General features: G+C 38.5%; 48 protein-coding genes, 2 pseudogenes and 1 riboswitch (1 of these 51 only partly in view). Of the genes and pseudogenes, 18 read left to right on the top strand and 32 right to left on the bottom strand.

Annotated features, from left to right (window positions below):
- The 8 genes from bamA to rimO form a co-directional block, all read right to left on the bottom strand.
- Positions 1-1,961: the 5' portion of an outer membrane protein assembly factor BamA gene (gene bamA, locus M5121_RS06925; protein WP_249570726.1), read on the bottom strand. Its footprint begins 553 nt before the window's first position; only the first 1,961 of its 2,514 coding nucleotides appear in the window; the start codon lies at positions 1,959-1,961; its stop codon lies off the left edge, out of view.
- A 35-nt stretch (positions 1,962-1,996) separates the two neighbouring features.
- Positions 1,997-3,352 carry an RIP metalloprotease RseP gene (rseP, locus tag M5121_RS06930; RefSeq protein ID WP_249570727.1) on the bottom strand — a complete coding sequence of 452 codons (1,356 nt, stop codon included), beginning with the start codon at positions 3,350-3,352 and terminating at the stop codon, positions 1,997-1,999.
- Positions 3,353-3,357: 5 nt separating this feature from the next.
- Positions 3,358-4,554 (bottom strand): 1-deoxy-D-xylulose-5-phosphate reductoisomerase, encoded by a 1,197-nt coding sequence (gene ispC, locus M5121_RS06935; protein WP_249570728.1) that lies wholly within the window; start codon positions 4,552-4,554, stop codon positions 3,358-3,360.
- The gene (locus M5121_RS06940) at positions 4,555-5,379 is read right to left on the bottom strand and encodes a phosphatidate cytidylyltransferase (RefSeq protein WP_249570729.1); all 825 of its coding nucleotides are present in this window, start codon (positions 5,377-5,379) and stop codon (positions 4,555-4,557) included. It lies immediately after the preceding gene.
- 2 nt (positions 5,380-5,381) lie between these two features.
- On the bottom strand, positions 5,382-6,131 hold the full coding sequence (gene uppS / locus M5121_RS06945; protein WP_249570730.1) for a polyprenyl diphosphate synthase: 750 nt from the start codon (positions 6,129-6,131) through the stop codon (positions 5,382-5,384).
- Between the two features lie 5 nt (positions 6,132-6,136).
- Positions 6,137-6,691 carry a ribosome recycling factor gene (frr, locus tag M5121_RS06950; RefSeq protein WP_249570731.1) on the bottom strand — a complete coding sequence of 185 codons (555 nt, stop codon included), beginning with the start codon at positions 6,689-6,691 and terminating at the stop codon, positions 6,137-6,139.
- A gap of 77 nt (positions 6,692-6,768) precedes the next feature.
- Positions 6,769-7,497 carry a UMP kinase gene (pyrH, locus tag M5121_RS06955; RefSeq protein WP_004662027.1) on the bottom strand — a complete coding sequence of 243 codons (729 nt, stop codon included), beginning with the start codon at positions 7,495-7,497 and terminating at the stop codon, positions 6,769-6,771.
- A gap of 51 nt (positions 7,498-7,548) precedes the next feature.
- Positions 7,549-8,892 (bottom strand): 30S ribosomal protein S12 methylthiotransferase RimO, encoded by a 1,344-nt coding sequence (gene rimO, locus M5121_RS06960; protein WP_004915625.1) that lies wholly within the window; start codon positions 8,890-8,892, stop codon positions 7,549-7,551.
- A 328-nt stretch (positions 8,893-9,220) separates the two neighbouring features.
- On the opposite strand from rimO, the gene glnL reads away from it, so the two are divergent.
- The 5 genes from glnL (at position 9,221) to M5121_RS06985 (ending at position 14,569) form a co-directional block, all read left to right on the top strand.
- Positions 9,221-10,330: a nitrogen regulation protein NR(II) gene (gene glnL / locus M5121_RS06965; protein WP_249570732.1), complete on the top strand. Its 1,110-nt coding sequence runs from the start codon at positions 9,221-9,223 to the stop codon at positions 10,328-10,330.
- Positions 10,317-11,804: a nitrogen regulation protein NR(I) gene (gene glnG, locus M5121_RS06970; protein ID WP_249570733.1), complete on the top strand. Its 1,488-nt coding sequence runs from the start codon at positions 10,317-10,319 to the stop codon at positions 11,802-11,804. The genes glnL and glnG overlap by 14 nt, the downstream gene beginning before the upstream one ends.
- Positions 11,805-11,951: 147 nt before the next feature.
- Positions 11,952-12,611 (top strand): TetR/AcrR family transcriptional regulator, encoded by a 660-nt coding sequence (locus M5121_RS06975; protein WP_249570734.1) that lies wholly within the window; start codon positions 11,952-11,954, stop codon positions 12,609-12,611.
- A 361-nt stretch (positions 12,612-12,972) separates the two neighbouring features.
- Positions 12,973-13,893: an ornithine carbamoyltransferase gene (gene argF / locus M5121_RS06980; RefSeq protein WP_004662017.1), complete on the top strand. Its 921-nt coding sequence runs from the start codon at positions 12,973-12,975 to the stop codon at positions 13,891-13,893.
- Between the two features lie 151 nt (positions 13,894-14,044).
- Complete coding sequence (locus M5121_RS06985) at positions 14,045-14,569, top strand: protein tyrosine phosphatase family protein (RefSeq protein ID WP_249570735.1); 525 nt, start codon at positions 14,045-14,047, stop codon at positions 14,567-14,569.
- On the opposite strand, the gene ispF is transcribed toward M5121_RS06985, so the two are convergent.
- Positions 14,557-15,048 carry a 2-C-methyl-D-erythritol 2,4-cyclodiphosphate synthase gene (ispF, locus tag M5121_RS06990; RefSeq protein WP_087536143.1) on the bottom strand — a complete coding sequence of 164 codons (492 nt, stop codon included), beginning with the start codon at positions 15,046-15,048 and terminating at the stop codon, positions 14,557-14,559. The genes M5121_RS06985 and ispF overlap by 13 nt on opposite strands.
- A gap of 98 nt (positions 15,049-15,146) precedes the next feature.
- Here ispF and M5121_RS06995 point away from each other — a divergent pair, with 98 nt between their 5' ends.
- Positions 15,147-15,794, top strand: a complete 648-nt coding sequence (locus M5121_RS06995; RefSeq protein ID WP_249570736.1) for an A1S_1983 family putative colistin resistance protein — start codon at positions 15,147-15,149, stop codon at positions 15,792-15,794.
- A gap of 47 nt (positions 15,795-15,841) precedes the next feature.
- On the opposite strand, the gene M5121_RS07000 is transcribed toward M5121_RS06995, so the two are convergent.
- The 4 genes from M5121_RS07000 to galE form a co-directional block, all read right to left on the bottom strand.
- The gene (locus tag M5121_RS07000; RefSeq protein ID WP_249570737.1) at positions 15,842-17,086 is read right to left on the bottom strand and encodes a D-amino acid dehydrogenase; all 1,245 of its coding nucleotides are present in this window, start codon (positions 17,084-17,086) and stop codon (positions 15,842-15,844) included.
- Between the two features lie 180 nt (positions 17,087-17,266).
- A riboswitch (glycine riboswitch) is annotated at positions 17,267-17,356 on the bottom strand.
- 136 nt (positions 17,357-17,492) lie between these two features.
- On the bottom strand, positions 17,493-17,984 hold the full coding sequence (locus M5121_RS07005) for a hypothetical protein (protein ID WP_034602831.1): 492 nt from the start codon (positions 17,982-17,984) through the stop codon (positions 17,493-17,495).
- A 116-nt stretch (positions 17,985-18,100) separates the two neighbouring features.
- Positions 18,101-19,495 (bottom strand): class II fumarate hydratase, encoded by a 1,395-nt coding sequence (fumC, locus tag M5121_RS07010; RefSeq protein ID WP_249570738.1) that lies wholly within the window; start codon positions 19,493-19,495, stop codon positions 18,101-18,103.
- 152 nt (positions 19,496-19,647) lie between these two features.
- The gene (gene galE, locus M5121_RS07015) at positions 19,648-20,655 is read right to left on the bottom strand and encodes a UDP-glucose 4-epimerase GalE (RefSeq protein WP_249570739.1); all 1,008 of its coding nucleotides are present in this window, start codon (positions 20,653-20,655) and stop codon (positions 19,648-19,650) included.
- Positions 20,656-20,718: 63 nt separating this feature from the next.
- On the opposite strand from galE, the gene tusD reads away from it, so the two are divergent.
- The 4 genes from tusD to M5121_RS07035 are packed head-to-tail and all read left to right on the top strand — an operon-like array spanning position 20,719 to position 22,116.
- Positions 20,719-21,087: a sulfurtransferase complex subunit TusD gene (gene tusD / locus M5121_RS07020; RefSeq protein WP_005160335.1), complete on the top strand. Its 369-nt coding sequence runs from the start codon at positions 20,719-20,721 to the stop codon at positions 21,085-21,087.
- Positions 21,088-21,130: 43 nt separating this feature from the next.
- Positions 21,131-21,481 (top strand): hypothetical protein, encoded by a 351-nt coding sequence (locus M5121_RS07025; protein WP_249570740.1) that lies wholly within the window; start codon positions 21,131-21,133, stop codon positions 21,479-21,481.
- 11 nt (positions 21,482-21,492) lie between these two features.
- Positions 21,493-21,777, top strand: a complete 285-nt coding sequence (locus M5121_RS07030) for a hypothetical protein (protein ID WP_005160343.1) — start codon at positions 21,493-21,495, stop codon at positions 21,775-21,777.
- A gap of 27 nt (positions 21,778-21,804) precedes the next feature.
- Positions 21,805-22,116 carry a TusE/DsrC/DsvC family sulfur relay protein gene (locus M5121_RS07035; protein WP_005216019.1) on the top strand — a complete coding sequence of 104 codons (312 nt, stop codon included), beginning with the start codon at positions 21,805-21,807 and terminating at the stop codon, positions 22,114-22,116.
- A gap of 18 nt (positions 22,117-22,134) precedes the next feature.
- Here the strand turns inward: M5121_RS07035 and M5121_RS07040 are convergent, their stop codons facing one another.
- The 11 genes from M5121_RS07040 to M5121_RS07090 all read right to left on the bottom strand — a co-directional run bounded on the left by M5121_RS07040 (position 22,135) and on the right by M5121_RS07090 (position 36,226).
- Complete coding sequence (locus tag M5121_RS07040) at positions 22,135-22,617, bottom strand: winged helix-turn-helix transcriptional regulator (RefSeq protein ID WP_249570741.1); 483 nt, start codon at positions 22,615-22,617, stop codon at positions 22,135-22,137.
- A gap of 179 nt (positions 22,618-22,796) precedes the next feature.
- Positions 22,797-24,023, bottom strand: coding sequence for a molybdopterin molybdotransferase MoeA (locus tag M5121_RS07045; RefSeq protein ID WP_249570742.1), 1,227 nt, complete (start codon positions 24,021-24,023; stop codon positions 22,797-22,799).
- Positions 24,023-24,946, bottom strand: a complete 924-nt coding sequence (gene moaCB, locus M5121_RS07050) for a bifunctional molybdenum cofactor biosynthesis protein MoaC/MoaB (RefSeq protein ID WP_004661994.1) — start codon at positions 24,944-24,946, stop codon at positions 24,023-24,025. The genes M5121_RS07045 and moaCB overlap by 1 nt, the downstream gene beginning before the upstream one ends.
- Positions 24,947-24,963: 17 nt before the next feature.
- Entirely contained in the window at positions 24,964-25,485 is a 522-nt protein-coding gene (locus tag M5121_RS07055) for a molybdenum cofactor biosynthesis protein MoaE (RefSeq protein WP_249570743.1), read from the bottom strand.
- Position 25,486: 1 nt separating this feature from the next.
- A complete protein-coding gene (locus tag M5121_RS07060; protein WP_087536153.1) occupies positions 25,487-25,738 on the bottom strand; it encodes a MoaD/ThiS family protein in 252 nt (83 codons plus the stop codon).
- A 27-nt stretch (positions 25,739-25,765) separates the two neighbouring features.
- The gene (gene moaA / locus M5121_RS07065; RefSeq protein ID WP_249570744.1) at positions 25,766-26,794 is read right to left on the bottom strand and encodes a GTP 3',8-cyclase MoaA; all 1,029 of its coding nucleotides are present in this window, start codon (positions 26,792-26,794) and stop codon (positions 25,766-25,768) included.
- A gap of 280 nt (positions 26,795-27,074) precedes the next feature.
- The gene (gene mobA, locus M5121_RS07070; RefSeq protein ID WP_249570745.1) at positions 27,075-27,698 is read right to left on the bottom strand and encodes a molybdenum cofactor guanylyltransferase; all 624 of its coding nucleotides are present in this window, start codon (positions 27,696-27,698) and stop codon (positions 27,075-27,077) included.
- Positions 27,695-30,475: a nitrate reductase gene (locus tag M5121_RS07075; protein WP_249570746.1), complete on the bottom strand. Its 2,781-nt coding sequence runs from the start codon at positions 30,473-30,475 to the stop codon at positions 27,695-27,697. Before M5121_RS07075 ends, mobA begins: the two co-directional genes overlap by 4 nt.
- Before the next feature lie 192 nt (positions 30,476-30,667).
- Positions 30,668-32,287: a nitrite reductase small subunit NirD gene (gene nirD, locus M5121_RS07080; protein ID WP_249570747.1), complete on the bottom strand. Its 1,620-nt coding sequence runs from the start codon at positions 32,285-32,287 to the stop codon at positions 30,668-30,670.
- A gap of 11 nt (positions 32,288-32,298) precedes the next feature.
- Positions 32,299-34,845, bottom strand: coding sequence for a nitrite reductase large subunit NirB (nirB, locus tag M5121_RS07085; RefSeq protein WP_004954617.1), 2,547 nt, complete (start codon positions 34,843-34,845; stop codon positions 32,299-32,301).
- A gap of 28 nt (positions 34,846-34,873) precedes the next feature.
- On the bottom strand, positions 34,874-36,226 hold the full coding sequence (locus tag M5121_RS07090; RefSeq protein WP_502798271.1) for an MFS transporter: 1,353 nt from the start codon (positions 36,224-36,226) through the stop codon (positions 34,874-34,876).
- Positions 36,227-36,752: 526 nt separating this feature from the next.
- On the opposite strand from M5121_RS07090, the gene M5121_RS07095 reads away from it, so the two are divergent.
- The 5 genes from M5121_RS07095 to accC all read left to right on the top strand — a co-directional run bounded on the left by M5121_RS07095 (position 36,753) and on the right by accC (position 41,380).
- Entirely contained in the window at positions 36,753-37,343 is a 591-nt protein-coding gene (locus tag M5121_RS07095; protein WP_249570749.1) for an ANTAR domain-containing response regulator, read from the top strand.
- Positions 37,344-38,354 (top strand): ABC transporter substrate-binding protein, encoded by a 1,011-nt coding sequence (locus tag M5121_RS07100; protein ID WP_249570750.1) that lies wholly within the window; start codon positions 37,344-37,346, stop codon positions 38,352-38,354. It begins immediately after the preceding gene.
- Positions 38,355-39,099: 745 nt separating this feature from the next.
- Positions 39,100-39,549 (top strand): type II 3-dehydroquinate dehydratase, encoded by a 450-nt coding sequence (gene aroQ / locus M5121_RS07105; RefSeq protein ID WP_005160410.1) that lies wholly within the window; start codon positions 39,100-39,102, stop codon positions 39,547-39,549.
- Between the two features lie 26 nt (positions 39,550-39,575).
- A complete protein-coding gene (accB, locus tag M5121_RS07110) occupies positions 39,576-39,998 on the top strand; it encodes an acetyl-CoA carboxylase biotin carboxyl carrier protein (RefSeq protein ID WP_005160413.1) in 423 nt (140 codons plus the stop codon).
- Positions 39,999-40,015: 17 nt separating this feature from the next.
- Positions 40,016-41,380 carry an acetyl-CoA carboxylase biotin carboxylase subunit gene (gene accC / locus M5121_RS07115; RefSeq protein WP_004661970.1) on the top strand — a complete coding sequence of 455 codons (1,365 nt, stop codon included), beginning with the start codon at positions 40,016-40,018 and terminating at the stop codon, positions 41,378-41,380.
- Between the two features lie 46 nt (positions 41,381-41,426).
- Here the strand turns inward: accC and M5121_RS07120 are convergent, their stop codons facing one another.
- A complete protein-coding gene (locus M5121_RS07120; protein WP_005160433.1) occupies positions 41,427-41,903 on the bottom strand; it encodes a hypothetical protein in 477 nt (158 codons plus the stop codon).
- Positions 41,904-42,107: 204 nt separating this feature from the next.
- Between M5121_RS07120 and M5121_RS07125 the strand changes: the two genes are divergently transcribed.
- Entirely contained in the window at positions 42,108-43,598 is a 1,491-nt protein-coding gene (locus M5121_RS07125; RefSeq protein ID WP_249570751.1) for an amidase, read from the top strand.
- A 1-nt stretch (position 43,599) separates the two neighbouring features.
- On the opposite strand, the gene M5121_RS07130 is transcribed toward M5121_RS07125, so the two are convergent.
- The 6 genes and pseudogenes from M5121_RS07130 to M5121_RS07155 all read right to left on the bottom strand — a co-directional run bounded on the left by M5121_RS07130 (position 43,600) and on the right by M5121_RS07155 (position 49,083).
- The gene (locus M5121_RS07130) at positions 43,600-44,772 is read right to left on the bottom strand and encodes an MFS transporter (RefSeq protein ID WP_249570752.1); all 1,173 of its coding nucleotides are present in this window, start codon (positions 44,770-44,772) and stop codon (positions 43,600-43,602) included.
- A 346-nt stretch (positions 44,773-45,118) separates the two neighbouring features.
- Positions 45,119-45,281: pseudogene (locus tag M5121_RS07135) on the bottom strand (aromatic amino acid transporter AroP); the annotation flags it as partial.
- Between the two features lie 66 nt (positions 45,282-45,347).
- On the bottom strand, positions 45,348-46,376 hold the full coding sequence (locus tag M5121_RS07140; protein WP_249570753.1) for an alpha/beta hydrolase: 1,029 nt from the start codon (positions 46,374-46,376) through the stop codon (positions 45,348-45,350).
- A 1-nt stretch (position 46,377) separates the two neighbouring features.
- Positions 46,378-47,511, bottom strand: a complete 1,134-nt coding sequence (locus M5121_RS07145) for a YdcF family protein (protein WP_249570754.1) — start codon at positions 47,509-47,511, stop codon at positions 46,378-46,380.
- Positions 47,512-47,519: 8 nt separating this feature from the next.
- On the bottom strand, positions 47,520-48,554 hold the full coding sequence (gene murB, locus M5121_RS07150) for a UDP-N-acetylmuramate dehydrogenase (RefSeq protein WP_249570755.1): 1,035 nt from the start codon (positions 48,552-48,554) through the stop codon (positions 47,520-47,522).
- Positions 48,555-48,570: 16 nt separating this feature from the next.
- Complete coding sequence (locus tag M5121_RS07155) at positions 48,571-49,083, bottom strand: low molecular weight protein-tyrosine-phosphatase (RefSeq protein ID WP_087545801.1); 513 nt, start codon at positions 49,081-49,083, stop codon at positions 48,571-48,573.
- Between the two features lie 181 nt (positions 49,084-49,264).
- Here M5121_RS07155 and M5121_RS07160 point away from each other — a divergent pair, with 181 nt between their 5' ends.
- Positions 49,265-50,425 (top strand): iron-containing alcohol dehydrogenase, encoded by a 1,161-nt coding sequence (locus tag M5121_RS07160; protein WP_249570756.1) that lies wholly within the window; start codon positions 49,265-49,267, stop codon positions 50,423-50,425.
- Positions 50,422-50,865, top strand: coding sequence for an acyl-CoA thioesterase (locus M5121_RS07165; RefSeq protein WP_249570757.1), 444 nt, complete (start codon positions 50,422-50,424; stop codon positions 50,863-50,865). The genes M5121_RS07160 and M5121_RS07165 overlap by 4 nt, the downstream gene beginning before the upstream one ends.
- A 46-nt stretch (positions 50,866-50,911) precedes the next feature.
- Here M5121_RS07165 and M5121_RS07170 read toward each other — a convergent pair.
- Positions 50,912-51,710, bottom strand: a pseudogene (locus M5121_RS07170) (DNA polymerase III subunit gamma/tau); the annotation flags it as partial.

Genomic DNA, 51,710 nt, shown 5'->3' on the forward strand with positions numbered 1-51,710 from the left:
GCCTGAGCATCATAAGTCATTTTTTGATAGTCAACATCACTACCTGGAAGGCCTACTTCTAGACCAACACGGTGCGACATACCTGACGTCGGAAAAAGTGGTCTGTTCAAGGTGTTATAAGACCAACCTAAATTCAAAGTATAAGTTAGGAAACTACCCTCGAAAGCACTATTATAAGTAATCTCACCACCTGGTTTACATTTACCTGTATAGTTACCATCTAAATCTTTATCTAATTGGTCTTCAGGACAATAAGTGTTCTGTGCAGTTGCTTTACCACCATTTGCCAACAAATAATCACGAATGTATGTAGATACACTTGGACCTGTTCTTACTTTAGTTTCATCGATACCTAAAGACGCACTAATACTCTGATTTTCATCAATTGGGTATCCAAAACTTAAACTACCACCGACACTATCAGTAACATAGTTATTAACGTTATAGTTCTCACTTAACTTCGTTTTTCGATAATAAACGTTATAACCACGACTCACGCCATCAATAGTAAAATATGGGTCCGTCACACTTAAGTTATAATAGTCTTGTGTTTCAGAACGAGATAAATCAATCGCAACACGGTTTCCAGTACCCATAAAGTTGGTTTGGCTTAAACCTGCTTGGAAAGTAATACCACCATTTTGAGAATAACCAACCGCAAGTGTCGTTGTACCAGAGTGTTGCTCTTCGACATTAATATTTAAATCAACTTGGTCTGGTGAATTAGGTACACGAACAGGTTTTACATCAACAGTTTTAAAGAAACCTGTACGTTCCAGACGCACTTTGGACAAGTCAATTTTTTCATTGCTTGCTAAAGCACCTTCCATTTGGCGCATTTCACGACGTAATACTTCATCAGCTGTTTTACTATTTCCAGTAAAGTTAATACGACGAACAGTGACTTGCTGACCAGGGTTAATATAATAATTTAGATTCACAATCCCTGTTTGATTATTAATTTCAGGTACAACATTCACTTCTGCATAGTAATAACCTGCATTACCATATTTGCGAAGTAGCAATTGCTTAACGGCATTTACTTTTTCTTGTGAATAAGTTTCACCATCTTTATATAATTTTAGTGCTTTTAATTCTTCAGGTTTATAGAGTGCATCGCCTAAGAATTTGGTTTCACCAAACTTAAATTGACTACCTTCATCAACTGAAACCTCAATAAAGATATGCTTTTTATCTTCGCTAATATTGAGTTGTGAATTGATAATATTAAAGTTGATATAACCTTTATTCAGATATAGAGCTCGTAACGCTTCTAAGCTTGCTGCCATTTTCTCACGTGCATAGCGATCATTACGTGTAACAATAGAAGCCCAACCGCTTTCTTTAACTGCAAAAGCTTGTTTAATATCACTATCACTAAATACAGTATTACCAATGATATTAATATCAAATACTTTTGCAGCAGTACCTTCATTAAAATTAAGCTTGAGCTCAACACGGTTATTTGGTCTAGCAACAGTATCAATTGTTACATCTGCATCATAACGACCTTGCTGAGTATATTGTTGTTCAAGCTCAGTCTCAATAATCTGTAATGCAGATTTCTTGAACACTTCGCCTTCAGCAATACCCATCTTTTTTAAGCCCTGTTCTAAGGCTTCTTTAGGGATAAGTTTATTGCCTTTGAATTCCAATTTTGAAATGATTGGACGCTCTACAACTTTAAACACTAATACGTCTTTTTCTTTATAAGCTTTAATATCATCAAATAAACCTGAAGCATATAAACTACGTATCGCCTCAGCAATCATTGGATCACTTACTCTATCGCCACTATTTATTGGTAACATAGAATAGATACTTGCAGGTGTTAAACGCACGAGGCCATCAATTCGTATATCTTGTGCAAGAAACTCATCTGCTGCGTATGCTTGTTGTACCACTGCCATCGCACTAACCAGTGCCAAAGGCATTAATAAATGTGTGTGACGCATGCCCATATATTTTCCAGTAAGTTAAATTCCGTTTGCGTTTTTTATAAACGCATGAAGTCGTTAAATAAAGCCAAAAGCATCATGCTACCGAGCAGTACCATACCAACTTTTAGACCAAACATCTGTATTTGTTCAGAAACAGGTTTACCACGTATTGCTTCAATAAAGTAATAAACTAAATGACCGCCATCAAGCATCGGTATTGGTAATAAATTTAAAATTCCTAAACTAACACTCATCAATGCCATAAAAGAAATAAAGGTTTGCCACCCCATTTCAGCACTCTGTCCTGCAACTTTAGCAATCGTAATAGGACCTGATAAGTTATCCAATCCAATTAGTCCACGTACCATTTTAGTAATCGAACTAAAAATCATACCTGACAATTGTGTTGTTTTTTCAACAGCAACCCCGAAAGCTTCTACAGGTGAATACTGAATGGTTTGTTTATAGTCATTCGGAATTGTGATTTTACCTGCATCACTTTTCACTCCGAGAACACCACTCATATTACCCATATTGTCACGTTGGCCTTGAGGCATCACTTGTAAATGAACCAGTTTGCCTTGACGTAGCACATCAATATTTAAGAGTTTTTCAGGTGAATTTTTTACAACATCAACGACATCAAACCAATCTTTCATTGCAACGTTATTAATCGCAACAATTTTGTCTCCGACTTTCATACCTTGACGTATTGCAGCACCATCAGTACTCAGTTCTTTTACGATCGCTGGAATCACAGGACGATAAGGTAAAAACCCTAACTCATCCAAAGGCGATTGGCTCTGATCTTTTAGAAAATCTTTAATCGGCAAACTAAACTGTTTTTCAGTTCCAGTACGCTCAACGACAATTGAAACCTGACCTGTCTCTCCAACACGATTAACTAAAGCGTAGTTTAGTTTTTCCCATGTCGGTGTCGTTTGACCATCAACCATGACTACTTTATCGCCAACATGTAAATTGACTTGAGCAGCAGGTGTATTTGGTACAATCTTACCAATACGTGTATTTAATTGTTCCTGAGCTGGTAAAAACAAAATCCAAAACAATAAAACAGCAAAAATAAGATTAATCAGCGGTCCAGCAGCAACAATTGCAATACGTTTCCAAGGTGACTGACGATTAAACGCATAATGTAGATCTTGCTCAGCAACATTACCTTCACGCTCATCCAACATTTTGACATAACCACCAAGTGGCAATGCAGAAAGCTGGTATTGTATACCTGATTTTTTCGATTGCCATTTAAGCAAAGTGGGTCCAAAGCCAATAGAATAGACTAAAACTTTAACACCTAATTTACGTGCGACCCAATAATGACCAAACTCATGAATCGCGATCAGTGGGCCTAATAATAAAATCGCCGCAACAATCATAAATAGTGCGCTCATACGATTTAACCCCCTATACCCACGATGTACTTCTCTGCATTACCTCTTGCGATCATATCAGTCTGCAAAATGATGTCTATGCTTTCTGCTTTAGCATTTTGTACAGCTTGTAAAGTATGCTCGACCACTTGCGTAATTTCAGTGAATCGAATCTGCCGATTTAAAAATGCAGCGACCGCGATTTCATTGGCAGCATTCAAAATTGTAGGAGCCAACCCACCCTCACGCATGGCTTGACGAGCTAAATTTAAAGCTGGAAACTTAATATTATCAGGTGCCTGAAAATTTAATTGAGCTGTTTCAAACAGATTTAAAGCAGGAACATCCGTCTTTAATCGTTGCGGCCATGCCAATGCGTGCGCAATTGGCGTACACATGTCTGGGTTACCCATTTGTGCCAAAGTTGATCCATCCACATATTGCACCATGGAATGAATAATACTCTGTGGATGAACAACAACTGTAACAAAATGTTCTGATATTGAAAACAAATGACACGCTTCGATCAATTCCAAACCTTTATTCATTAAAGTCGCTGAATCTACCGAAATTTTTTGCCCCATCGACCAATTTGGATGCTTACAAGCCTGTTGAGGCGTTACATCATGTAATTGTTCTAAAGAATGATTAAGAAATGGACCACCAGAAGCTGTTAATAAAACCTGAGACACTCCAAGTTGTGGCTCACCTGTTCTCTCAATCTGTAAATAATTGTGTGGTAATGACTGAAAGATCGCATTATGCTCTGAATCGACAGGAAGTAATAAAGCATTATGATCACGTGCTGCCTGCATCATGATGTCACCTGACATCACTAAGGCTTCCTTGTTTGCAAGTAACACTCGTTTTCCCGCTTTGACTGCGGCAAGTGTTGGTAATAAACCAGCAGCACCCACAATTGCTGCCATGACAATATCAACATCGTTATGTTCAGCGATTGTAATCAAGCCAGATTGATCAGTGAGTATCTCTATATTTATTAAATTTTCTTGATTAAAAAGTTGTTTTAACTCAAGTGCTTTTTCATTAGGAACAACAACAACTTTTGGACGATGTTGCTTACATATTTTTAAAAGTTCATCTAAACGACTATATGCAGAGACTGCAAACACATTGTATTGGTCTGGATGCTGCTCCAATACTTTTAATGTACTTTGACCAATTGAACCAGTGACACCCAATATACATACAGCTTGCGTCATTTAAAGATCTACACCAATGAGTTTCAAAATATACATACCTGCAGCAAAAATTGGTGCTGCCGCAAGCAAAGAATCAATTCGGTCAAGTACACCACCATGTCCAGGCAAAACGCGACCAGAATCTTTGATTCCAGCACGGCGTTTAATCATTGACTCAAACAAGTCACCTAGAACAGATGCAAAGACTGTGATGATTGATAGAACTAAAAATAGAATAAGTTGAATAGCAGTTAAATTTAAATATGAATATTGTACAACCAACATAATAATTACTGTCGTCGCAACACCACCATATAACCCTTCAACTGATTTATTTGGGCTAACTGTTGGAGCAAGTTTTTTCTTACCAAACTTACGACCGACAAAATATGCACCACTATCCGCGCCCCAAACAAGAAGGAACAAATACATTAACCACCATGGCGAACTATGCCAAACTGAATATAATGCAGTGACCGCAGCAGAAATTAGGATAAAACCTATGGCATACAAAGATACATTGTACCAGTTATCAGATTCAGGGAAGTTTTTGACCCAGTAAATACTACCTAGCCAAGTTAAAATAGATGCAGCCCACAGTAATAAAGCAACATCATCAAAAAACAACGCAAGAGTTGAAACTGCTGCTACGCATCCACCATAAATCCAAGCTTTAGGCTTTGAAACCACTGCTTCACCATGAGGCATAAGTTTAAACCACTCATATCCAGCTACCCCCGCAGCTAAGATCATAAGAATAAACATTGGATAATGTGATTGCGTTGCAAACATGCAACTTAAAACAACAGCAACTAATACCAATGCGGTTATAATCCGCTCTAACATTATTAATTCTCTATTTTCGCTTGTTGAATCTGTTCAGATGTTTTACCAAAACGTCTTTCTCGCCCTGAAAATACATCAAAAGCGTGGTCTAATTCTTTTACTGTAAACTCAGGCCATAATGTATCTGTAAAATACAATTCTGCATATGCCGCTTGCCAAAGTAAGAAGTTAGATAAACGATAATCTCCACCTGTACGTATTAATAAATCTACGGCAGGTAAGTCATTTAGACTGACATATTTATCGAATAAATCAACATTTATCTGATCTACTTGAACTTTTCCATCTACAACATCTTGAGCGATACACTTGGCTGCATGCGCCATATCCCACATTCCGCCATAACTGATTGCAATCGTTAGAGTCATAGAATTGAAAGATGCCGTTTTTTGTTCTGCATATAACATTAAATCTTTTAATTCATTTGATAATTTAGAACGATCACCAATGAAACGTAATGCTATATTGAATTTTTCCATTCGAGGTAGTTGTTCATGAATTGTGTCTTCTAACAATTTCATTAGCAAATCAACTTCGAACTGAGGTCTATTCCAATTTTCACTTGAAAATGCAAAAACAGTTAAAGCTTGAACACCCACTCTTTTACAATGTTCAACGATCGGATCAAGGACATTCTTACCTTCACGATGCCCATCACCTTTTTGCAATTTATTTTTTTTTGCAAAACGATTGTTGCCATCCATAATGATGGCAACATGTTTTGGAAGAAACGGTTCTTCTTGTAAGGTCATAAAAATTAGACCTTTATTAATTCTGCTTCTTTTGCAGCTAGACGTTTATCTACTTCTGCAACATATTTATCTGTGATCTTTTGAATATCTTCACCAGCACGGCGTTCATCATCTTCAGAAATTTCTTTTTCCTTCAATAATGCTTTGATATCACCTAAAACATCACGACGAATGTTTCGAATAGCAACTTTTGCATTTTCAGCTTCATTACGAGCAACTTTTTGCATGTCACGACGAGTTTCTTCAGTCAACGCAGGTAAAGGCACACGAATTGAATCAGCTGTAATTGGGTTTAAACCCAAATCACTTTCACGAATTGCTTTATCAATTGCAGAAACCATTGTACGTTCAAATGGCTGAACAATAAGCGTACGAGAATCTTCAACACCTACGTTAGCAACTTGATTCAAAGGAACGTCAGAACCATAGTAAGGAACCATCACACCATTTAAAATTGATGGGTGAGCACGTCCAGTACGAACTTTAGCAAAACCTTGTTCTAAAGAATCAAGTGTTTTCTGCATGCGCTGTTCGCTATCTTTTTTGAGATCGTTAATCATATGATCTTCCTTACTTATTCATTAGGTATTACAAAATATTTAAACATTAGTATAAAGAGCTTTCGGTCTCACGTACATTAGTTCGTAACGTGAGTACCCTCTTTTTCGCCCATTACTACAGAAAGCAATGCACCAGATTTGTTCATATCAAAAACTTGCAATGGAACATTATGGTCACGACACAAGCAAATCGCAGTTAAGTCCATTACACCAAGTTTTTCATCAAGTACTTGATCAAAAGTTAAGTTATCGTACTTCACAGCATCGTCATATTTGCTTGGATCTTTGTTATAGACACCGTCAACTTTCGTCGCTTTCAAAATAAGGTTTGCCTCAATCTCGATACCACGCAAACAAGCCGCTGTATCAGTTGTAAAGAACGGATTTCCCGTTCCTGCTACAAACACACAAACTTCACCTTGGCTTAAATGACGAATCGCATCACGACTTGAATAAGATTCAACAACTGTTCCGATCGGAAGAGCAGACATTAAACGTGTTTTAATGTTGCGACGCACTAATGCATCACGCATTGCCAAACCATTCATAACTGTAGCCAGCATCCCCATTTGGTCACCAGTTACACGCCCAACCAAACCGTCTTTTTGTAACTGACTCCCGCGATATAAGTTACCGCCACCAACTACAATTCCGACTTGTACTCCCAAACCAACCAAGTGAGCAATCGAAAGCGACATTTGATCAAGGACTTGGGCATCAATACCCATATCTTTATTACCCGCTAAAGCTTCACCAGAAAGCTTTAGCAAAATACGTGCATAACGTGGATTTTTAGAAGCTGACATACTTTTACTCCAAACCGACCAATCTCATAAATTCTTTTATCGCATTTAATATTAAGCAGACTTAATCTGAATTAACTTTGCAAATAAATCATATTCATCCGCATCAGTAATTTCGACTTCAAGCAGATCACCTGCTTTAATCACACTTTTATCAATATCTTCTACAAAAACATTACCGTCAATTTCAGGTGCATCCGCGTAAGAACGCGCCACCGCTACTGGAAATTCATCTTCCAAGCTGTCTACAAGCACAGTCATCTTTTGACCGATACGCTTTTGTAGTTTTGCAGCAGAAATTTCCTGTTGGACTTCCATAAAACGTTCATAACGTTCTTGCTTAATTTCTTCAGGTACGTGATCAGGAAGATCATTTGCCGTTGCACCCTCTACAGGTGAATAAGTAAAGCAACCTACGCGATCCAACTGGGCTTCTTTTAACCAATCAAGTAATATTTGGAAGTCTTCTTCTGTTTCGCCAGGGAAACCAACCACGAAGGTAGAACGAATCACCAATTCAGGGCATTTTTCACGCCACAACTTCAAACGCTCTAACGTATTTTCACTATGAGCTGGTCGCTTCATCAATTTTAAGATGCGCGGACTGGCATGCTGAAAAGGAATATCTAAATATGGCAGGATTTTCCCTTGAGCCATTAGATCGATTACTGCATCAACATGTGGATATGGGTAGACATAATGTAGGCGTACCCAAATACCAAGTTGCCCTAACGCTTCGCACATGTCGTAAAACTTGGTTTTAACAGGCTGACCATTCCAAAAATCTAATTTGTATTTTGTGTCCACACCATAAGCTGAAGTATCTTGAGAAATCACGAGAACTTCTTTGACACCAGCGCGCTTTAATGCTGCTGCTTCATCTAATACACTGCCTACTGGACGAGATACTAGATCACCTCGCATACTTGGAATAATGCAGAATGTACAACGGTGATTACACCCTTCTGATATTTTTAAATAAGCGTAGTGTTTAGGTGTCAAACGCACACCTTGTTCAGGGACTAAATCAATAAAAGGATTGTGTTTTGGCGGTGCAGGTACATACTCATGTACTGCTTCCATTACATCCTGATATGCTGCTGCACCTGTTACTTTAAGTACATTTGGGTGCATTTGGCGAATTTTGTCTTCGTCTTTACCTAAACAACCTGTTACGATAACTCGACCGTTTTCGCTCATGGCTTCGCCAATCGCGTCTAAAGACTCTTGTACTGCAGATTCAATAAAACCACAGGTGTTAACAACAACCAAATCTGCACCGTCGTAATCTGATGCAACTTGATAACCTTCAGTCTTTAACTGAGTTAAAATTCGTTCAGAATCTACCAATGCCTTAGGACAACCTAAAGATACAAAACCGACTTTGGGGGTCTTCATGAATCTGCGCTCCACTTGAATCGGCGTATTGTATGACTTTTCTTTGCTGCCGCATAGCTACAAAGCCATCTCTTTGTGTAATGCACCAAAATACAACCAAAATTTTAAACAAACCCTAACAACGCACCATTTTAAAGCATGATAAAATATTGAAATAACTCAATCTATGTGAAAAATACAGCATAAACTCATTATTTATGAATTAAGTTATTGAAAATTAGCTAATACAAAGTTGGCTTGCATTTTGCATTAAATACATTTCAGAAGTTAATGGCTATTCATCTATATTGATATTTATTGCGCCATTTTAAAACAGGACGATTCACAAATGGATCAACACACCACTATCGACTATCGACTTTTAGTAGATAATCTGACGACTGCCATCTTATTGGTCGATAGTAAACTTAATATTTTTTATTTAAATTCGGCTTGTGAAGCATTATTCGATGTTAGTTTACTTCGCGCATCAGGTCAGCCTGTGCTCAATCTACTTCATGCACATGACGATTCATTTAATACTTACGAAGCCTTGCTTAATACTTTAAACAGTGGTCAGCATTACACCCGACGTGAAGCGGTAATTAATGTCAACTTCAAACCGATTCATGTTGACTATACCGTTTCCCAATTAAATTCAGGTAAAAGCTATCACCCATTATTATTAATCGAACTCAACCCTATCGATCGAATGCTTAAAATTTCGAAAGAGGAAAATTTAGTGCAGCAACATCAAGTTGCTCGTCAACTTGTTCGTGGTGTTGCTCATGAAATTAAGAATCCATTGGCAGGCATTCGTGGAGCAACACAATTACTTGCACGAAGCTTAAGTGATGATAGTTATCGAGAATTTACAGATATCATTATTAATGAAGTTGATCGATTAACCAATCTTGCTGATACCATGTTAGGTTCGCGCCAATTACCAAGTTATGAACATGTTAATGTCCATGAGCCATTAGAAAGAGTTAGATCATTAATCGCGAACCAGACCAAGAAAAAAATTAAGATCACTCGTGATTATGACTTATCTCTGCCAGATGTTATGGCCGACCGAGATCAACTTATTCAAGTCATGCTGAATATCAGTGTAAATGCTGTGCAAGCGATGACTGAAAATAAAGATTTTTTTGTCGATTCTGAACCAGAGCTTACCCTTCGCACTCGTATCCAACGCCTCGTCACCATCAATGGTGTTTTAAACCGTTCAACGGTAAGAGTAGATATTGAGGACAATGGACCAGGTGTACCAGAAAGTATTTTAGAATCAGTATTTTACCCTTTAGTCACTGGGCGAGCAAAAGGTACAGGTTTAGGCCTAAGTATCGCGCAAAATATTATGCATCAACATAACGGAATGATTGAATGTCAATCCATTCCTGGAAAAACCATATTTAGCTTATATCTACCTTGGGAGTCAGACCGTGTCACGAAATAAAATTTGGGTAATTGATGACGATCGTGCCATGCGTTGGGTACTAGAAAAAACATTCAAAGAAGAAGGTTTTGACGTTACCAATTTTGAAGAAGCACAAACAGCGCTTGAACGTTTACACGATGAAGCTCCTGATGTCATTCTAACTGATATCAGGATGCCAGGAATTGATGGTTTAACTTTCTTATCTAAAGTTAAAAACACACATCCAGATCTACCTGTCATTATCATGACTGCACATTCTGATTTAGAATCTGCCGTCTCAAGTTACCAAACTGGTGCATTTGAGTATTTACCAAAACCATTTGATATCGATGAAGCTTTAGCATTAGTGAATCGTGCTATTTTACATATCAATAAATTGCAACAACAAGAAGCAACCAAAGCAACGACACCTTTACAATCAACCGAAATTATTGGTGAATCACCTGCAATGCAGGAGGTATTTCGTGCCATTGGACGTCTATCTCAATCCCATATCACGGTTCTTATAAATGGTGAATCAGGTACAGGTAAAGAACTTGTCGCACATGCATTACACAAGCATTCGCCGCGTCGTGCGAAACCATTTATTGCACTCAATATGGCTGCCATTCCAAAAGACTTAATCGAAACTGAGTTATTTGGGCATGAAAAAGGTGCATTTACAGGTGCAAATACTCAGCATCAAGGTCGCTTTGAGCAAGCCAACGGCGGTACATTATTTCTTGATGAAATTGGTGATATGCCTTTTGAAACACAAACACGCTTACTCCGTGTGCTTGCAGATGGTGAGTTCTACCGTGTTGGTGGACATATTCCAGTAAAAGTTGATGTCCGAATTGTAGCCGCAACCCACCAAGACTTAGAGAAGTTAGTGAATGAAGGTCGTTTCCGTGAGGACTTGTACCATCGCCTTAATGTGATTCGCATTCATATTCCGAAACTTGCTCATCGTAGTGAAGATATTCCTATGCTTGCGCAACATTTCTTGGCGCGTGCAGGTAAAGAATTAGGTGTTAGTCCTAAAATCTTACGTACAGAAACAACTGACTATATGCAGCAACTCCCTTGGCCAGGTAACGTTCGTCAATTAGAAAATACTTGTCGTTGGTTAACAGTCATGATTACTGGACGTGAAGTCTATCCAGAAGATCTACCTGCTGAGCTAAAACAAGTTGCTATACAGAAGTCGACGAATGATGCATCAGTTACAAGCCCAGCTTTAGTTGAAAGAATTGCTGTACATCATTGGGATGAGCTACTAGCTCAATGGGCGATTCAAAAGTTAAAAAATGGTGAAATGAAAATTTTAGATATCGCAACACCAATGTTTGAGCGCACTTTGATTAATGCAGCCCTACAACAAACACGTGGTCGCAAACGCCATGCAGCAGAGCTTTTAGGTTGGGGCCGTAACACGCTGACTCGTAAACTTAAAGAGCTTGGCATGGATTCACCAGACGATGATGAAGACGATGAAGTGCGTTCAGCATAAATCATAAACAGTCCATCAAAGCGAGTAATGATCACATTACTCGCTTTTTTACATTGAGATGTTTAGATACATGATCTAATGTCATAGCCATACAAAACATATGGTTTTTGCTATAATAAAATATTGCCTCAACACTCATTGAATATAATGACTGATATTTGTTACCCAAGTTGCGAACAACCTCAAACTCGTCGTGGTCAAGAACGTCGCCTTGCATTATTACTATGTGCAACCGATTTATTTCTTGAAAAAGGTTATGATGCGGTTTCCTTGGATGATATTGTCAATCATGCAGGTGGCTCAAAAGCTTCTATTTATAAATATTTTGGCAACAAAGAAGGTCTCTTTACTGCGATTTGTGATTATCGTCGTGAAGTGTTTTTTAAAGGTGTTTGTTTTCCATACACTTCAGAACAAAATAATTTAAGAACATACCTTGTACAAACATTACAACGCTTTTATCAACATATTATTCAACCTGAAAATATTGCCTTTATGCGCATGTTCACAGAACAAACTCAAAAAGATATACTATTAGCGCAATATTTTTATGACCAATGTGCTTTAAATATACAGAATACGATTGCATTTGCTTTAGGTCAGGCACACGACCTCAATGAAATATACTGCTCTACCCCTCATTTCTCTGCCATGATGTATTTCGGAATTTTACGTGATGTGGAATGGCGACTTTTAATGGGTTTAGAAGTTTCAGCAAATGACGCTGAAATAACTGATTATATTAATTATTCCGTTGATTTATTCTTAAAAGCTCATCAAAATCTAGAGCCTGTTGCCACTTTATAAATGAGTTGCGTTGTAGGCTAAAAATTCATCAGACAAGGCATGAAATGCAGGCAATGGCTATTCCCTTGCCAAGTTTCATAACGAGGTATGAGGGATTTTTAGCCACAACCCTTTGGGACAGGGACATTTTTTGCCGCTACTGCGTTATGTTTCTCTCATTTAGATCACTAAATTTCGCAAAACATGCCTTGTATCGTCTAAAAAACGTCCTCTGTCGCAACCATAGATAAAATGGCAACAGGCCCTTAATTCTTTTGCATTTTTTTTGGGGTGTAGTATAGTAGTCAATTCCTTTTTTATCACCACCCATTAAATAACAATTAATTATTGTTTTTATTCAATAATTATTGTGGGAGTAACTATGGCGCTTCGGCATTTCCTGACTTTACGAGACCTTTCAACTTTAGAGTTGCAACGTATTTTAGACCGTGCTCAAGAATTGAAACGCATGCAACATGCAAATACGGTTTTTCAACCATTTGTAGGTAAAGTCTTAGGAATGATTTTTGAGAAATCGAGTACACGTACACGTATTTCTTTTGAAGCCGGTATTTGCCAATTTGGTGGTAATGCAATTTTCCTTTCTCCACGAGATACTCAATTAGGTCGTGGTGAGCCAATTGAGGATTCAGCACGTGTCATTTCAAGCATGCTTGATATCGTGATGATTCGTACTTTTGGCCATGATATTGTTGAACGTTTTGCTTCTTATTCGAAAGTTCCTGTCATTAATGGATTAACGGATGACCACCATCCATGTCAATTACTTGCTGACTTGCAAACCTTTCAAGAACACCGTGGAAGCATTAAAGGTAAAACCGTTGCTTGGATTGGCGATGGCAATAATATGTGTAATTCATACATTGAAGCAGCACATATGATGGGTTTTAAACTCAAAATTGCTGCACCTGAAGGTTATGAACCAAAACCTGAGTTTTTGACTGAATTTGCCGATTGTGTAGAAGTGTTCAATAAAGCTGAGGATGCTGCGGTTAATGCTGACTTGATCGTAACTGATGTATGGGCAAGCATGGGGCAAGAAGAAGAACAAAAGCTTCGTGAAAAAGCATTTGCTGATTTCCAAGTGAATGAAAAATTAATGGATCTGGCTCATCCAGATTGTTTATTTATGCATTGCTTACCCGCACACCGTGGCGAAGAAATTTCTGAGCACATGCTGGATCATAAAAATGCTGTTGTTTGGGATGAAGCAGAGAATCGCTTACATGCTCAAAAAGCATTAATGGAATTCTTATTAAATGAGAATTTGAAGAAAGACTAAATAGCTAAAGAAAACAGCATCATCATGATGCTGTTTTTATTTTTGCGATCTAAATTGAACACTTAAATAAAAACACTTATAGTAGAAAAATCTTTTATTAGAAGAAGTTTCTCCTCTTGGTTGAAACTTTGATAACTACAAAGCGAACATTATGACTTCACTCGAACAAGCACTTTCTGAAATTCCTAGTTTTTCTTTGGTGCACGAGCATTTATTTAGTTCTGCTCAGCCAAGCGCTGAACAATTACAGCAAATTAAAGAATATGGCTGTAGTACAGTAATCAATCTTGCGACGAGCAAATCAGAAAATCATTTAGCTAAACAAGACCAAATCTGCTTGGATTTAGGCTTAAACTACATTCATATTCCTATTGATTGGGATCTTCCTTGTGCAGAACAATGCTTATTCGTTTTAGATTTAATTGCTCATCTCGTTCAAAATGAAATTGTTTGGCTGCATTGTGCCAAAAACATGCGTGTAAGTAGTTTGATGTATTTATATCGTCAATTTTATATGGATATGGATATGCCAACAGCTCAAGCATTACTTCACGAAATTTGGGAACCGAATGAGACTTGGACAGGTTTAATTCATAGTATTACTTTACAACTGCAAGGTCGTAAAGCAACACAGGAATTACAGCAGTCATTGATCAATGCTGATCATTTTGCTTGATGTGAAATTAAGACAGTTGCTGTTGCTAAAATACCTTCTTGGCGACCTGTAAATCCTAGTTGTTCCGTTGTCGTTGCTTTGATACTAATTTGAGTGATATCGACTTCAAGTACATCAGCAATACTTTGGCGCATTTCTAAATTATGTTTGGCAAGTTTTGGCCGTTCGCAGGCCACGGTAATGTCAGCATTGTTGAGATGATAACCACGATCCAGAATCAACTGATACACATGCTTAAGCAATACACGACTATCTGCACCCTTATATTCTGGGTCAGTGTCAGGAAAATGTTGTCCAATATCGCCTAAAGCCAATGCACCCAACAATGCATCACACAGCGCATGCAGCACCACGTCACCATCAGAATGGGCTTTTAAACCATGCGTATGCGGAATTTTAATCCCAGCTAAAGTAACGAAATTGCCTTCTTCAAAAGCATGTACATCAATTCCTTGTCCAATACGAATTTGAGCAACCATATGATTTTCCTTTTACAATATACTGAACAAATCTTGTATTCAGGCTTTCTATTTCGCTATAGTACAGTGAGCAAATTAGGCTGAACATATAAGTGATTATGCTGCTGAACACCTTAATAAATCAATTAAAGAAATCTGGTTATATCATCACATTGAGTTGTTTTTGCTCATCATTTGTATTTGCCGCATCAATTAATTGTACAACACAGAATGCTGAGCAAAAAAAAATTTGTTCTAAGCAATATCAAGACCAACGAACTAAGCTGAATAATAAGTTTTTAACCGCTTATCTTGTGACTGATGCTCCAATTCAACTACTACATGACACACAAAAACTTTGGCTTAATCAAATCCAACAATGCAAATCTAAAAATTGTTATCAGCAACAATTTGATGTTCGTTTAGATGATTTAAACTTTTATACTTCAATGAATCAGACGCTTACACAACACTATTTAAAATTTGAACATGGTGATTTAGCCAAACAACCTGTTCACATTCAGATTCATCAACTGGATAAAGATAAGTTAAAAATCGAAGGAATTGCTTATCGTAATCCCAATAATCGTGTGGAGACTCAAACTTTATCTTTACTTGCCTACACGCCCCCCGAACAAAAGAATCTCATTATTGATAATGAAAAAAAATGCCAGTACCAATTTGACTTTCAAAAAGCCTTATTAATTATAAAAAGTGGGCAAAAAGATTGTGAACGTTTTACAGGAATTTATCGTTTGTATGATTAATTAGTAAAAGTGATATAAGCCGATGTTTTCACATCGGCTTTTTATATTTAGCTTGGGAATTTTTGTGCAATTTCCTCGCTAATCAATACCGCTGTTGCGGCAGATAAAGTCCAGCCTAAATGCCCATGCCCAGTATTGTAAAATACTCGCGCATGTTTCCCCTGTTTCACCACAGGCAACATATTTGGCATCATCGGACGTAAGCCCGCCCATGGTACAGCGTGCTCAGTTGAAATATCAAAATTTTGGTTAACCCAATTAATTAAAGGTTGGATTCGATCTGTTCGAATATCCCGATTGTAACCATTAAACTCCGCTGTACCAGCTACACGGAAACGATCCACGCCTAATCTTGAGGTTACAATCTTTGCACTTTCATCTAGCAAGCTGACCCAAGGCGCATTTTTTACACTTCGCTCATCTTTAAGCTGAACTGTAATTGAATATCCTTTTACGGGATAGACATTGACAGTATCACCAAGCATATCGGCTAATTGGTAACTTCCAACGCCACCGCACACAACGATTAAGTCTGCTTCCATTATGGTCTGCTCATCTGCTTTTGAGTTCATATTCTCAGAACTCTTTTTACAGCTAACAATCACTTTATCTTGCAAACATTTAACATCAACAACATCCAAACCAAAGCGATATTTCACGCCATACACTTGCGTTCTTTCCGCCAAACCAACAGAGTACTTATGAATATCACCTGTTGCATCGCCTGCTGTGTAATATCCACCATAATAATCACCAGTTAAATTTGGCTCAATTGCCTTCATTTCTTCAGGTGTAATTGCATGACGTTCAAGTTTACCTTCCACTAAAACATCATTCACTTTTTTTGCGACATCAAAGTCTTCTTTGCTGTGGTACATATGCAAAATACCACGCTTTTCTAAATCAAAAGCAATATTCTCTTTTTCTGCAATTTCAAATAATCGTTGTCTTGCTAACAACGCCAAACGAACTGTTTCAATTGTATTTACTTTATAGTCCTTGATGTGAGTCAAAAACTCGACTAGCCAGCGATACTTATGCACACTAAAAGACGGATTGAGCAATAAAGGTGCATCTTTCTTACTCATCCATTTAATGCCTTTCAACACCGTTGCCTTCTGATTCCAGACCTCAGCGTTACAAGCAGACAACTGCCCACCATTGGCAAATGAAGTTTCCATGGCTGGAAATAAATGACGATCAATCACTGTGACTTCATAACCCAATTTAATTAATTCATAAGCAGACGTTACACCCGTAATCCCCGCACCAATAACAACAACATGTGGCATAGCAAACTCCTTGAAATGCATAACATTTCATAATGCTTAGCCCCATCTGTCATGGTACCTGAGAGTTTTGGCAGATGATTACCAATTAATCATGAAGCCTTCCCCTTCGGTGAGTGTTAATCGTAGAAGAAAAATTATCGCATGTTTCTACAAGTTGAGCACTGCTCTCCAGATTGTATTTCTATTATTACAGTCCTTCTGCCTGAGAGTTTCCGGGGTCGTTGCTCCTTCGGCGAGTTCATTGAAGAACTTCTCTCCCGCAATAATATTTATATCCATATAAGCAATATATATGCCGTTTAAAAATACAGACACTAAATTCTTGTAATTGTTTGTAGATTAAGATTTAAGCAATTTAAAATAAATCGAAGTATAAAAAAGCAGACTCGAAGTCTGCTTTTGAAAATTAAAATTTACATTGCAAAACTTGATCTGAAAACTGCCCTTTCCAGAGTTCTCGTAATGTTGGTAAATAGAATTTTTCACCAATCATCACTAATTCAGCATCAATCAGTGCATGAATCTCATGCATCAACACATAATCCAATGCAATCAAGGAAAGCTGTGCGTGTTTCTGAGAAATCTGCTTACGTTTAACCTGCGCTTTTTTGACTAACGCGTTGGCAAAATTTTTATCTTTATAAGCGGTAATAGCACTTAAACGCAATTCAATAATGCCCCAACCTTCCAATAATTTCTTAAATACTTCGAAATCTTTAGACGTTGCTTCCCATGTGACATTTTCCAAATTATTGTCTTCTGGTAATACTGGTAACAATAAATCAGCAGTGCTCGGAAAAATTTTCTTTAAATTCAACAGAAACTTAACAGGATTTTCATTTGGAAGATCAGAAAACTGGATATTGGTTTTGGTATCTGTCAAATAAATATTGAGCATAATGAAGCAACAATCAGGTAAATCAAAAGCATATTGTACGCAGATCGATTTATAAAAACTACTCATAAAAAAATCCCCCTAGGTTAAAGAAGGATTTTTTAAACTACCAATACGATTTACCTACTATTCGGAGAAACCATATTTTCAGGTCTAACCACTTCATCAAATTGCTCAGCAGTCACTAAACCGAGTTCAACCGCAACTTGCTTTAAGGTTTTGTTTTCCTTATAAGCTGTTTTGGCAACTTTGGCAGAATTTTCGTAGCCAATCACTGGATTGAGTGCTGTGACTAACATTAAAGAGTTATGCAAGAAATAATCAATTTTCTCACGATTTGGTTCAATACCTACCGCACAATGATCATTAAAACTATTACAAGCATCGCCTAATAACTGAATTGATTGCAACAAGTTATAAGCAATCACAGGCATAAATACATTCAACTCAAAGTTACCAGAAGCACCCGCCACATTGATGGTAGTGTCATTGCCCAACACTTGAGCCACCACCATGGTCATGGCTTCACTTTGGGTCGGATTCACCTTGCCTGGCATAATACTTGAACCAGGTTCGTTCTCAGGAATACTGATTTCACCAAAACCACAACGTGGGCCACTTGCCAACCAGCGAATGTCATTGGCAATTTTATTTAAGCTCACCGCCAAAGTTTTTAATGCACCAGAAGCAAATACTGCCGCATCACGTCCTGCTAAAGCCTCGAACTTATTCGGTGCAGTGACGAACGGTAAACCTGTTAACTCGGCTAACTCCTCTGCAGCTTTCACCGCATAATCTGGATGTGCGTTTAAGCCAGTACCTACCGCCGTTCCCCCTAAAGGCAACTCATAAAGACCTGCAAGTGCTTGCTGCAAACGTTTTAGACCATGCTCTAGTTGCGAAACATAACCACTGAACTCTTGTCCCAAGGTTAAAGGAGTCGCATCTTGCAAATGGGTACGACCAATTTTGACAATATCATCAAATTCTTTGGATTTAAGCTCTAAAGTCGCTTTTAACTTTTCCACTGCAGGAATGAGTAATTCATTGATTTGAATACTTGCAGCCACATGGATTGCAGTTGGGAAAGAATCATTGGTTGATTGTGCACGATTGACATGATCATTTGGATGCACTGGTTTTTGTGCACCTAGTACTTGTCCTAATTTCTGATTGGCAATGTTTGCAATCACTTCATTACAATTCATATTACTTTGCGTACCAGAACCTGTTTGCCAAACGACAAGCGGAAATTGTGCGTCCCATTGACCCGCAATCACTTCTTCAGCAGCATCAACGATATATTGACTTAAATCTTCAGGTAGTTGTTTTAACTCAGCATTGGTGATTGCAGCTGCTTTTTTCACCAAACCCATGGCACGAATCATGGCACGCGGTAACCGTTCTTGACCGATTTTAAAGTTCTGTAAACTTCGTTGCGTTTGTGCACCCCATAAGGCGTCATTTGGAACTTCAACTTCACCCATAGTGTCATGTTCAATTCGCATTTGCATAAACAACCTCTGCTTTATTTGGTTAAAATGTTCACGGGCTGAAGCAAACTGATGCTTTTGGCTAGCGAAGACTCAGTTCATATTGATGTATATTCGATAAGTCTTAATTATCCTAAACAAAGCCATTAAAATTGTAAATAAGAATCATTATCTTAATTGCCTGTTAAGGTATTTAGATAAAAACGCCATTCGTCTTCAATCATTTGTGATAGAGAACGTTTAGGAACCCAATTTAATATTTTTTTTGCTTTATCAATATTTGCACCCAATTGCGCTAACTCTTGGTTTTGATATACAGCAGGTTGCACTTGAATTTCGGTCTGAGTGACTCTCGCAACTTCATCAATCAAATTTTGTATAGATGTGAGTTGATGATGTGCAATATTGAATGCTTCCAAACAACTGGTTTGTGTTTTTAACCAATTTAATGCGATCAAAACTGCATCACAAGCATCCAAAACATGTAAAAAGCTTCTTTCAACCGTTCCATCTTCTGTCTGTGCTTGATTCTGCAATTCGATACAATCTCGCTGCATCGCTGCAACTTGTAAAGCTAAAGGCACAATATTTTTAGGGAGTTGAGTTACGTATTCTCCTAAAACTCCATGTTCAAAAGCACCAACAATATTGGATAACCTGAGATTGATAATTTTCCATTCATGATCGACTTTATAAGTATCTGCAATAATATCTTCAACCATTTGCTGAGATCGAATGTATGGATTTGGGTAGCGATAATTAAACTCAGTCTCTTCAACTACACTTGGATTAGATTGTCCATATACGGCCAAACTAGAAAGATTGATTAATTCTCTAACTCCCATCCGCTGCATTGCTCTCAATAAGCTCATAATGCTGCTGACATTATCATTGTAGTATTCCAGTGGCTTTAGAACAGATTCTTCAAGCGATTTAAAACTGGCTGTATGGATAACAGTATGAATTGAATATTGTTCAAATACTTTATTTAAGGCAGGTGTATTTCTCACATCTACTTTAACAAATGGAATATACATTCCTGAGATGTATTCTAAGCGCTCCAAGGTTTGTAAAGTCGAATTGGCTAAATTATCAACAATAACAACTTCTTGCCCACGTGCTAATAAACTCAAAGCAATATGTGAACCGATAAAGCCTAAACCACCTGTCACCAAAATCATTGTATACTTACCTTCTTTTTAATCTGTCCATCATTTTGCTTACGTGACCATAGTGAATGTTCAATGAGTACACTACTGTTAATAACTTCTGCACCTACTTCAATTATGGCTTGGCATGCTTTTGGTTTAGCTCAAGCATTAGGAAATAAGTCCGAAGATTTTCGTGTCTTCTTTTACCAAGATGGTGTTCAGGTTGCGAATGATTTACAGTGGTTTCCTGATGATCAACGCAATCTAAAACAAGAATGGCAAAAGCTTGGCATTCGACTCCCTGTCTGTGTCAGTGCTGCCCTTGCTAGAGGAATCACTGATGCAAGCAATGCCCAACGTCATTCACTTCAACAACACAACTTAGCGCAAGGTTTTGAGCTAGTTGGGCTTGGAGAGCTAGCTGATGCTGTACAAAGCTGTTCTCGTTTAATTCAATTTTAGTTTAAGTTCATTAATAGAGTGTTGCTTTTAAAAGGTAAATTGTGTGAAATCTGTACTCGTCATCCTAACGCAATCCAATTTAACTAGTTTGCAGATCAACGAAAGCGTGTCTGCAACTATGGTTTTAGCAACCTTTGGTATTTCTGTCAAAGTTTTATTAAAAGATGGTGCACTGAGCTTATTGAACAATAAATTAGAGTTCGATCAATTCAAACAAGCTTTCAAAGTTGCTGCCAATATGGTGGACAGTTTTGAGTTCTATGATCTAACCCCGATTTTAGTTGAAACTAAAAATCAACACTTGGCGATTGCGCAAGATAGTGATCAAGAAATCGAGTTTGTTGAGATTCAGCCTGAATTTATTCAATCCTTCGATCATATTTTGTATTGGTAGAGCTCAGAAACATGGAAAATTCAACTTTATTTTTGATTCAATCCCCTTACTACAACACAGATAAAATCTGGATTGAGTTAGCTCAAATGGCACATGTGCATGATACGATTGTAGTCATGGGGGATGGGCTTTTACTGCTAACTAAAAAGATCGTAGATCTTTATCCAAATCTTTACTGCTTAAGTAATGAGCAAAACTTACTTGGAGATGAAATCAAATCTGAGGTCAAAATTATAGAATACGCTGAATTCGCTGATTTAGTTCTGCAATTCAAACGCTGTATTTCTTTAAAATAAATTATTTTTAGTTAATTAGGCTATTTCATGCAATTAGAGTTAGATCAAGACGGTCATTTGGTCGATTATACAATTTGGAATACTGAAGTTGCCCAGCAACTTGCTCAATCACTTGATCTAGAACTGACCGCTTGGCATTTCGAAATTCTCCACGCCGTACGTCAATTCTATCAACAATTTGGGCATTCCCCAGCAACTCGTCCACTGATTAAATTTTTGATGAAGACGGTTAGTCCTGAAATCAATAATGCTGAATTACAACAAAGATTTAATACAGGGTTGGTTGCCCGACATTTAAGCCGTTTGGCTGGCGTGCCTAAACCTGCCAATTGTTTATAGATCATTGAAAATGATCTATCAGGCGCTATTTTGTTTTTGTTGCATAAACGCAAAATAACCTGGGCCAGCAGCGACCTTTACCTCTTTAACATCAATGGGTTCATTACATTCTGAACAAACAACCTTTGAGTTAAATTTATGACCACAGGTTTTATGGGTAAATTCAATCGGTTTTCCCAAACCCATGTCCATCCATTTATCGGCCCATTGCACCATAGCCAGAATAATCGGATACAAGTCCAAACCTTTATCGGTAAGTTGATATTCAAAACGTTCTTGACGTTCTACATAAGGCACTTTGGTTAAAATACCATGCTCGACTAAACGCTTAAGACGCTCTGAAAGTACGTGGCGGGTCAGTCCCAAACTACGTTGAAAGTCATCAAAACGACGTATTCCCATGAAAGCGTTACGTAAAATTAGCATTGTCCAACGATCACCGAGTACAGAAAGCGTTCTCGCAACTGAACATGGCTGATCGCCAATTTCTTCCCATTTCATTATTATCACCTGATCATTTTTTAGAACTTTGAAGACATCTCATCGATGCATTGAACCGTCACGTTTAGAAACTAAACACTATAAAATATACACTAAACCACCTGATCAATCAGATGCAATATTGGCACTCAGTTAAATGTCAAAAAAACAGATCATTTCATCTAAATTCATTCGACAACTTAGCTATGAATAAAAACACCTGAAAGTTCTTGTCCAGCATCTAACTGAATATTTGCAGGAATACGCACTAAACAATTGGCCTGCATTAAATTACTCAACATATGTGATTGTTGTTTCGCAAGGCTTTGTAACTTGAGCTGTCCCTGATCAAAATAAGCATGCATTCTTAAAAATCGCTCACGTGCATCAGATTTCAGTCCATGGGTGAGTACCCCACTAAACCATTGCATAGGCTCACGTTGATTTTGCAAAGTATCTAATAAAGCGTTGCCATAAATCTGCATACACACATAAACAGCTGCTGGATTACCCGGTAAACCTAATAAATAGCAATGATGGTCAGGATCTTCATATTTTGCAAAAAATAATGGCTTACCCGGTTTTTGTTTAACTTTCCAAAAGATCTGTTCAAATCCAATCTCAAAAGCACATGGACGAACGAAGTCATAATCCCCCACAGAGACACCACCCGTGGTAATAATGACGTCATATAAAGATTTTAATCGCTCGAAACATGCTGTGACTTGTTCCGCCGCATCTGCAATATGTAGAATCTCGACGTCGATACCATAAGCTTTGAACCAAGCCTTCAATAACGGCCCATTGGCATCAAAAACTTTACCAACGTGTAAATCTTCAGGGTGCTCAGCAACCTCATCACCAGTAATAACCACAGCAACCTTGGGCTGTTGAAATACCTCGACAGTTTGCACACCTGCCATACTTAGAGCAGCAAGTGCACCGATATTGATATTCTGACCAACGTCCGCAAGCAGTTGACCTTGTTTAACTTCTTCACCAGTAAATCGAATATCAGCCTGTGGTTTAAGCTGTTCAATCAGTCGAATTGTCTCCGACTCAACTTTAACAATTTCTTGTCGAGCAACATGTGTGGTGCCTTCAGGAATTTTGCCACCTGTAAAAATACGAATAGCTTGCCCATCAAGCAATTGATATTCGAGTTCACTACCCGCTTTAATCTCACCGATTACATCAAAACAAACATTTTGAAGCTGTGTAAGTGAGCTATTAATCGCATAACCATCTACCGCACTTTGAGAAAAGCTAGGTAGATTGACCTCGGAATAGATTGCTTTAGCGAGATAACGATTCAAACCTTGGGCTAAAGCCAAGACCTCAGTCGTCAATGTTTTGGGCTGAGTTCGAATGAGTTCAAGTGCCTCATCAATACTGATTAAACCCTTTTCAGCACCACATCCTGACATTATTCATATCCCCCCGGATGTGGTAAATCTCGGCAAACATCAAAAATATGAACCAGCGCTGGCAGAATAGCTGCCATTGATTCACTCGCACCACCACGGCTACCTGGCAGCGTTACCACTAAGGAACGATCAATAAAACCTGCTACGCCACGAGACATAGCTGCATATGGTGTGCGTTTTTGACCAAAAGAACGTGCTGCTTCCATCAGACCATCTAATTTACGTTCTAAAAGTGGTTCAAGTGTATCAACCGTAATATCTCGTTTACCAATACCTGTACCACCAACGGTCATGATACATGCATAAGACTTTGTCAATTCTAGTACCAATTCTTTCAATTGATCTGATTCATCTGGCAAAATTTGATAATGAATTGGATCAAAACCTGCTTCGGTTAAAGTCTCAACCACGGACTTGCCAGCGGTATCAGGTTTACGTCCTGCTGCAACAGTATCAGAAAGCACAATCACTGCCGCTGAAACAGGTTGACGCAGAGTCCGTTTAAAATGTGACTTACCTCCTTTTTTCTTAAGCAATTTACATTGGTCTAAACATAATTCATCAGGTTCACAATGCGGCTTCAACATGTCATAAATGGTTAATCCTGCCAAACTCGCAGCAGTCAAGGCTTCCATCTCAACCCCTGTAGGCCCAATGGTTTCTACAGTCGTCAGAATCACAACGTGATCATGTTGTAAATCGTATTCAACATCAGCACGATAAATCGGTAAAGGATGGCAAAGAGGAATCAATTCATCAGTCCGTTTTGCCGCCAAGATTCCTGCAATACGAGCTGTTTTTAAAGCATCGCCTTTTTCAGTATTTCCATCACGCAATAGCTGAATGCAATGCGGTGGGGCGTATAAAATCGCTTGTGCTTCTGCAACACGATAACTTTCGGGTTTCATCCCAACATTTTTCATTTTTACTTCCTAACGCTTTATTCGTGTGTATGCTCATGCGCACAATTTTCATGTTCTTGACGGTGGTGATGCTCATGTTTATGGACATGAGCATCAGTTTCCACCATATCTTTACGAATACAGCAACCTTCTACATATTGACTTGTGCCATCCATAAAGAACTCTTCTTTCCAAATTGGTACTTCGTGTTTTACACGTTCAACGGCTTCTTCACAGGCTTGAAATGCTTCATGGCGGTGAGCAGCATACGCAATTGCAATAATTGCTGTTTCACTGACATCTAAATAACCAATTCGATGCATCACACGCACATAAGAAACCTGATGCTTCTCTTTGATTTGCTGTTCGATTTCACGAATCATCTTTTCAGCAACAGGCGTGTACGAAGTATATTTTAATGCTTTAACTGCTTTACCTTCATGATGATTACGTACAGTTCCAATAAAAATATCAATACCACCACATTCAGGAAATGATTGTATAGGATCAAAACTGTCTAAGCTTAGAGCCTGATCTTGAACTCTTGAAAATTCGCGCATTTCATCCTCCTGCAACAGGTGATAACAATACCAAAGTACATGAAGTATTTAATGCTGTTTGGCGTAGCACAATATCTTCACCTATCGCACACGCACATTTATCCATCGCTTTTGTTGCTTCTGGGTAAAGCATTACAATATGACTTAGCACTTCTTCAACCGTTTGATTTTCTGCAAACTCAAATGCAAGCTCTTTTGGCAATAACCGTTCAATAGCACCAAAAGCTTCTATTTTTATGTCAATGGTTTGCATATTCTCTCCAGACCACTTTTTTCCAAACTAACCACCTAACATATGCATACTAATTTTGCGTACTTGTTGGTGTTTTATCGCATGATAACCTTTCGCTTTGTGCCAAATATAAGGTTTAATTTGCTGATCAAGCTCTTGATAATTGATATCTTGAGCTAGTTGTTTCTGTTTAATCACAGCTTGTAAATACGGCTTTATATTCAGACCCTGTTGTGCAAATAAACAATTATATAATTCACCTTGTGCTGTTAATCGAATTCGATCACAATCACTGCAAAATGAATGAGTTATCGTAGAAATAATACCAATACAATATTGCCCATCTAACTGATACTGACGTGCGGGCTCATGCTGCTGTTGCAAAACTTGAATCTGATAAAAAGGCTGAAGTTGCGCTAAAATTTCAGCTTCACTCACAACTGACTGATCTGTCCAATGCTGATCGCCATCTAGAGGCATAAATTCAATAAAACGTAATGGAATACTGTGTTGCTTCGCCCACTTTACCATTGGCAGAATCTGATCATCATTCTGACCTTTCATCAACACACAATTGATTTTGAAAGCAAGCCCCGCTTTTTTTGCCGCCTCTATCCCATTTAATACGGGTGTGAGTTCTTTTTTAGTCAGTTGCTTGAATTGATCTGGGTCTAAACTATCTAGGCTGATATTAAGATCATCTAATCCAGCTTGTTTTAGGGGTTCCGCATATTTAGCTAAATAATGTGCATTGGTAGTGATCGAGATTCGTTTTAAACCCAATACTCGTAAACTCTGTAAATCTCGAATAAAATGAACAACACCCTGACGCATTAAAGGTTCTCCCCCAGTAATGCGAATATTTTCAATCCCTTGCTTCACCATATATTGGCAAAATAGCAGCAACGCTTCAAAACTGAGTAAATCTTGTTTTTTCATCCATTCTGGATGTTCAGGCATACAATAGGTGCATTTGAAATTGCAACGATCTGTCACGGAAATCCGTAACTTACGCTTAATACGACCGTACTGATCTTGCAAGATCGGTAAAGTCGTTTCAGGGCTATCATGCTTCATCTTTTGCACTCATATTGTGAATTTGCTGAACACTTAAGCACAAGTTATGTGCGACGCGGCTTGTATATGTGCAGCATACTGCTCTACTTAAGCAATATTTATTCCAATATTTTACTCTAATCCACCTTGAGAGCATTTATTTATCTAACAAAACAATTTATCGCTTCACAACACACAACTGTTATAAATTTCAATATACAACCGAAAACCATTCGCACCAATTAAAAGCAATTTTGTATTTTTTGAAATATTTTGGTGCGATTAACTTAAAGCTAAAATTTTAAATAAACAATTGTTTAAAAAATTTCATCTGCTGGTACTGCTGCAATTCATCTAGCGAATTGATGCTATGACAAAACAGACTTTGCTTTTGCAAAATAACTTGCTGAGAATTTAGCTGTTTAAAACATTCACGTAGGCTCAACTTACCTGCTAGGATTTGTTGTTCTAGCACAGGCAAACTGTCTCTTTTTAACAAACAAAATGGATATAAAGCATCACCATTAATTGCAACATAAGCCACTAGTGCTTGTGGATTTTTTTGTAGTGCGCGATGCAACTTAATTAAAACTTGATTGGGTATATACGTAACATCGCACGGAATAAACAAAGCATAGTCCGATTGCAGATGGGACCACGCACTTTTCATCCCCATTAATGGACCTAAAAAACCTGTTTGATCATCTGAATAACAATAGATATTCGGTTCAATCTGCTTGTAAATCGAACTATCTCGATGACTGTTTACCCAAATGCTTTGCACTTCTGATTTAAATTTCTGACAAATTTTAGATAGTTGAATTTGATCATCAAATTGTTGAAGTAATTTATTCATGCCATTCATACGGCGTGCTTGTCCTCCCGCCAAGATCACGAGATCTGTAGCGGGAATTTGCATAGTCATGCTTCTGCCTCCAACTGACAAGTCTTAATCAAACCACGAATTTCTGGTAAACATGAACCACAGTTACCGCCCGCTTTTAAACATGCCGTGACTTGCTTTTCATGCGTGATATTTTGCGTTTTGATCGCTTCAATAATCTTGTTTTTTCCTACTTTGAAGCAACTACACACCAATGGCCCATCATTATTCGCCGCTGACATTGGCATACCAGCCAATAACGCTTTACGATGCAAGGCACTTAATCGCTCACGTTTAAATAAACTTGCAACCCAATCACGATCTGGTAATAACTCAGCAGGTGCAATATAAAGACTTGCGATTAAAATTCCATCTTTGAGTACAATACTATGACTGAGTTGCGATGAAATATCCTCAATACTTAACCATTCATATGTTTCATCGACAAAAGGCAAAAAGGTTTTTAAGTTTTTTTGAGTTTGATCAATACTGTGTCGATCGGCAAGCTCATAACGCATTGCTTTTGCAGTTTTGATTTTTGTCCACCAAGCACAAGTCTGTAAAGATGGTTTAATTTGATGTTCGAACCCTTCTCGAACATATAAAACACCCTGCCAAGTTGTATGGAAAGGCTGTATTGATACTGGCGTATGCTTAAACTCAGGTTCACCTGAAATTGCATCTACAACAGGGTTAACTACTTTACCAATCCGAGCATCTGAGGCAACTTGTTCTGTCCAATGAATCGGCGCAAAGATTTGTCCACGACGAACACCTTGAGCCAATGTCACGCGTAATACACAACTTCCCCATACCGAACGAATCTCGACCAATCCTTTATCGCGAATACCAAATTTAAGCGCATCGTTTGGATGAATCTCACAAAATGGTTCAGCACGATGTGTGGTCAAATTTGCTGATAAACCTGTACGTGTCATGGTATGCCATTGATCCCGAATACGCCCCGTATTCAGAATTAACGGATAATCTTCAGAAACTGAGTGTACGGGATCGATTGCGATCGTTGGAATAAGTTTTGCTTTACGAGAAGCATAACTAAACTCGCCTTGACCAAAAAGTTGCTTAACCGATGTCGTCTGACCTTTTTCCCACACAGGCCATTGCGTTGGTTTTAGCTCGTTATATTCTTCAAGACTTAGATTGGTTAAACCTTTTAAATTAAAATAACGAAAATTTTCTACCTGATCACGTTCAGCTAAACTTGCATTTTGATATGCAGACAATGCAGCATGCTCATTAAAGATGTCACACGCATTGCTAAAATCAAAACCAGAAAAACCAAGTTTTTTTGCAACTTCAGCAACAGCCCACCAATCTGCTTTGGCTTGTTTTGGTGAAGCTAAAAATGCGCGTTGACGTGAAATTCGACGTTCTGAGTTAGTTACCGTTCCATCTTTTTCACCCCAACCTAATGCTGGTAGCAAAATATCAGCATAAGCCGTGGTATCGGTATCGGAACAAATATCTGAAACAACGACAAATTCACATTTATCCAATGCTCGTTTCACTTGATCGGCATCAGGCAGACTTACCACAGGATTGGTCGCCATAATCCAGATTGCTTTAATTTTTCCACTTTCAACCGCTTGAAACAAATCAACTGCTTTAAGTCCAGCTTGTGTCGCAATGGTCGGGCTATTCCAAAAACTTTGCACCAAATTTTGATGCGTTGCATTATCAATGTCTAAGTGTGCTGCCAACATATTGGCCAGTCCACCAACCTCACGACCACCCATCGCATTGGGTTGTCCAGTCATTGAAAATGGAGCAGCGCCTAGCTTACCAATTTTACCCGTCAGCAAATGACAGTTGATAATACTATTGGCTTTATTCACCCCTTGAGATGATTGATTAACTCCCATTGAAAAAAGAGTTACTACTTTTTCAGTTGTGGCAAATTTATCAAAAAACAATTGTAATTTTTCTTCTGAAATACCTGTGCGTTTTGCAACAGCTTTAAAATCTTGTTCCGTTCGATTCGCTTCTAAAAGTGCTTGAAGCCCCTCTGTGTAAGATTCAACAAACTCATGATCGGCATAACCATGTTGATATAAATATTGTAATAATCCTTTAAACAAAGCCACATCTTGACCCGGCAAGATTGGCAAATGCAAATCTGCTTGCTCGCAAGTGCTCGTAAATCGTGGATCGACGACAACCACAAATAAATTAGGATTTTGACTCTTCGCTTGCATAATCCGTTGATACAAAACTGGATGACACCATGCAGTATTGGAACCAACCAATACCACCATATCAGCATGTTCAAAGTCTTCATAACTTGCAGGTACAATATCTTCACCAAAGCTACGTTTATGTGCAGCTACGGCTGAAGACATACATAGACGTGAATTGGTATCAATATTAGCTGTGCCTAAATAACCCTTTACGAATTTATTCACCACATAATAATCTTCAGTTAATAACTGCCCTGAAACATAAAATGCCACACTTTCGGGTCCATATTGTTCAATACATGCCTGAAATCGATTTGCAATCTTCTCAATTGCAACATCCCATGTTGTCACATTACGGTGATTTTTGCGTCCCAACATCGGATTTAAAACACGGGTTTCCAACCCTAAGGTATCTGCTAAATTGCTCCCTTTAATACAGAGTCGCCCAAAATTTGCAGGGTGTTCTGTATCTCCTGAAACTTTAATATTTGAACCTTGTGTTTTATGTTGAACTTCAACATTAACACCACATCCAACGCCACAATATGGACAAGTTGTTTTTGTAATGAGTGTTTGTGCATGATCGGAGCGACTGTGTTCTAAATTTTGAATACTGTTCATGACTGCTCCTTTACCTATTCCATCTTTGCCCTAACTAAAGTTTCGATCGCTTAAAATTGTATGATCCGTGATCAATAGCCAATTTATAATCTACGCCTTAACTTTTATTGTGAATCTTTGGTTGACTACCATAAAGTAGTTAAATAACTGAGTTTTTGGTTTAGGAGAAATTTCTCCTAAACCAAAGTAAGATTAACCTGCTTTTTTCAATGCAAAATCTTTACCAAATAACAATTTATTTCTAAATGTCGAAACAGGTGTTTGATCCGCAATTAACTCGGCATACCACATACCATCTTCGGTATCACCGAATAAAACAGCGCCAATCACTTTATCTTTTTGGATAATAATACGCTTGTAAATATGGCGTTTTTCGTCATTTAAAATGATGTCTTCGTAGTCGTCGGCAGGATCAATATTTCCCGCAGAGAATACATCGACACCACTGACTTTGAGTTGAGTTGGAACGGTTGGTGATTTGAAAGTTAAACTACCGTGTTCTGCCAAGTGTGTTGCACAGATAAATGCTTGTCCCCACAATGGCTCTACAAGACCAAAAGTCTGATTACGATGCTCAATACATTCACCCACTGCATAAATACTTGGGTCAAATGTTTGCATCGTATCATTGACCAAAATACCACGATTACAACGTAAACCAGCACTTTGAGCCAAAGCAATATTCGGACGAATACCTACAGCAAATACGACAAGGTCGGCATCCAACACTGTGCCATCTTTCAGACGTACTTGGTTAACATGACCATCATTACCAATCAATGCTTCAGTATTTGCCTCAGTGATAATATTAATCCCTTTTTCTTCAATGCTTTGACGCAACATACGACTCGCACGTCCATCAAGCTGACGCTCCATAATGCGATCCATCAAATGAAGAACAGTAACATTCATGCCACGTTGCTTGAGACCGTAAGCTGCTTCTAAGCCAAGCAGACCACCACCAATCACCACAGCATTTTTCTTCGTTTCGCAATATTTAATCATGGTATTGACATCATAAATATCACGGAAACTGATTACACCTTTCAAATCAACGCCTTGTACAGGTGGGATAAATGGAGATGAACCTGTTGCAATGATCAAACGATCGTAATCGACACTTTCGCCTTTTTGTGTATGCACTACTTTACGAGTACGATCGATTTTTATAGCAGGATCGTCAGCAATAAATTTGATGCCCTTATCGCTGTACCATGCATGTGGATGCAACATAATATCTTCGATCGTTTTCTCACCAGAAAGCACGGGTGAAAGCATGATACGGTTATAGTTACCCCAAGGCTCTTCACCAATCACCGTTACATCATAACGATCAGGTGCCATGTCGAGTAAATCCTCTAGACAGCGCATTCCAGCCAAACCATTACCGATCAAAACGAGCTTCAGTTTTTCTTGAGAAACACCATTATTGGTAATATAAGTTTTTTGCGGAACAGTACCTACCCAAACTCGACCATTTTCGATTTTGGTTGGAAAAACAGAAAGCTTTTTATCTTTATCTTCTAGGCATCGACCTGTTGCTAAACTGAAGTGTTGTTTGTAAATCGGTGAGGCAATAACACGCTCACCTTGCAAATCACCAATAATACCGCGCGCCATTACATTTGCTTGGCTAAACGGATCTTGATTACTTAATGCGTAAATACGTTTTTCGTTCCCTACGCGGAATAAAGCAACGGATTGACCCGCAATAAGTGCACCTACACCTGTATTTGGCGTGATGTCATCAAGATGACACACATCAATCCATTGATTTTCTGGAAGCATATTCATGTCTTTTAGATTTGTCATTTTGATTCTCCTTATGCTTCTACCATCGGGATACGATCAACTGAACGTTCAGCTTCATTTAATGGACGGATCTGATCACGCACTTCAGTAAATTGAATATATGGATCAGCTTGCTCTTCAGCGCTTGCGTTAATGTAAGTTTGGAAGCGTTTACGAATCTCAGGATTCTCTACCGCAGTACGCCATTCGTCTTGATATGTTCCAATGACATGCGCCATGCGGTTTTCAAGTTCTTCTGCAAGACCAAGCGAATCATCAACAATCACAGCTTTGAGATAATCTAAACCACCTTCCATGTTGTCACGCCATACACTGGTACGTTGTAAACGATCAGCAGTTTGGATATAGAACATAAAGAAGCGATCGATATAACGAATCAAAGTTTCAGTATCTAGATCAGAAGCTAAAAGCTCTGCATGGCGTGGTTTCATTCCACCATTACCACACACATATAGGTTCCAACCTTTTTCTGTCGCAATTACACCAACATCTTTACCTTGTGCTTCAGCACACTCACGCGTACAACCCGACACAGCCATTTTTAGTTTGTGCGGTGAGCGTAAGCCTTTGTAGCGGTTTTCTAATTCGATTGCTAAACCAACAGAATCATCCACACCATAGCGGCACCAAGTGCTACCCACACATGATTTCACTGTACGTAATGATTTACCGTAAGCATGCCCTGACTCGAAGCCTGCTGCATTCAACTCTTCCCAAATAAATGGTAGCTCGTGCAGTTGAGCACCAAATAAATCAACGCGTTGACCACCTGTAATTTTGGTATACAGGTTATATTTTTTAGCAATTTGACCTACCGCAATCAAACCATCTGGCGTGACTTCACCACCTGCCATACGCGGTACAACAGAGTATGAACCATCCTTTTGGATATTTCCTAAGTAGTAGTCATTACTGTCTTGTAGACCTGCGTGCGTTGGCTCCAATACAAAGTCATTCCAGCACGATGCCAAAATGTTTGCTGTCATTGGTTTACAGATATCACAACCTAAACCATGACCATGTTGTTGAATCAAATCATCAAACGTTTTGATTTCATTTACACGGACTAAGTGATAAATCTCTTGGCGTGAGTATGGGAAGTGCTCACAAACATGGTTATTAACCGTTACACCTTGACGTTGTAACTCAGACTTTAAAACTTGAGTAACTAATGGCGCACAACCACCACATGCTGTTGCTGCTTTAGTACATTTCTTTAAAGCACCTAAAGAGGTCGAACCATCACAAATCGCTTGGCAAATATCTGCTTTCGACACGTTGTTACATGAACAAATCGTTGCACTGTCTGGAAGTAAATCCACACCGCTACCGCCCGCTTTCGCACCAGAATCAGCAAATCCTGGCATGATTAAGCTTTCAGGTGTTTCTGGCAATGCGATACCATTCAACATCATTTGTAAAAGATCGTTATATTCTTTTGCATCACCAACAAGTACTGCGCCCAGTAATTTGGTTTTATCTGCATCTACGACGATTTTCTTATAAACCAATGCATCTTCATCAGCATAGAAATAGCTAAGCGAATTCGGTGTCATGCCATGAGCATCACCAACCGATGCCACATCTACACCCATCAATTTCAACTTAGTGCTCATATCAGCACCAGCGAAACAATGTGTTTCTTCAGCTAAGATATGCTTGGCTGCAATACGCGCCATATCATAGCCCGGCGCAACGAGACCATAGATTTTATTGTCCCAAAGCGCACATTCACCAATTGCGTAAATATTTTCATCAGATGTTTGGCAGTAATCATTGATCTTGATACCACCACGCTCCCCAAGCGCTAAACCGCTTGAACGTGCTAACTCATCACGTGGACGAATCCCCGCAGAGAATAAAATCACATCCGTTTCAAGCTCACTACCATCAGCAAATTTCATTACATGCTTAGCATTATTGCCAGCTTCAATACATTGCGTTGCTTTTTGTGTGTGAACTTTTACACCTAAGTTTTCGATTTTACGGCGTAATACTTTACCGCCCAAATCATCGATCTGAACCGCCATCAAACGTGGAGCAAATTCAACCACATGTGTTTCAAGATTTAAATCACGTAAAGCTTTAGCCGCTTCCAAACCGAGTAGACCACCACCGATCACCACACCTGATGTCGCGTTTAGGCTTGCAGCACGGATCGCATCTAAATCTTCGATGGTACGATATACAAAGCAATTTTCACGATCATTACCTGCAATTGGCGGAACGAAAGCATATGAACCAGTTGCCAGTACAAGTTTGTCGTAACTGATGACATCACCCATACTAGTTGTCACTGTTTGTTCTTTTGTATCAATTGCAATAGCTTTGGTATTTAGTCTTAAATCGATACCATGAGCATCGGCAAAATCGAAACGAGCAAGTGATAAATCTTTCGCTGTTTTACCTGAAAAATATTCAGTCAAATGTACGCGGTCATATGCAATACGTGGTTCTTCAGCAAGAATTGTTATCTCTAATTCATCATCAGCTTTCTCTAAGATGGCTTCGATGAATTTATGACCCACCATACCGTGACCAATCATCACTAATTTCATTGTGTTTCTCCTAAAATCTAATCTGAGATTAAGCTGCGCTGTTTTGTTCTGAGCCACGTTCTAAAATTGCTTGTTCAAATAAACGTTGTTCTTTTTCTTTATGCTCTACCGAAAATCGGATAAGCATGACCGAACTCGCAGCAATGACCACTAAGCCACCTAAAACCATTAAACAAGTTTGAATATCCAACATACCTTTCAGTAAGAAACCTGCTGCCACTGCACCAACGTTTCCACCTGCACCGATGATGCCTGCAACACCACCTAGCGCTTCACGATCAATGAATGGAACAAGCGCATAAGTCGCACCACATGCCATGTGTGTGAATAATGCAAATACCGTCATTACGAGAATAGCGAGTACAGGTCCATTCATTTGCGAGAACAACATTAAGAAAAGCCCTTCGCCAAGGATCAATCCAAACAGTACTTTAGTACGACCATCCAAGCCTTTTTTGAGTGCAACTTTGTCTGAAAGAATCCCACCCAATGCACGGGCAAATAATGCAAGCAAACCAAAGACACCTGCTGCTAAACCAGCTTCTTTTAATCCAAAACTGAAGTGCTCGACGTAGTACATCGCAATGATGTTATGCATGAAGATTTCGATCCCAAAACATGCAGCGTAAGAGCAGAATAAAATCCAAACACGGTAGTTACGTGCAGCATGCATTAAAATTGCAATACCGCCTTTTTTATCACTACCCGCAGCAAAACCTTGTGCACGCAATTCTTTAAAATTACCTTGCGGACAATCTTGTGTGAATTTCCAATAAAGAAGACCAACAATCACCATCATCACACCAGGTACAATCAGTGCAATTCTCCACCCCATTGCTTGCTCTACACCAAACATCACCAATGCAGATAGAAGTAGCGGCATAAGGGCTTGCGTTGCTCCACCTCCTGCATTTCCCCAACCTGCTGAGGTCGCATTTGCTGTACCTACAACGTTAGGAGCAAACATAATGCTAGTGTGATATTGAGTAATTACAAAACTTGCACCTATTGCACCAATCAGCAATCGAAAGAAAAGGAACGATTCATAACTATTTGCTGATGCAACACCAAATACAGGAATACTTCCTAATAGCAACAAAGTGGTATACGTCTTACGTGGACCGTATTTGTCGCACAATGGCCCTACAATCAGTCGAACCAGAATCGTGATGGCAACTGCGGCAATGTTAATATTTGCGATTTGATCTTTGGTTAAATGAAACTCACCTGCAATGACAGGCATCAATGGTGCGCAGGCAAACCAAGCAAAGAAGCAAACAAAGAAAGCAAGCCAACTCATGTGGAATGCTCGCATCGCTGGCGCTGAGAAGTTAAATAACTTAATTGATGTGGCTTTTTTCGCCGATAAATCTAAAGACATTGCCATCTCCTATACTGAACGTATACTGCTTTGTTGACACATATCGCTGTGTAAACAAACCGATCAGATCGGACATCGTTGGCCGTCTTACAATTTTTAAAAAAGTCTTCATTGACTCAATAAAGAAAATGCAAATGTTATGCCAATTAATAAATTAAAAATTAAAAATAACATTAACTATTGTTTAATAATGATTTTTTATAAAATAAATAGCGTTTTAAATATCTTTTAATTGATTGAATAAATGCCGAATACATCAATGAACTGCTTTAAAGCACAATTAAACATGCTTCAAAATAATTCTTTTTATGCACCAACAATGAACATTAATTATTTTTAACAAAGATCATATCCATTTTTTATTTGTTTCCCTTAGCTGCAACGATACAATAAAGCGCACAGAATCGAGGCTAAAGTAATGCCTGCACTGAATAGATCATTCCTCATGGCATTAATTTTGCTTCAAAAAAATACTTAAAGCGCATTATGCTAAATGTGCATTGACTTAGAATTTGACTTTATATTTATGCCGAAACTCAAAATCGCACTTATAGATGATGATCAGGCTCGAGCTGAATACATTAAAACATGTTTAATTCAACATGACTTTGATGTCGTTGCTAGTTTGACTTTAGATCACCTCAATGTTTTTAAATTAGAACATCTTCAAGCAGATGTTATTTTGCTTGATATGGATCACCCTCATCGTGATGTAATTGAGAGTTGCGTAAGCAATTTTGACTTACCAACGGTATTATTCACCAAGAACACTGACCGAGATATGATTAAACAGGCGATTGATGCAGGGATTACCGCTTATATCGTTGATGGTATTGATCCAAGTCGTTTACATACCATTCTGGATATTTCGATTGAGCAATATAAAAAGCATAAAAAACTTGAATGTGATCTAAAAGATGCAAAAACAAAACTCGCAGATCGAAAAGATATTGAAAAAGCGAAAGTTTTACTGATGCAACTTCACGGTCTCACTGAAGATACAGCATTCCAATTATTAAGAAAAAATGCGATGAGTCATCGTATGACCATCGGTGAAATGGCACGTCGCTTGCTCGATGCACAACAGCTTTTGAACAATCAATTAAGGGATGAATAAATGAGCAGTTTAGAAAAAAGTGAATTGCAACTTGGCTACATCCCTTTGCTCGATTGTATTGCCTTATTATGGGCAAAACAGCGTGGTTTGTTTGAAGCAGTAGGTCTAAATGTTACCTTAACCAAAGAAGCTTCTTGGGCAAGCCTACGTGATCGACTGGCTTTTGGTCTTTTAGATGCTGCACATTGTTTATCTGCCATGTTACCTGCAGCCGCAATAGGTGCTGATCAAATTGGTATTCCATTACAAACACCACTCGTTCTCAGTGAAAATCGAGCTTTTATAAGTTTAAGTCAAAAACTATGTTATCAGTTAGATATAAAGAAATATGATGCTGTAGAGCTATCAGCTAAAAAATTAGTAGAACACATGAAAAAAAATTATGTGGTTTCTTTAGGACATGTTTTCCAGCATTCCATCCATCATTATTGCTTAAGAGAATGGTTAGCATTAGCAGATTCTGAACTGGCACATTCAATACAAGTCAAAACCTTACCACCTCCATATATGGTAGAAGCGTTAAATAACCATTTAATTGATGGTTTTTGTGTTGGCGAGCCATGGAATACTCAGGCAGAATTGGCGGGATTAGGGCAAATTGTCGGTTCGAGCCAAGACATCATTCCCAATGTTGCGGATAAAGTTCTAGCTGTAACACAAGAGTGGGCTCAACAGCATCCAAATACATTAATTGCCTTAACTCGCGCAATCTTGCAGGCTCAACAAGAGTTACGTGTATTAGAAGATTTTGAACCTGTCTGGCAACTTTTAATTGATTTTGATGTCATCCAGTTTGAATGTTCGCCAAGCATTCATGTTGAAAAATACTATACGATCCAAGGTATAATTCGGAACTTCGTTAAAAGTAGTGCTATACCTAAAAGTACAGATTTTGAATGGTTATTTCAGCAAATGCAAAAATGGAACAATTTGCCTGTAGGTTCTATAGATTATGAAAATAAAGCACAAAGTTTTCTACTATTAGATACTTATTTAGCAGCATCAAAATAAGAGAACTCGTGATAAAAAAAGCTGTCTTGTGAAAAGACAGCTTTGAAAAGACCCATAAGAGATTCTGCCAATCGAGAGCGATCTCTTATGTAATAGCTATACTATCTATATGCAATTTATCTTTTTCGGACATTTTCATGTCATTAGCAGCCATACAAAACTTCACAATTCATCTTTTTTGCCAATAAGCCACTTTCGTCGATTTAATCACCCCCCCTACCCACGAGCTTGAACTCAATGTCAAATTGAAGCTAATGCTTATTATCAATCTAAACTAGCATATTTTTATAATTCAGTATCACGACGCTTCATCCACTGCTCTCTTTAGAAGTATGTTTATACTAATTTTAAAAAATCCATTAGAATTAAAACAAATATTTTTCAAAAGTTTAGAATAAAAAAATATTCATAGCTTGAAATAAACACATGAACTAATTAGAACTCAATTTAAGTTTCAAAAAAGCAAATCAATGAATTACATGACCTTCGAGTTACACAAATTACATGAACGAAATAAGGTAATTCAGTTTAAAATAGTGAAAAATAAATAAGCCTGAAATTTGTCATATTTTAACATTGCCATTTCCTTGCAAAGTTTTCATTATATGCAGCATGCTTGGTATGCAACTTTCTTCATCCATTAAAAGAAATTATAAGAAAAAATGCAGAATTTTGTGCCATAATAAGCAAACTTTGCAGACATCTTGCAAAAAACATTTGCAGATTTAGAACTGGAGCAGGCTGAATGAGCTCAACCATTTTGGTAATTCACGGACCGAATTTGAACTTGCTAGGAAAACGCGAACCAGAGGTTTATGGTTATCTCACCTTAGATGATATTAACCAGCAACTCACTACTCAAGCTCAGCAAGCATCATTTACACTAGATACATTTCAAAGCAACTGGGAAGGTGCGATTGTCGATCGCATTCATCAAGCACAAACTGAAGGGGTTAAATTTATCATTATTAACCCTGCAGCCTTGACTCATACTTCAGTTGCTCTACGCGATGCCCTTCTTGGCGTTGCGATTCCATTTATTGAGGTTCATTTGTCAAATGTTCACGCCCGTGAATCATTCCGTCATCACTCATATTTATCAGACAAAGCCATTGGTGTTATTTGTGGCTTAGGTGCGAAGGGTTACTCCTTTGCTCTCGATTTTGCAATCGAAAAAATTCAATCTTCTAACTAATTTATACATTTCAGGAATGCTCACTCATGGATATCCGTAAAATCAAGAAACTCATCGATTTGATGATTGAATCTGACTTACAAGCGATTGAAGTTAAGGAAGGTGATCAATCCATCTCATTAACTCGCCCTACTCCAGTTTACGCAGCGGCACCTTTGGCAGCAGCACCTAGTGCTTCTGCTCCTGCGGCTCCAGCGGCAAAAACACCTCGTGGCGCCGTAGAAACGTCACCGATGGTTGGTGTGTTCTATTCTGCACCAAGCCCAGGCGAAGGCCCATTCGTAAATGTAGGTCAAACAGTTTCTGCGGGTGAAACACTGGGTATCATCGAAGCGATGAAAATCATGAACCCAATTGAGGCGACTAAAAGCGGCGTGATTGAAGAAATCTTGGTAAAAAATGGAGAAGTGATCCAATTTGGTCAACCACTTTTCCGCTACCGCGCCTAATTAATTTGGGGATTCTAATGTTGCAAAAAGTATTAATTGCAAATCGCGGTGAAATCGCCTTACGAATTACGCGAGCTTGTAAAACGCTTGGCATTAAAACAGTGGGTATTTATTCTGATGCTGACAAAGACTTAATGCATTTACGCTTCGTTGATGAAGCTGTCTGTATTGGGCCGGGTACCACAAGTGAAAGTTATTTAAATATTCCTGCAATTATTACTGCTGCAGAAATTACAGGTGCGGATGCCATCCATCCTGGATACGGCTTTTTGTCTGAAAATGCTGAATTTGCTGAAATTGTAGAAAGCTCAGGTTTTATTTTTATTGGTCCTCGCCCTGAACACATTCGTCTTATGGGTAACAAGGTATCCGCGATTATTGCCATGAAAAAGGCTGGCGTACCCACCGTACCTGGATGTGACCATGCTGTAACGATTAACAATGCACTTGCTGAAGCAAAAGAAATTGGCTTCCCGTTGATCGTCAAAGCAGCATCAGGCGGCGGTGGTCGTGGTATGCGTATCGTTGAACGTGTCGACACATTACTTGAATCAGTTCAAGCTGCACAACGTGATGCTGAGATGTGGTTTGGTGATGATACTGTATACATGGAGCGCTTCTTACAGAAACCTCGCCATGTAGAAGTTCAAGTGTTAGGTGATGGTAACGGTCATGCAATCCATTTATATGACCGAGACTGTTCTTTACAACGTCGTCATCAAAAGGTGTTAGAAGAAGCACCTGCTCCAAATCTACCAGAACAAGCACGTGCTGATATTTTAGAAGCATGTGTCAATGCTTGTAAGTTGATGCAATACCGTGGTGCTGGAACTTTTGAGTTTTTATTTGAAGAAGGCGAATTCTTCTTTATCGAAATGAATACTCGTGTTCAAGTTGAGCATCCTGTAACTGAAATGGTTACTGGCATTGATATTATTGAACAACAACTGCGGATTGCGGCTGGTTTAGGTTTAAATATTGAACAGCATGAAGTCGAAGTAAAAGGTCATGCGATTGAATGCCGTATCAATGCTGAAGATCCGACCACCTTCTTACCTTCTCCTGGTAAAATAGAAAACTTCTATGCACCCGGCGGCGCAGGTATTCGTTTAGATTCTCATATTTATCAAGGCTATAGTATTCCGCCGTATTATGATTCGATGATTGCAAAACTCATCGCTCATGGTAAAGATCGCAAAACATCTTTAGCTCGCATGCGTCAAGCTTTAGATGAAATGATTTTGACTGGAATCAAAACCAATATTCCATTACACAAAGATCTTATTTTGCAGGATAAAAACTTCTGTGAACAAGCTATGGATATTCATTATCTAGAGAAGCATCTGCTAAAACAGCTTGAACCGAAAGCTGAAAAAGCATAAATAAAAAAGCCTCTAAGTTAAGAGGCTTTTTTATTATTCAATCTTTCTAAGGTAGCACACGGCGTAATGTCGCAAAACATTTTTCGCCTTTTTCATTGGCGCAAAAATTAATGGTGTGATCATTTTCCCATTTCACAAAATATTGCGAAACTTCACCAGTTTGGTCTAGTGTTTGACCTGAGCAATCCATTTGATTATTGTCATACTTAATCTGTAAAACTAATGCAGGTAAACGCTCTTTATGATCTTCTGAAGGTTGATAATCATATAAACCATAAGACCATTCTTGGTTACTCTTAATTACGACCTCATTCATTCCACGAAAATTATAGTATTCGACACACTTCTTATTATTAGGAATTTCCATTCCCCATAGCCCCATGATTTCAGGACGAGTTATCACCCGAATCGCATTTGCTTTAGCCAATTGTTGTGCTGTTACTGCTTTTTCATTTACGACCGTGTCTGCCATAGTCCATGTTGAGCAAGCCCATAATAATCCAATAATATAAATATTTTTCATAGATTTAATTAAGTCGTAATTTAAACGGTGCAAGGCTTTAAATTAGCATATTTTTTGAGAAAAACATGCATTCATAACCATATAAACACAATATTTTTAGCTTGAATTTTATTTGATTGTTATGGCATTTTTTCATGTATGCTAGTTCTAGATTTACAGTTTTTTTATTTACTTTATAAAGATTTAGCTTTAGGGATAAAAGCCATGAAATTTTCTGAATATGTGCAATATGATGGTTTAGGATTAGCAGAACTGGTCAAAAGCAAACAAGTTCATCCTTCAGAATTATTAAAAATTGCATTAGAACGAACAGATCAAGTCAATCCAAAGCTAAATGCCATTATTATTCCAATGTATGAGCAAGCGAAGCAGCGTACACAGCAAGAATCCTCTGGGTTATTTGCAGGCGTTCCTTTTCTAGTCAAAGACTTATTCCAAGAATATCAAGGTATTCCAACCTCTTATGGTAGCCAAGCGCTAAAAAAAATTAACTATACACCTGATTTTAATGCTGAAATTGTAAACCGCTGGGAACAAACAGGGATTATCACTTTTGGTCGTACCAACACGCCTGAGTTTGGTATCAAAGGAATTACAGAACCCGATGCTTGGGGAGCTTGCCACAATCCGTGGAATTTAAAACACAATAGCGGTGGTTCTTCGGGTGGATCAGGCTCTGCAGTTGCAGCTGGAATCGTCCCGATTGCTGGCGCAGGTGACGGTGGCGGTTCAATTCGTATCCCCGCTTCTTATTGTGGTTTATTTGGATTAAAGCCGAGTCGTGGTCGTACACCTTGGGGGCCACAATACAGTGAAGCAATGCATGGTGCTGCCATGCAACATGTTCTCTGCAAAACAGTTCGCGATAGTGCTGCCATGCTCGATGGAGTTCAAGGTCCAGAACAAACTTCACTTTTTAGAATAGAAGCACCTGAAAAGAAATATTTAGATATCATTCAACAGACTCCAAGAAAACTCAAAATTGCTTTTAATACTCAATCACCGATTGGAACAAAAGTTTCTAAAGACGCGATTCAAGCTGTTCAACAAACCGCTCAGTTACTGGAGTCTTTAGGGCATATTGTTGTAGAAGATCGTCCAAAAATAGATGGTTTAGCATTAGGAAAAGACTTTGTAACGACTTGGTTCAGCCAGTTCTCATATATGCAGGCACAAATTAAACAAATGGCAGGTGCAACTGATCATGATTTCGAATTAGATTCTATTGCCCTCGCTGCTTTTGGGGCTAAGACAACCGCAACAGAATATATTCATACGCTTAATAATTGGGGACTTTATAGCACTCAAATGAACATTTTCTTTGAAAAATATGACCTTTATTTAACCCCAACAACAGCATCAGTCGCACCAAAAAATGGGGAAGTTGCTACACCTAATTGGCAAAAACCAATCTTGAAAGGACTGTTAAAAGTAGGAAAAGCGCACTATCTGGCACAAGGTAAATTAGTTGAAAAAATGGTGCAGGATAATTTAAGTTGGGTGCCTTTTACACAGTTAGCAAATGTTACAGGACTACCTGCCATGTCAGTCCCATTATATTGGAACAAAAATGGCTTACCTTTAGGTAGCCAGTTCATTGCACCTTTTGGACGTGAAGATCGTTTATTGCAACTTGCAGCACAATTAGAACAAACACAACCGTGGATGTCTCAATATCAGAATATTCAACTCTAACCTAAGTTTTAGCTGCCGTGTCCAATTGATTCGGCAGCCAAAATACTAAAAACAAACCGATGAGTACAATACCGCTTGCATATAAGAAAATTGTTGCGCCTGAAAACACTTGCCAATAATGCCCTGCTAATAAACTTCCAGATGCAACCCCTAACCCCCACATGGTGCTGTAAAGTGCTTGTCCCCGCCCTTGTTGCTCAGCTGAAAAATTTTGAAAAATCACTTTCATTGCAATTAAGTGAAATAATCCAAAACTAAAGGCATGTAAACATTGAGCAAATAACTGACCCAAAAAATGTGTGTTTAATATACTAACTAAAAACCAGCGTAAACTTGTCAAAATCAAGCATACTGCAACTAGTGTCCGCCAAGAGAAACGAGTAAAGAAAACTTTTTGCGCTATGGCAAACATGATAATTTCTGCAATTACGCCTGTTGCCCACAGCGTTCCAATTTGTGTCGTGCTAAACCCAATCTCTTTTAAAAAATTACTATAAAAACTATAAAATGGCGCTTGTGAGAATAATAAAACAAATTCAATCGCAAAAAATGCAGCCACAGTAGGTCGTTTTAAAATAGGTAATATAGATTCTAGTTTTTTTTGCGAGCTAGGCGCATGTTCAGGTTCTTTAATGCTAAATGACCACAAAAAAGCTAAAAATGAAACCGCTAGAAGTAAAATGGGTAGCATTGAAATTTGAATAATTTCTAATAAAGCTCCGATAATGAATACGCCTAATATGAATCCAACAGATCCCCACTTTCTAACTTTTCCATAAAGCTCTGCGCGTTTATCCCCCAACCAGAATAAAGTAACGCCTTCAAATTGCGCCAAAATTGCATTTTGAAAGAAACTAAAGATCAGCATGAGTAGTGCAACAGATTGAAAGCTATTCGGGATGACAAAGATGGCAAACCAGATGCAGGCTTCCATCCATGTTGCAATACGCACTAGCAACATTCGTTTGCCTGACTTATCAGCAATCCAGCCCCAAATCAGCGGTGCAAAAAAACGAGTAATAATCGCAATTGAAGACAAAATACCAATTTCTTGATAATTAAAACCTTGATCTTGTAGATACAAGTTCCAATAAGGCATGAATGTACCCACTATGGAATAGTAGAATAGGTAGAAACCACCCAATCGGGTTTGGATACTTAAAGATTGAAACAATTCACGCGCCTTTTACATAGATCAACAGCTATCATTCACAACAAGATGTATTGCCTTGCGATAAACATAAATTTTAGCGGATTTAGATATTTAATTCGTCCTTTTATTTATGATGAATACCCACCTCAGTAACTTTTATTTTTCATTCAACAATAATAAAGGGGCTGAAATATTCAGCCCCTTTATTCATTTAGATATAGTTTAGCCTTTATATGTCGGGCAGAGTAAAACTTGAAGTGCGACATACCCCCCTAATTAATTTAAAAGGTTTATGGAGTATATAAAATTGTCATACCATCATCTTAACTTTGAAGATCGTACTGCATTAATGCTTGAATCAAGAAAAGAAGGCTTTTTCTGGGAAAGCATAATTTAGTAAAACACATAATACTGTTACAAATGCAGAAATCAGTACAGCATTTGTAGGAATACCTTGGCTGTCTAGTGATGCAAACAACCATCACAAATGGACTACCACCATTCGCCATTTGATTCCAAGGAAACATAGAATGTGGAAATTGGCAGATGCAAATACATTCTAATTCGAGTAATGATTAAGCTATAAAAAATCACCACTAGTAATAGTGGTGATTTGGTTTTGCATGTAAAAATGCAGGAATCAATCCAGTCAAAGCAGCTCGAATATCTGCACGCTCATTAATCAATTGATGTGAACCCTCTTCCAACATCAACAAGGTCTGTAATCTAAATTTTCGTCTAATATATTCAATGTTATAACGCCAATCTACCGTTTGATCGAGTGCACCTTGAGCAAGCCATACAGGAATACGACATGCAGGTCGATGTTCCATTTCTAACATCCATTTGGACATTGCTAAAATCCAATCCATCCCCATCATTCGAGGCTGTAATGGATCAGTTAGGCGAATAAATCTTAAAAACTCAGGATTATGATTATTACGACGGAAATGTCGTGGTACTTGGCTCTTTATACGACGAATAATTCCTAAGCCAACAGAATTATGCCACCAAGCTGTTTTTGCAGGTCGAATCAATGGCGATAAGAGCAACACTCGATTAACGATCGGATCTTCTCTGCGTTCTGCAAACTCCAGTAAATGATGCATCCAGATTGCACCACCTGTACTTTGACCAATGCCTAACCACGGTCTAGGCAACTGTTTGGCCCCACGAACAGCTTCATATACTGCATGTAAAACCTGTTGGTAATGGTCAAAATTCTGAATACTTGCTGGTGAACCATTACTTAATCCATGACCGGGTAAATCGTATGTAATAACACTGAATCCTTGATCAAGAATTTCTTTTATAATGGGTTGATAAATACCACTATGTTCTAAGTATCCATGTAATAAGCATACTGTACCTAAAATCTTTTCGCGTTGAGGTTGAAATACTTGTACATGTAAACGAAATAATGGCATTTCAACATAGCCTTGCCAGTGTTCGCAATCAAGTAAATCCAAACCATAAAGCTTTCTATAGGCTTGTAGTGCTTTTGAAGGTTCTATTAATTTTGATAAATCAAGCGGCTCTAAAAGCTGAGGCGTTGTTTCTCTATTGGGGATAGGTAAATCCAATTGTTTAAGTATTGTCGGATTTAAAAATGGAATATTGGACATATTATGGTATCTCTCGACAATCACTTGAGCCAAAAAGCGTATCACGAATCGTAGCTAGCAATTCATAGTTAGCACGACGACTGTGATCATAGTTTTGTTCACTTGGTCGCCAGTCTGTCAATATTGTTGGCATCGGTGCGATCACAGGAACAGTTTCAATTCCATTGAGTGCAAATAAACGTCTTGTTCGTGGCATATGATATTCATCTGTGATGAGAATGACTGTCGGTGCGCCACCTTTCTTTTGCAGTAATAATGAACTAAATCTGGAGTTTTCACAGGTATTCATACTTCTATTTTCTAGAAGTTTCGCTTCTATACCGCGTTCTTTCAGCCAAGCTTGCATATAAGGTGCTTCAACACCACTTAAAACAATAGGAAGAGGATATTGCTTTTCGACTTGCAAAGTTTTTTCCAATCGAAGACGTGTATAGTTATTTACAACAATATCTTTACCATTTGCACCAAGTGTCAAGCCACCGCCTAAAACAACAATTGCATATGGCTGAGACAATCCTTGCGACTCGTTCATTCCGTCCTTGTTCTTCTTCAGATCAACTAAATCTTTATTTGTCTCGTCTTTTTCATCTGAATAAACAGGTAACTCAACAGGATATGTTTCTAAAAAAGCAATATATTTTCCCATTAAAGCCTGATTATCAGGCGTATTCCACTGTAAAAAATCCATTGGCGTACTTGCTGCTACAGCAGAACTCTCTTGTTCCTGTTCTGATTTCTCCGCCATTAATGGAATATTGGTCTGCTGGTTTTCTTCTACATTTTCACGTTTTTGCTCTTCGGTAATCAGTTGTTGTAATAATTTATAACGTGCTTGAATTAATCTTAAATCTTCAGGTTTTTCAGACCGAAATGTTTTTTCCATTAACTTGAGATAAGCTTGGCGCGCAATCCACAAATTAGACCCCGGCTCCAAAGTTTCATGCTCGCTTAATGCAGCTGGTTTCTGACTTTGTGCAGCAACTTCATTCACATCAACAGGTACAAATCGGTTTAGCCCCTTTACAACCAATTGCGAATAAAATGGCGAATATAAAAAAAGTACAAAGCAGCCTAATAGCACGAAAAATATAGTTATGATTCGTACTAAGCCAATCATCCAATGTACTTTATCCATAAAATTCCTTATACATGATGTGCTTGGATTAAGCCTTGCTCACTATACAACACTGGTTCAGGTTCTAATTGAATATTAAATTTCTGTTTTACATCACTTTGTACAGTTTGATAGGTATTTTTAACATCAGCTAATGTCGCATCTGCATAATTCACTAACACCAATGCCTGTTTATCAAACATTCCAACAGAACCAAGTTGTTTACCTTTCCAACCTGTTTGATCAATCAGCCAACCCGCTGCAACTTTAACATTGCTATGTGCTTGAGGATAATGGGGAATATTTGGAAAATGTTGAACAATTTTGCCAAATTCAGCTTCAGTCAAGATTGGATTCTTAAAAAAGCTTCCAACATTTGGAAATTCTTTTGGATCAGGCAATTTACTTTGACGAATATGAATCACCTGATTTTGTAAATTTTCAGCGGTGAATTCCTCTCCAACAGCTTTTTTAAGATCACCATAACTCAACTTCAAATCAGCTTTTTTTAATAGTTTGAAAGTAACACTGACGATGATGTAGCGGTTTGGATAGTCTTTGAAAATACTATGGCGATAAGCAAAGTGACAGTCCGAACCTGAAATAGAATCAAATACTTTTAGTTGACGATCATAGACTTGAACAGAATCGATAAACTCGCCAACTTCAACACCATAGGCACCAATATTCTGCACAGGTGATGCACCCACTAAGCCGGGAATGAGTGCGAGGTTTTGCAAACCAAACCATTGTTGTTGAGTGCTGTACAACACAAAGTCATGCCATACTTGCCCAGCACCCACTTTTACTGTGATGGTATTTTCATCTTCAGCGAGAACATTTATCCCTTGTATATTTAAATGCAACACCAAAGCTTGAATCTGTTGGGGTAATAACACATTACTTCCACCAGATAAAATCAAAGCATTCAAATTGTGTTGCTCAGCAAAGTTTAATGCCTCGATCACATCATCAGGATGATTGATTTGAACATAATGCGAAGCAATAGCACTCAAATTTAATGTATTTAAGTTTTTAAGCTGAACTTGTGCTTGTACCTGCATATTAAATTAAATCCTATTACCCTACTTTCATTTGCTTTTTAAAAACGTTAACCCATGCTTGGCTGCTAGATTCACATTGATCAAGTACTCGATCAAATCCATCCGATCCACCGTAGTAAGGGTCAGGCACTGCCTGCTGGTTAAAATGAGGATCATGCTCACTCATCAATGCGATTTTGGCGCGGATCTGTTCCGCACCAAACTGGCGTACCGCTTTCGACATGAGGGACTGAATATCGTCAAAATTCTCATGGTCCATCGCCAGAATCAGATCAAACTCAATAAAATCCTCAAGACGAATTTGTCTGGCACGTAAGCCCGATAAATCATAGCCACGCTGTAGCGCATGTTTCTGGCTTCGCGCATCAGGTGCCTTGTTTGGGTGGTAATTGCTCGTACCCGCCGAATCGACAGATACATTTAAACCATGCGCATCACAATAATGTCTGAGAATTGCTTCCGCTGTGGGTGAACGGCATATATTTCCTAAACAGACACATAATACCTTGTACGGTATTGGGGATGGCATAATCACCTCAAAACTACACTTTTTAGAACATCTTATGGTAATTTATTTGGGCAGTGAAACCTATAGTTGCCTTATATAAAAATGTTGTATTTATTAGAATTTGTTGGCATTTTGTCTATGATTGCGACATAGGTCAGGTATGGACGATGATTTGTCAAAAGATAGAAATAAGGATGTACGTATGAACCAGTTTCAGTTCCAGACCGTTCCCAACATTATTGCAGGTTTAGGTTCAATACAGGAACTTAGAACCATCTTGTCACAACATGATTATCGAAAAGCGCTTCTGGTCACTGATGCTGGCATGATTCAGCACCAGCTTCATTTACCCATTCTAGACATTCTGGATCAGATAGGTCTTGAGACTATCATTTATTCCGATATTCAGGCCGACCCACCTGAACATATTGTTTTAGAAGCTGTTGATTTTGCGACACAAGAGCAAATTGATGTGATCATCGGTTTTGGTGGTGGTAGTTCCATGGACGTGGCTAAAATCATTGCCTTGCTCGCACACCCTAAACAACAGCAAAAACTGAGTGAAATCTATGGTGTAAACCAAGCCAAATCCCCTCGTTTGCCACTCATTCTTATTCCAACAACAGCGGGAACAGGTTCAGAAGTCACACCAATCTCAATTGTCACAACAGGTGCAACCACTAAAATGGGTGTGGTAGCACCAATTTTATATGCCGATGTGGCCATTTTAGATGCAACTTTTACACAAGGCTTACCTGCGCATATCACGGCTGCAACAGGTATTGACGCGATGGTACATGCAATTGAAGCCTATACTTCAAATGTTAAAAAAAACTTCTATGCAGATATGTTAGCCCAAAATGCACTGAAATTATTAAATCATAATTTAGCTAAAGTGTTGAAAAATGGTGCTGATTTAGAAGCTCGCCAAAATATGTTGGTCGGCTCAATGCTTGCTGGTCAAGCATTTGCTAATGCTCCAGTCGCGGCAGTCCATGCTCTCGCCTATCCATTGGGCGGACATTTCCATCTTTCACACGGACATACCAATGCCTTAGTTTTAATTGAAGTGCTTAAGTTTAATGCACCCAAAGCCAAGCAGCACTATGCAGAGCTTATGCAACTGTTAGATCCACGTAGTACAGGTTGCACAGATGGTTTATGTGATCTATTTATTGATCATATGCAGAATCATTTGGACCAGAGTGGGTTAACATTGAAATTAAAAGATTTAGACATTCCTGAGGCGAAATTACCTCAGTTAGCAAAAGATGCAATGCTACAAACCAGATTGTTGCAGAACAATCCAAGGGAAATGACCGAGCAAGACGCATTACAGATCTATCAGGCGATTTATGCATGAGCAAACCAACTTTAAAACGACGCGAACAATTTAAATTCTTTTTTCCAATCCAAACCCGTTGGGCCGATAACGATATTTATGGTCATGTGAACAATGTGACCTACTATAGTTATTTTGATACAGCAGCTAATTCTTTACTGATTCAAAAAACAGAATTTGACATTCACAACAGTGAAGTTATTGGCTTAGTGGTTGATTCAGCTTGTAGCTTTCAACAGGAACTGTCGTTTCCAGAAATCATTGAAGTTGGTGTAGCGATTGGCAAAATTGGAAATTCATCACTTAGATATGAACTGGCAATTTTTAAGCAAGATCAAACACAAGCAGCCGCTCAAGGGCATTTTGTGCATGTGTTTGTAGATCGACAAACCAGAAAAAGCACAGCAATTCCAGATGCAATGCGCTCGACACTCTTCGAATATTTGCTGCTGACCTTATAAATGAATAGAGGCAAAACGTTTCCGTTTTGCATCTTACTTAGAATCGTTAAGATTTCAATTGAATGTTATGTAACTCTGCATCAAAAGTTTCCACTAGGCTTTTGATTGTGGGTTCCTTGCTTAATAATTCGATCGCCCGATGATAAGCTCTTTCTTTACGCTCATTCTGCATAACTAAAGGCGTATTGGAATTAACAGCACCATATTGAACACTGAACAGCGTTTGTGGCCATTGTTCTTTTAATGCATCCTCCAAACCATGTTGCAATTGCGACAACATGCCTTCATATTCTTGAGGAATCAGGAAAATAGAAGTACCGTTAATCTGTCCTTGCATCACACCATGTTGAGCTAACTCTTGAACAGCAGGTGAAAGCTGGCTGGTTCTAAACCAGTATTCCCACTTCTCCAAATTCCACTCACCTTCCAAAACCTGCTCACGCAATTTTAAAATATCTTGAGGCATCAAATCTGTTTGCCCAAAATCTTGCTGTTGTATTGGCGATCCAACAGGCTGATCTGCGACCACAATCGGTTCCGAAACAACAGCTTTAAGTACTGGCTCTGCGATGAGATCAAGTGCCTGTTCAGCTTGAGGCTGCTTCAGATGTACTTGAGGATTTTGCTCAACAGGAAAAACCAGCACATCATCCGCCTCAACGATATTCGACTGAATCGTTTGTTGTTGCGCTGATACATCCAATCCAATTAACTGCCCGTCCTCGGCATCAAACACCATGAGATGAGGATTTTGATTGCGCTGTTCAGGTTCAGGTTCAGGTTCAGGTTCAGGTTCAGGTTCAGGTTCAGGTTCAGGTTCAGGTTCAGGTTCAGGTTCAGGTTCA

Origin of the sequence: Acinetobacter sp. ANC5681 (genome assembly GCF_023488045.1) — a bacterium.
Taxonomy (GTDB): Bacteria; Pseudomonadota; Gammaproteobacteria; order Pseudomonadales; family Moraxellaceae; genus Acinetobacter.

What these genes read in the sequence shown, in the direction of transcription:
- moaCB (WP_004661994.1), bottom strand. Translation starts at nt 24,946, where the DNA reads ATGAAAAATGTTGGGATGAAACCCGAAAGTTATCGTGTTGCAGAAGCA.
- accB (WP_005160413.1), top strand. Translation starts at nt 39,576, where the DNA reads ATGGATATCCGTAAAATCAAGAAACTCATCGATTTGATGATTGAATCT.
- M5121_RS06975 (WP_249570734.1), top strand. Translation starts at nt 11,952, where the DNA reads ATGACTGATATTTGTTACCCAAGTTGCGAACAACCTCAAACTCGTCGT.
- tusD (WP_005160335.1), top strand. Translation starts at nt 20,719, where the DNA reads ATGAGTACACTACTGTTAATAACTTCTGCACCTACTTCAATTATGGCT.
- M5121_RS06985 (WP_249570735.1), top strand. Translation starts at nt 14,045, where the DNA reads ATGACTTCACTCGAACAAGCACTTTCTGAAATTCCTAGTTTTTCTTTG.
- accC (WP_004661970.1), top strand. Translation starts at nt 40,016, where the DNA reads ATGTTGCAAAAAGTATTAATTGCAAATCGCGGTGAAATCGCCTTACGA.
- M5121_RS06940 (WP_249570729.1), bottom strand. Translation starts at nt 5,379, where the DNA reads ATGTTAGAGCGGATTATAACCGCATTGGTATTAGTTGCTGTTGTTTTA.
- M5121_RS07160 (WP_249570756.1), top strand. Translation starts at nt 49,265, where the DNA reads ATGAACCAGTTTCAGTTCCAGACCGTTCCCAACATTATTGCAGGTTTA.
- M5121_RS07145 (WP_249570754.1), bottom strand. Translation starts at nt 47,511, where the DNA reads ATGGATAAAGTACATTGGATGATTGGCTTAGTACGAATCATAACTATA.
- nirB (WP_004954617.1), bottom strand. Translation starts at nt 34,845, where the DNA reads ATGAAATTAGTGATGATTGGTCACGGTATGGTGGGTCATAAATTCATC.
- M5121_RS07165 (WP_249570757.1), top strand. Translation starts at nt 50,422, where the DNA reads ATGAGCAAACCAACTTTAAAACGACGCGAACAATTTAAATTCTTTTTT.
- glnL (WP_249570732.1), top strand. Translation starts at nt 9,221, where the DNA reads ATGGATCAACACACCACTATCGACTATCGACTTTTAGTAGATAATCTG.
- M5121_RS07055 (WP_249570743.1), bottom strand. Translation starts at nt 25,485, where the DNA reads ATGCGCGAATTTTCAAGAGTTCAAGATCAGGCTCTAAGCTTAGACAGT.
- M5121_RS07000 (WP_249570737.1), bottom strand. Translation starts at nt 17,086, where the DNA reads ATGCCACATGTTGTTGTTATTGGTGCGGGGATTACGGGTGTAACGTCT.
- aroQ (WP_005160410.1), top strand. Translation starts at nt 39,100, where the DNA reads ATGAGCTCAACCATTTTGGTAATTCACGGACCGAATTTGAACTTGCTA.
- M5121_RS07100 (WP_249570750.1), top strand. Translation starts at nt 37,344, where the DNA reads ATGAGCAGTTTAGAAAAAAGTGAATTGCAACTTGGCTACATCCCTTTG.
- M5121_RS07005 (WP_034602831.1), bottom strand. Translation starts at nt 17,984, where the DNA reads ATGCTCAATATTTATTTGACAGATACCAAAACCAATATCCAGTTTTCT.
- rseP (WP_249570727.1), bottom strand. Translation starts at nt 3,352, where the DNA reads ATGAGCGCACTATTTATGATTGTTGCGGCGATTTTATTATTAGGCCCA.
- M5121_RS07060 (WP_087536153.1), bottom strand. Translation starts at nt 25,738, where the DNA reads ATGCAAACCATTGACATAAAAATAGAAGCTTTTGGTGCTATTGAACGG.
- ispF (WP_087536143.1), bottom strand. Translation starts at nt 15,048, where the DNA reads ATGGTTGCTCAAATTCGTATTGGACAAGGAATTGATGTACATGCTTTT.
- moaA (WP_249570744.1), bottom strand. Translation starts at nt 26,794, where the DNA reads ATGAAGCATGATAGCCCTGAAACGACTTTACCGATCTTGCAAGATCAG.
- nirD (WP_249570747.1), bottom strand. Translation starts at nt 32,287, where the DNA reads ATGACAAATCTAAAAGACATGAATATGCTTCCAGAAAATCAATGGATT.
- M5121_RS07045 (WP_249570742.1), bottom strand. Translation starts at nt 24,023, where the DNA reads ATGTCAGGATGTGGTGCTGAAAAGGGTTTAATCAGTATTGATGAGGCA.
- argF (WP_004662017.1), top strand. Translation starts at nt 12,973, where the DNA reads ATGGCGCTTCGGCATTTCCTGACTTTACGAGACCTTTCAACTTTAGAG.
- M5121_RS07035 (WP_005216019.1), top strand. Translation starts at nt 21,805, where the DNA reads ATGCAATTAGAGTTAGATCAAGACGGTCATTTGGTCGATTATACAATT.
- M5121_RS07090 (WP_502798271.1), bottom strand. Translation starts at nt 36,226, where the DNA reads ATGTCTTTAGATTTATCGGCGAAAAAAGCCACATCAATTAAGTTATTT.
- M5121_RS07075 (WP_249570746.1), bottom strand. Translation starts at nt 30,475, where the DNA reads ATGAACAGTATTCAAAATTTAGAACACAGTCGCTCCGATCATGCACAA.
- ispC (WP_249570728.1), bottom strand. Translation starts at nt 4,554, where the DNA reads ATGACGCAAGCTGTATGTATATTGGGTGTCACTGGTTCAATTGGTCAA.
- pyrH (WP_004662027.1), bottom strand. Translation starts at nt 7,497, where the DNA reads ATGTCAGCTTCTAAAAATCCACGTTATGCACGTATTTTGCTAAAGCTT.
- M5121_RS07030 (WP_005160343.1), top strand. Translation starts at nt 21,493, where the DNA reads ATGGAAAATTCAACTTTATTTTTGATTCAATCCCCTTACTACAACACA.
- fumC (WP_249570738.1), bottom strand. Translation starts at nt 19,495, where the DNA reads ATGCAAATGCGAATTGAACATGACACTATGGGTGAAGTTGAAGTTCCA.
- galE (WP_249570739.1), bottom strand. Translation starts at nt 20,655, where the DNA reads ATGATTTTGGTGACAGGTGGTTTAGGCTTTATCGGTTCACATATTGCT.
- M5121_RS07140 (WP_249570753.1), bottom strand. Translation starts at nt 46,376, where the DNA reads ATGTCCAATATTCCATTTTTAAATCCGACAATACTTAAACAATTGGAT.
- murB (WP_249570755.1), bottom strand. Translation starts at nt 48,554, where the DNA reads ATGCAGGTACAAGCACAAGTTCAGCTTAAAAACTTAAATACATTAAAT.
- M5121_RS06995 (WP_249570736.1), top strand. Translation starts at nt 15,147, where the DNA reads ATGCTGCTGAACACCTTAATAAATCAATTAAAGAAATCTGGTTATATC.
- frr (WP_249570731.1), bottom strand. Translation starts at nt 6,691, where the DNA reads ATGATTAACGATCTCAAAAAAGATAGCGAACAGCGCATGCAGAAAACA.
- M5121_RS07095 (WP_249570749.1), top strand. Translation starts at nt 36,753, where the DNA reads ATGCCGAAACTCAAAATCGCACTTATAGATGATGATCAGGCTCGAGCT.
- uppS (WP_249570730.1), bottom strand. Translation starts at nt 6,131, where the DNA reads ATGACCTTACAAGAAGAACCGTTTCTTCCAAAACATGTTGCCATCATT.
- M5121_RS07040 (WP_249570741.1), bottom strand. Translation starts at nt 22,617, where the DNA reads ATGAAATGGGAAGAAATTGGCGATCAGCCATGTTCAGTTGCGAGAACG.
- M5121_RS07125 (WP_249570751.1), top strand. Translation starts at nt 42,108, where the DNA reads ATGAAATTTTCTGAATATGTGCAATATGATGGTTTAGGATTAGCAGAA.
- mobA (WP_249570745.1), bottom strand. Translation starts at nt 27,698, where the DNA reads ATGACTATGCAAATTCCCGCTACAGATCTCGTGATCTTGGCGGGAGGA.
- M5121_RS07120 (WP_005160433.1), bottom strand. Translation starts at nt 41,903, where the DNA reads ATGAAAAATATTTATATTATTGGATTATTATGGGCTTGCTCAACATGG.
- rimO (WP_004915625.1), bottom strand. Translation starts at nt 8,892, where the DNA reads ATGAAGACCCCCAAAGTCGGTTTTGTATCTTTAGGTTGTCCTAAGGCA.
- M5121_RS07155 (WP_087545801.1), bottom strand. Translation starts at nt 49,083, where the DNA reads ATGCCATCCCCAATACCGTACAAGGTATTATGTGTCTGTTTAGGAAAT.